At 34.6% G+C, this 57,671-nt stretch carries 51 protein-coding genes and 1 pseudogene (1 of these 52 running past the window's edge); 31 read left to right on the top strand and 21 right to left on the bottom strand.

The features are described from left to right. The first annotated feature begins 290 nt into the window (after window positions 1-290). The 3 genes from B6D18_RS03340 (at window position 291) to B6D18_RS03350 (ending at window position 3,957) form a co-directional block, all read left to right on the top strand. Entirely contained in the window at window positions 291-1,031 is a 741-nt protein-coding gene (locus tag B6D18_RS03340; RefSeq protein WP_086363142.1) for a GntR family transcriptional regulator, read from the top strand. A 92-nt stretch (window positions 1,032-1,123) separates the two neighbouring features. Continuing rightward, a complete protein-coding gene (locus B6D18_RS03345; RefSeq protein ID WP_086363143.1) occupies window positions 1,124-2,230 on the top strand; it encodes a YcbX family protein in 1,107 nt (368 codons plus the stop codon). Window positions 2,231-2,289: 59 nt separating this feature from the next. After that, on the top strand, window positions 2,290-3,957 hold the full coding sequence (locus tag B6D18_RS03350) for a tetratricopeptide repeat protein (protein WP_144063946.1): 1,668 nt from the start codon (window positions 2,290-2,292) through the stop codon (window positions 3,955-3,957). 110 nt (window positions 3,958-4,067) lie between these two features. Here B6D18_RS03350 and B6D18_RS03355 read toward each other — a convergent pair whose 3' ends face one another. Further along, window positions 4,068-4,649 carry a cell division protein ZapC gene (locus B6D18_RS03355; protein ID WP_086363145.1) on the bottom strand — a complete coding sequence of 194 codons (582 nt, stop codon included), beginning with the start codon at window positions 4,647-4,649 and terminating at the stop codon, window positions 4,068-4,070. Between the two features lie 292 nt (window positions 4,650-4,941). Continuing rightward, a complete protein-coding gene (gene ilvC, locus B6D18_RS03360) occupies window positions 4,942-6,420 on the bottom strand; it encodes a ketol-acid reductoisomerase (protein ID WP_086363146.1) in 1,479 nt (492 codons plus the stop codon). 177 nt (window positions 6,421-6,597) lie between these two features. On the opposite strand from ilvC, the gene B6D18_RS12975 reads away from it, so the two are divergent. The 5 genes from B6D18_RS12975 to fis are packed head-to-tail and all read left to right on the top strand — an operon-like array spanning window position 6,598 to window position 10,479. Continuing rightward, window positions 6,598-6,825 (top strand): YhdT family protein, encoded by a 228-nt coding sequence (locus tag B6D18_RS12975; RefSeq protein WP_086363147.1) that lies wholly within the window; start codon window positions 6,598-6,600, stop codon window positions 6,823-6,825. Window positions 6,826-6,836: 11 nt separating this feature from the next. Further along, window positions 6,837-8,288: a sodium/pantothenate symporter gene (gene panF / locus B6D18_RS03370; protein ID WP_086363148.1), complete on the top strand. Its 1,452-nt coding sequence runs from the start codon at window positions 6,837-6,839 to the stop codon at window positions 8,286-8,288. Continuing rightward, window positions 8,263-9,129: a 50S ribosomal protein L11 methyltransferase gene (gene prmA / locus B6D18_RS03375; RefSeq protein WP_086363149.1), complete on the top strand. Its 867-nt coding sequence runs from the start codon at window positions 8,263-8,265 to the stop codon at window positions 9,127-9,129. Before panF ends, prmA begins: the two co-directional genes overlap by 26 nt. A gap of 35 nt (window positions 9,130-9,164) precedes the next feature. After that, the gene (gene dusB / locus B6D18_RS03380) at window positions 9,165-10,166 is read left to right on the top strand and encodes a tRNA dihydrouridine synthase DusB (RefSeq protein WP_086363150.1); all 1,002 of its coding nucleotides are present in this window, start codon (window positions 9,165-9,167) and stop codon (window positions 10,164-10,166) included. 16 nt (window positions 10,167-10,182) lie between these two features. Beyond that, window positions 10,183-10,479: a DNA-binding transcriptional regulator Fis gene (gene fis, locus B6D18_RS03385; RefSeq protein ID WP_034883623.1), complete on the top strand. Its 297-nt coding sequence runs from the start codon at window positions 10,183-10,185 to the stop codon at window positions 10,477-10,479. Window positions 10,480-10,569: 90 nt separating this feature from the next. Here the strand turns inward: fis and B6D18_RS03390 are convergent, their stop codons facing one another. From B6D18_RS03390 to rbsD, 6 genes and pseudogenes are all read right to left on the bottom strand, one after another. Beyond that, window positions 10,570-11,562, bottom strand: coding sequence for a substrate-binding domain-containing protein (locus B6D18_RS03390; RefSeq protein ID WP_086363151.1), 993 nt, complete (start codon window positions 11,560-11,562; stop codon window positions 10,570-10,572). Between the two features lie 11 nt (window positions 11,563-11,573). Continuing rightward, window positions 11,574-12,503 (bottom strand): annotated as a pseudogene (gene rbsK / locus B6D18_RS03395) (ribokinase). 48 nt (window positions 12,504-12,551) lie between these two features. Next, window positions 12,552-13,427, bottom strand: coding sequence for a ribose ABC transporter substrate-binding protein RbsB (rbsB, locus tag B6D18_RS03400; protein WP_086363152.1), 876 nt, complete (start codon window positions 13,425-13,427; stop codon window positions 12,552-12,554). A gap of 32 nt (window positions 13,428-13,459) precedes the next feature. Beyond that, window positions 13,460-14,410, bottom strand: coding sequence for a ribose ABC transporter permease (gene rbsC / locus B6D18_RS03405; protein WP_086363153.1), 951 nt, complete (start codon window positions 14,408-14,410; stop codon window positions 13,460-13,462). Beyond that, window positions 14,397-15,911: a ribose ABC transporter ATP-binding protein RbsA gene (gene rbsA / locus B6D18_RS03410; RefSeq protein ID WP_086363154.1), complete on the bottom strand. Its 1,515-nt coding sequence runs from the start codon at window positions 15,909-15,911 to the stop codon at window positions 14,397-14,399. The genes rbsC and rbsA overlap by 14 nt, the downstream gene beginning before the upstream one ends. Before the next feature lie 27 nt (window positions 15,912-15,938). Next, window positions 15,939-16,358, bottom strand: coding sequence for a D-ribose pyranase (gene rbsD / locus B6D18_RS03415; RefSeq protein WP_086363155.1), 420 nt, complete (start codon window positions 16,356-16,358; stop codon window positions 15,939-15,941). 254 nt (window positions 16,359-16,612) lie between these two features. Between rbsD and B6D18_RS03420 the strand changes: the two genes are divergently transcribed. Next, window positions 16,613-17,356 (top strand): YebC/PmpR family DNA-binding transcriptional regulator, encoded by a 744-nt coding sequence (locus B6D18_RS03420; protein ID WP_086363156.1) that lies wholly within the window; start codon window positions 16,613-16,615, stop codon window positions 17,354-17,356. After that, the gene (ruvC, locus tag B6D18_RS03425) at window positions 17,356-17,844 is read left to right on the top strand and encodes a crossover junction endodeoxyribonuclease RuvC (RefSeq protein WP_086363157.1); all 489 of its coding nucleotides are present in this window, start codon (window positions 17,356-17,358) and stop codon (window positions 17,842-17,844) included. The genes B6D18_RS03420 and ruvC overlap by 1 nt, the downstream gene beginning before the upstream one ends. A gap of 197 nt (window positions 17,845-18,041) precedes the next feature. Here the strand turns inward: ruvC and B6D18_RS03430 are convergent, their stop codons facing one another. Together B6D18_RS03430 and B6D18_RS03435 are read right to left on the bottom strand one after the other, a co-directional pair. Then, on the bottom strand, window positions 18,042-21,251 hold the full coding sequence (locus tag B6D18_RS03430; protein ID WP_086363158.1) for an efflux RND transporter permease subunit: 3,210 nt from the start codon (window positions 21,249-21,251) through the stop codon (window positions 18,042-18,044). A 13-nt stretch (window positions 21,252-21,264) separates the two neighbouring features. After that, window positions 21,265-22,482 carry an efflux RND transporter periplasmic adaptor subunit gene (locus B6D18_RS03435; RefSeq protein ID WP_086363159.1) on the bottom strand — a complete coding sequence of 406 codons (1,218 nt, stop codon included), beginning with the start codon at window positions 22,480-22,482 and terminating at the stop codon, window positions 21,265-21,267. A gap of 375 nt (window positions 22,483-22,857) precedes the next feature. Here B6D18_RS03435 and zipA point away from each other — a divergent pair, with 375 nt between their 5' ends. The 4 genes from zipA (at window position 22,858) to B6D18_RS03455 (ending at window position 26,849) form a co-directional block, all read left to right on the top strand. After that, window positions 22,858-23,817: a cell division protein ZipA gene (zipA, locus tag B6D18_RS03440; protein ID WP_371328864.1), complete on the top strand. Its 960-nt coding sequence runs from the start codon at window positions 22,858-22,860 to the stop codon at window positions 23,815-23,817. A 176-nt stretch (window positions 23,818-23,993) separates the two neighbouring features. Then, complete coding sequence (ligA, locus tag B6D18_RS03445; RefSeq protein ID WP_086363161.1) at window positions 23,994-26,066, top strand: NAD-dependent DNA ligase LigA; 2,073 nt, start codon at window positions 23,994-23,996, stop codon at window positions 26,064-26,066. A gap of 69 nt (window positions 26,067-26,135) precedes the next feature. Continuing rightward, entirely contained in the window at window positions 26,136-26,651 is a 516-nt protein-coding gene (luxS, locus tag B6D18_RS03450) for an S-ribosylhomocysteine lyase (RefSeq protein WP_086363162.1), read from the top strand. 9 nt (window positions 26,652-26,660) lie between these two features. Then, window positions 26,661-26,849, top strand: coding sequence for a 2-hydroxymuconate tautomerase (locus B6D18_RS03455; RefSeq protein WP_034901609.1), 189 nt, complete (start codon window positions 26,661-26,663; stop codon window positions 26,847-26,849). 128 nt (window positions 26,850-26,977) lie between these two features. Here the strand turns inward: B6D18_RS03455 and ribA are convergent, their stop codons facing one another. After that, the gene (gene ribA / locus B6D18_RS03460) at window positions 26,978-27,583 is read right to left on the bottom strand and encodes a GTP cyclohydrolase II (RefSeq protein WP_086363163.1); all 606 of its coding nucleotides are present in this window, start codon (window positions 27,581-27,583) and stop codon (window positions 26,978-26,980) included. A gap of 101 nt (window positions 27,584-27,684) precedes the next feature. Here ribA and B6D18_RS03465 point away from each other — a divergent pair, with 101 nt between their 5' ends. From B6D18_RS03465 to B6D18_RS03490, 6 genes are all read left to right on the top strand, one after another. Next, a complete protein-coding gene (locus B6D18_RS03465; RefSeq protein ID WP_086363164.1) occupies window positions 27,685-28,404 on the top strand; it encodes a phosphatase PAP2 family protein in 720 nt (239 codons plus the stop codon). Window positions 28,405-28,481: 77 nt separating this feature from the next. Then, window positions 28,482-28,787, top strand: a complete 306-nt coding sequence (locus B6D18_RS03470; protein ID WP_216818826.1) for a LapA family protein — start codon at window positions 28,482-28,484, stop codon at window positions 28,785-28,787. Between the two features lie 11 nt (window positions 28,788-28,798). After that, window positions 28,799-29,977: a lipopolysaccharide assembly protein LapB gene (lapB, locus tag B6D18_RS03475; protein WP_086363166.1), complete on the top strand. Its 1,179-nt coding sequence runs from the start codon at window positions 28,799-28,801 to the stop codon at window positions 29,975-29,977. Between the two features lie 11 nt (window positions 29,978-29,988). Further along, window positions 29,989-30,771 carry a YchF/TatD family DNA exonuclease gene (locus B6D18_RS03480; protein ID WP_086363167.1) on the top strand — a complete coding sequence of 261 codons (783 nt, stop codon included), beginning with the start codon at window positions 29,989-29,991 and terminating at the stop codon, window positions 30,769-30,771. Further along, complete coding sequence (locus B6D18_RS03485) at window positions 30,764-31,876, top strand: cupin domain-containing protein (protein WP_086363168.1); 1,113 nt, start codon at window positions 30,764-30,766, stop codon at window positions 31,874-31,876. The genes B6D18_RS03480 and B6D18_RS03485 overlap by 8 nt, the downstream gene beginning before the upstream one ends. A gap of 290 nt (window positions 31,877-32,166) precedes the next feature. Continuing rightward, entirely contained in the window at window positions 32,167-33,408 is a 1,242-nt protein-coding gene (locus tag B6D18_RS03490) for an MFS transporter (protein ID WP_086363169.1), read from the top strand. A gap of 59 nt (window positions 33,409-33,467) precedes the next feature. On the opposite strand, the gene B6D18_RS03495 is transcribed toward B6D18_RS03490, so the two are convergent. From B6D18_RS03495 to B6D18_RS03510, 4 genes are all read right to left on the bottom strand, one after another. Then, on the bottom strand, window positions 33,468-33,947 hold the full coding sequence (locus tag B6D18_RS03495) for a hypothetical protein (protein WP_086363170.1): 480 nt from the start codon (window positions 33,945-33,947) through the stop codon (window positions 33,468-33,470). Window positions 33,948-34,128: 181 nt separating this feature from the next. Next, a complete protein-coding gene (locus B6D18_RS03500) occupies window positions 34,129-35,016 on the bottom strand; it encodes an SDR family oxidoreductase (protein WP_086363171.1) in 888 nt (295 codons plus the stop codon). A gap of 325 nt (window positions 35,017-35,341) precedes the next feature. Further along, complete coding sequence (locus B6D18_RS03505) at window positions 35,342-35,863, bottom strand: hypothetical protein (RefSeq protein ID WP_086363172.1); 522 nt, start codon at window positions 35,861-35,863, stop codon at window positions 35,342-35,344. 67 nt (window positions 35,864-35,930) lie between these two features. After that, the gene (locus B6D18_RS03510) at window positions 35,931-36,362 is read right to left on the bottom strand and encodes a hypothetical protein (RefSeq protein ID WP_086363173.1); all 432 of its coding nucleotides are present in this window, start codon (window positions 36,360-36,362) and stop codon (window positions 35,931-35,933) included. A gap of 491 nt (window positions 36,363-36,853) precedes the next feature. Here B6D18_RS03510 and ilvG point away from each other — a divergent pair, with 491 nt between their 5' ends. The 5 genes from ilvG (at window position 36,854) to ilvA (ending at window position 43,364) form a co-directional block, all read left to right on the top strand. Continuing rightward, window positions 36,854-38,530, top strand: a complete 1,677-nt coding sequence (ilvG, locus tag B6D18_RS03515; protein WP_086363174.1) for an acetolactate synthase 2 catalytic subunit — start codon at window positions 36,854-36,856, stop codon at window positions 38,528-38,530. Window positions 38,531-38,533: 3 nt separating this feature from the next. Beyond that, complete coding sequence (gene ilvM, locus B6D18_RS03520) at window positions 38,534-38,764, top strand: acetolactate synthase 2 small subunit (protein WP_086363175.1); 231 nt, start codon at window positions 38,534-38,536, stop codon at window positions 38,762-38,764. Window positions 38,765-38,920: 156 nt separating this feature from the next. After that, window positions 38,921-39,850: a branched-chain amino acid transaminase gene (locus tag B6D18_RS03525; protein WP_086363176.1), complete on the top strand. Its 930-nt coding sequence runs from the start codon at window positions 38,921-38,923 to the stop codon at window positions 39,848-39,850. Between the two features lie 123 nt (window positions 39,851-39,973). Further along, the gene (gene ilvD / locus B6D18_RS03530) at window positions 39,974-41,824 is read left to right on the top strand and encodes a dihydroxy-acid dehydratase (RefSeq protein ID WP_086363177.1); all 1,851 of its coding nucleotides are present in this window, start codon (window positions 39,974-39,976) and stop codon (window positions 41,822-41,824) included. A gap of 1 nt (window position 41,825) precedes the next feature. Next, on the top strand, window positions 41,826-43,364 hold the full coding sequence (gene ilvA, locus B6D18_RS03535; protein WP_254048615.1) for a threonine ammonia-lyase, biosynthetic: 1,539 nt from the start codon (window positions 41,826-41,828) through the stop codon (window positions 43,362-43,364). 639 nt (window positions 43,365-44,003) lie between these two features. On the opposite strand, the gene B6D18_RS03540 is transcribed toward ilvA, so the two are convergent. Then, complete coding sequence (locus tag B6D18_RS03540; protein WP_086363179.1) at window positions 44,004-45,815, bottom strand: hypothetical protein; 1,812 nt, start codon at window positions 45,813-45,815, stop codon at window positions 44,004-44,006. Between the two features lie 525 nt (window positions 45,816-46,340). Continuing rightward, window positions 46,341-46,991 (bottom strand): hypothetical protein, encoded by a 651-nt coding sequence (locus B6D18_RS03545; RefSeq protein WP_086363180.1) that lies wholly within the window; start codon window positions 46,989-46,991, stop codon window positions 46,341-46,343. Between the two features lie 361 nt (window positions 46,992-47,352). Between B6D18_RS03545 and B6D18_RS03550 the strand changes: the two genes are divergently transcribed. Together B6D18_RS03550 and B6D18_RS03555 are read left to right on the top strand one after the other, a co-directional pair. Continuing rightward, on the top strand, window positions 47,353-48,345 hold the full coding sequence (locus B6D18_RS03550; RefSeq protein WP_086363181.1) for a Gfo/Idh/MocA family protein: 993 nt from the start codon (window positions 47,353-47,355) through the stop codon (window positions 48,343-48,345). 7 nt (window positions 48,346-48,352) lie between these two features. After that, complete coding sequence (locus B6D18_RS03555) at window positions 48,353-49,207, top strand: hypothetical protein (protein WP_086363182.1); 855 nt, start codon at window positions 48,353-48,355, stop codon at window positions 49,205-49,207. Window positions 49,208-49,699: 492 nt separating this feature from the next. Here B6D18_RS03555 and B6D18_RS03560 read toward each other — a convergent pair whose 3' ends face one another. Then, a complete protein-coding gene (locus B6D18_RS03560) occupies window positions 49,700-50,623 on the bottom strand; it encodes an L-lactate dehydrogenase (RefSeq protein WP_086363183.1) in 924 nt (307 codons plus the stop codon). 376 nt (window positions 50,624-50,999) lie between these two features. Here B6D18_RS03560 and B6D18_RS03565 point away from each other — a divergent pair, with 376 nt between their 5' ends. From B6D18_RS03565 to B6D18_RS03580, 4 genes are read left to right on the top strand one after another with little or no spacing between them, the layout of a single operon-like run. Beyond that, window positions 51,000-51,878: a metal ABC transporter substrate-binding protein gene (locus tag B6D18_RS03565; RefSeq protein WP_086363200.1), complete on the top strand. Its 879-nt coding sequence runs from the start codon at window positions 51,000-51,002 to the stop codon at window positions 51,876-51,878. Continuing rightward, window positions 51,878-52,774: a manganese/iron ABC transporter ATP-binding protein gene (locus B6D18_RS03570; RefSeq protein ID WP_086363184.1), complete on the top strand. Its 897-nt coding sequence runs from the start codon at window positions 51,878-51,880 to the stop codon at window positions 52,772-52,774. The genes B6D18_RS03565 and B6D18_RS03570 overlap by 1 nt, the downstream gene beginning before the upstream one ends. Then, complete coding sequence (locus B6D18_RS03575; protein WP_086363185.1) at window positions 52,775-53,641, top strand: metal ABC transporter permease; 867 nt, start codon at window positions 52,775-52,777, stop codon at window positions 53,639-53,641. Then, window positions 53,638-54,474 (top strand): metal ABC transporter permease, encoded by an 837-nt coding sequence (locus tag B6D18_RS03580; RefSeq protein ID WP_086363186.1) that lies wholly within the window; start codon window positions 53,638-53,640, stop codon window positions 54,472-54,474. The genes B6D18_RS03575 and B6D18_RS03580 overlap by 4 nt, the downstream gene beginning before the upstream one ends. Before the next feature lie 59 nt (window positions 54,475-54,533). Here B6D18_RS03580 and dnaB read toward each other — a convergent pair whose 3' ends face one another. The 3 genes in view from dnaB to B6D18_RS03595 are tightly spaced (at most 49 nt apart) and all read right to left on the bottom strand, a layout consistent with a single transcriptional unit that may run on beyond the window. After that, window positions 54,534-55,958, bottom strand: coding sequence for a replicative DNA helicase (gene dnaB / locus B6D18_RS03585; protein ID WP_086321043.1), 1,425 nt, complete (start codon window positions 55,956-55,958; stop codon window positions 54,534-54,536). A gap of 49 nt (window positions 55,959-56,007) precedes the next feature. Beyond that, complete coding sequence (gene truA / locus B6D18_RS03590; protein ID WP_086363187.1) at window positions 56,008-56,799, bottom strand: tRNA pseudouridine(38-40) synthase TruA; 792 nt, start codon at window positions 56,797-56,799, stop codon at window positions 56,008-56,010. Further along, window positions 56,786-57,671 carry the 3' portion of an aspartate-semialdehyde dehydrogenase gene (locus B6D18_RS03595; RefSeq protein WP_086363188.1) on the bottom strand. The gene runs 134 nt beyond the window's last position, so only the last 886 of its 1,020 coding nucleotides appear in the window; its start codon lies beyond the right edge, outside the window — the gene reads right to left on this strand; the stop codon is at window positions 56,786-56,788. Before B6D18_RS03595 ends, truA begins: the two co-directional genes overlap by 14 nt.

Genomic DNA, 57,671 nt, shown 5'->3' on the forward strand with positions numbered 1-57,671 from the left:
GCTCTTAATGATATTTTCTTATCCATAGTAAAATTCCTTACAATTTAAAATATATATGCATATTTAATATGACTACTCATATAAATAACGATTAAATAATATTTTATTAAAAAATAATGTATATATATTTTTTTTCAGAATGTTAAGTAAATCACATTTTAATTTTTAAATTTTTATGAATACACATATTCTAACTAAGTTTACTGTGATATTTAATTTAGAGTCAAAATGTTGCCATCTGTGTTTATTTGAATGAAAATGGTGATCAAGAGAAAAATTAAGGAATAAAAATGAGTGGTAACGTAACAACTAAACAATTAAAAGTTATCAATTACATTACTAATCTAATAGAAGAAAAAAACCTATCTGCTGGTGAAAAAATTGATACCGAAGTCAACATTGCAAAGATTTTGGATGTAACTCGAACTACCGTTAGAGAAGCGACAAGACATTTATTAGATGAAGGATTAGTTTACCGTGTTAGAAAATCAGGATTACATGTTGGTTCATTCGAACGCAATATTAATTTAACCGGTAAATTTAGTGTTATTTCACATTTCGATTATCAAGCTAAAAAACAAGGTTATAAGGGATCTAGAAAAGTACTTTCAGCAAGTATAATTCCCGTTCCAAGTGAAGAATTGGCCAGTTTACTTAAATTAAAAAGAAGCGATTTTGTTTATAAAATTGTAAGACTAATGTTCTTTGATGATATCCCTGTATCGATCGAATTTACATTAATACCCGCTAATTTATTTGATCAGTTTGAGTTTAGTCAATTAGAGATATCAAAATTTGGTTATATTGAAGAGATCACAGGAAAAAAAGTAAAAAAACGAATTCAAAATATTATGGCTGTGAATGTTGATGATGAAAATATAGAGGATTCATTAAATATAGTTAAAAATACTGCACTATTAAAACTTGAAGAGGTTACTTATCTTGAGGATGATACCCCTTGTGAACATAATACTTCTTTTATAAAAGCTGAGTATCACCCTATACAAAATATTATTGAGAGACGATTATAACGCATTTTGACGGAGAATTTATTTGCACTATATATATAAATTATCAATAATTAACTATATAATTCTGGCAAACTAATTGAATATTTGCCTGCATGATTGCCGTTAACCAACTATTTATCTATCCCATTAAATCGATGCAAGGTATTGCATTAACAGCAGCCAATAGTATTGATGGTGGTTTTGAATATGACCGTGTTTTGATGATAAGTGAACCAGATGGCACCTTTATTACGGCTAGACAATATCCAAAACTTTTAAAACTTAAAACCACAATACAAAATAATAAAATAAGTGTTTTACTGCCAACTAACCAATCAATAATTATTGATTTTGATGAGTTTTCATTAAGCAATGAAGCCACAGAGGTCTGGGGAAATCACTTCACCTCACATATTGCACCAATAAAAGTTAATCAATTTTTTAGTCATATTCTCGAAAAAGATGTACAAATGCGCTGGATAGGCAAACAACTAACCAGAAGAACTAAACGCTACCCAGACGTACCGGTAAGTTTTGCCGATGGTTATCCCTATTTATTATTAAATCAAGCTTCATTCAATTATCTACAACAACAATGTCCTGAAACATTGGATATTCAACAATTTCGTGGCAATATTATTATTGATGGCGCTCTCCCGTTTGCTGAAGATGGCTGGAAAACGATTAAAATAGGCGAAGTAATTTTTGATATCGTTAAACCTTGTACTCGTTGTGTATTAACCACCTTCAATGTCAATTCAGCCAAAACATTACCGAATAATGAACCTTTAAGAACTTTAGGTTACTTTAGAGCTGATTTTGAAGGTAAAATCGATTTTGGCATGAATATGATTGCTCGCAATCATGGCAGTGTATTTATTGGTGATAAAATTGAGATACTTGAGCGGCAACCTGCTAAAAATTACATAAAAAACTTCCCTAAACAAGTAACAAAAGATTCTCAACCTTGTACAATAACATTCGAAGATAAAAAAATTGTTGGTAATAATCAGCAAACAATTTTAGAACAGCTCGAACAACATCATATCTCACTACCTAATTCTTGTCGATCAGGAGTATGTGGTCGCTGCTCAGTATTATTAAAATCAGGGAATGTAAAACCATTAACTCAATCAGCGATAAAACAAAATAAACATATTTTTGCATGTAGTTGTATACCAAAAGAGGATATCACGATAGAATTAGTAAAATACGAATAACTTTTCTTGCAGGACGCGGAATTTATTAAAATCATAAGATAAACAAAAGGTTGTCATGGATGTTTAGAAAATTATTTTTATTTATATTTCTCTGTTCACTTTCTACAGCTGTATTTTCTTTGGATCATTATAAAATGGTGTTTGATGATATAAAGGAAGGAAAAGAAGCTAAAATTCTTAAAGAACTAAATGAAGGAAATACAACAAACCTCAGTTCCCTTTCACAATTAGGTATGAATTATATCGAATTGGCACATAATTTTAACTTAAAAAATTGTAAAAAACTTTACAAAATTAATGAGTTGGTGTCTAGTTGGAAGGAGAATTTTATTTTGACCGAAGATATCTACTATAACGAATATGATGAGGAAAAAGAATATAATGACTCCTTATCATATAGATGTAAAAAAGTAGATTATGCAGACATAAATTATTTTATTAAACCTAAATTAGTGGATAAAGGATTATCACTAATTCGAATAGCAATCCTGAATGGTGATTTAAACGCAGTTAGATTATTAATAGATTTAAAAGACTCAGATAAAATACCATACGGCTATGTTATTAGTTTAATTGAATTTTTAAAAACAGATAATGAGATAAATGTTAATCAATATGCATCATTTTTAATTGGGCAAGAGTATCTTACCGCTCCACAGATAGATCCAACAAGCGCATTGCAACAATTTGCTAATGCAAAAGATATTGATGATCCATCTTTATCCTATTTTATTGCTTATGCTAAAATTGAAAAGCTAATTGAGGATTTATTAGATAATAAATACAGTTTTAGTGACAAAGATTATAAATATGAAAACAAAATAATTGATAAAGAGACCTTAGAAAATATTCATGAGAAAGCTTCACGAGGCAATATAAAATCCCTACTTTATTTGAGCAAATATTATGTAAACGAAGTAAAGCTAAGTAAAGCTTTGATGTATTTTAATCAAGCTTGCTCACTAGCGTCTTCACGAGCATGTGAAATGTATCAGTTACAGTTCAAGCTTTCAGAAAACCGAGAATTTTACACTTTATTAGAAAAATTTGATAAAGATACACTTGATCCTGAAATAGCCATTGCCATTGCCAAATGGTGTGAATCACACCACAAGTATTTAGCTGCAATTTATTTCTATTCACATGTTGCTGATAACAATCCTCAATTATTCCTTCATATAGCTGATTTATATCCTAAAACAGAGCTTTTTACCTCCGAGAAAGATGCAGAAATATTGAAAAATTATATCAACTATGTGAATTATATTAAAAGTCCTAAAATCATGGAAAAGATTGCTTTCAAGTATGACGATGATTCAAATCTTGATCAAAAAATTTATTGGTTAGAAGCGGCTGCAAATGCGGGTAGTTTTTCATCTAAACAAACATTATCCGAAATGTATATGAAAGGCGATTATGTAACTCAAAATTATGACAAAGCAATTTACTGGCATCAAAGATACTGTTTCGATGAACAAGATGAATATACATGGGGAAGTTGTATTGCTTTAAATATATTAAGACAAGATCCTCAATTACAACGTGCATTAGATAATGGTGATATGGAGGCCCAGTACAAAGTAGGTTCGATGTTTATTGAATATCCAACATTGTATGAAATAGGGGTAGATTTACTTGAAAAAGCAGCCAAACAAGGTCATAGCTCAGCTGAACTGAGACTAATTTTGAATCGTAGTAAACGCAGCAATTTAAACTTTTCTCAATGATATTAAATTGAAAGTAAAATTATTTTATTAAATGGAATTGTTAAGTTAAAAAAGAATAGATTAATAAATGAGTAGAAACTTGCTACTCATTTTGAATAAAACAATGTTAATTATGAAATAGCTTTTAATGCCGATAGCTCATTATCGGAATCCATTGAATTTCCTGTTTTTACTAGTGAGTTTACTAAAGCTAATCTGTTATTCATTACTTTGATTGCTTCTGAAAAGTAAAAAGTTTTATTCATCGCTATAAATGTTGGCTGAGCAATAATACAAAGCGAAGCGTTCTCACCGGCTTCAACTACTAATAAACATACTTTTTGGCCTGATTCTTGCATATGTACAGTAACGACATCTGCTACTTTAGGCTGGTATAACATTGGTTGTTGAGAAAAATACCAGCTTTTAGGCATTTGTGGTTTCAAAAACTTTGCTGCAACAACTGCATTAATCGATAATTCTATTTTTTGTGAGTCAGTTAACATCAATGATTGGCAGCTATCATAAAATTGATAATATGTAGCTGCATCATCAACCGAAAAAGAGAATTCATTAAATACATCTGGTATTAATATTTTACTTGCATAGTTACAACGAAATAACATTTCTGATGAAATTTCTAGCATTAGACTATCATATTCATTATCAAAATACCAACGCCAGCTATCTGTTGGTCGAAAAGCTATTTTCATTGAAATGTCATCCTTACAAATCGAATTAAAATTGAACAAAATATACCATAAATTACATAAAAAATAAATAACAAATAAAATAAGAAAATTTTAATTATCTAATTTTTAATAGTTTTATTATAATTTATTAAAGATCAAAATGATCTAAGTTAGATCTAAATTTAGCTATTTGAAATCCTTTTAGATCAAATCTAGCATCTATGAAAATAGCTAATACTTACAATTTTATCTAACAAATTTTTGACAGAAAAAAAGTGCTATTCAGCACCTTTTTATAACCAGTTATTAATAATTAACTAGCAACATTAATACGTTTCATATCAGTCATATAGCTACGAAGTTTACGTCCAATAACTTCAATTGGATGATGACGAATAGCTTCATTAACATCACGTAATTGCGCATTATCAACACTACCTTCAGGAATTGCTTTTCCTAAATCACCAGCTTGTAACATTGGCATAAATTTCTCTTTTAATAATGGTACGGCAGCATTGGCAAATAAATAGTTACCATATTCCGCGGTGTCTGAAATAACAACATTCATTTCATATAGACGTTTACGGGCAATAGTATTTGCGATAAGTGGTAATTCGTGTAGTGATTCATAATAAGCTGATTCAGGTAAAATACCAGACTCAAGCATAGTTTCAAATGCTAATTCAACACCAGCTTTCACCATAGCAACCATTACAACACCTTGATCGAAATAAGCTTGTTCATCAATTTTACCTTGATATTCTGCCGCTTTTTCAAATGCAGTTTCGCCAGTTTCTTTACGCCATTTCAATAAGTTAACATCATCGTTAGCCCAATCTTTCATCATAGTAGATGAAAACTCGCCTGAAATGATATCATCCATATGTTTACGATAAAGATCGGTCATGATCACTTTTAATTCTTTCGCTAATGCATTAGCTCGTAATTTAGCAGGATTTGATAAACGATCCATCATTAAGGTAATACCACCTTGTTTTAATGCTTCGGTGATCGTTTCCCAACCAAATTGCAATAATTTACACGCATATGCTGGATCAACACCATCAGCGACCAATTTATCAAAGCAAAGTAATGATCCTGTTTGTAACATACCACATAAAATGGTTTGTTCACCCATTAGATCTGATTTAACTTCAGCAACAAAAGAAGATTGTAGCACACCGGCACGATGACCACCTGTCGCAGCCGCCCATGCTTTAGCAATTGCTAAACCTTCGCCTTTCGGATCGTTTTCTGGATGCACCGCGATCAAGGTCGGCACACCAAATCCACGTTTATACTCTTCACGAACTTCTGTTCCTGGACATTTTGGTGCAACCATAACTACAGTAATATCTGATCGGATTTTTTCACCAACTTCAACAATATTAAAACCATGTGAATAACCTAATGCCGCATCTTTTTTCATTAATGGTTGTACAGCTTGTACCACAGCAGAATGTTGTTTGTCTGGAGTAAGGTTGATAACCAAATCAGCTGTTGGAATTAATTCTTCATAAGTTCCTACTTTAAAACCATTTTCAGTAGCTTTTTTCCATGATGCTCTTTTTTCATCAATAGCTTCTTTACGTAATGCATAAGCAATATCTAAACCAGAATCACGCATATTTAGCCCTTGGTTAAGACCTTGTGCACCACAACCTACGATGACAATTTTTTTACCTTTTAAAAAATTAGCTTCTGATGCAAATTCATCACGCGCCATAAAACGACATTGACCTAATTGTTCTAATTTTTCGCGTAAATTTAGTGTATTAAAATAATTTGACATTATTCTCTCCATGAGTTGAATTTCTGATAATTAAGTTGTATGCACTATACCGTAAAAGTATAATTGCGGAAATTGATATATTTAGAATATTATGTTGCATAAATTGCAATATGCTTGCTAAGTTAACTACTTTCTTTTACTCTAAGCCACCTTAAATAACTTAACCATTTATTTAATATGGATACTCGTTACAAGCAAGCTAATAAAGAAGCAAAACTTTCATTGCTACTGACTATCATTTACTTCGCTGCATGGGTAATTAGTGCATATACTGTCAAAAATCAAACCGGATTTTTGGGGTTACCATTATGGTTTGAACTATCCTGTATATTTGTACCATTGGGTTTTATCTTGTTGTGTTTTGTTATAGTAAAAAAGCAATTTAAAAATATTCCACTAGAATAGGCCATTAAACCGTGCAATTAGATATTATTCTCCCTCTTGTTATTTATCTTATATTTGTATTTGCATTATCAATTTATGCATATGCAAAACGAAAAAAAGCAAACCAATTTACTGATTATTTTATTGGTAATCGGACTATGGGCGGTTTTTTACTGGCAATGACTTTAGCTGCAACGTATATTAGTGCCAGTTCTTTTATTGGTGGTCCAGGTGCTGCTTATAAATATGGTCTCGGTTGGGTTCTGTTGTCGATGATTCAAGTTCCAACCGTATTATTATCACTTGGTATTCTCGGTAAAAAATTCGCCATTTTAGCACGTAAATATAATGCAATAACGCTAAGTGATATGCTCTATTCTCATTATAAAAGCAAACTAATTGTATGCTTTGCCAGTATTGCTCTTATTGCGGCTTTTATTGGTGCTATGACCGTACAATTTGTCGGTGGAGCCCGATTATTACAATCATCTGTAGGTATTCCCTATGATATAGGATTACTTATTTTTGGTATTGGTACAGTAATTTACACAGCTTTTGGCGGATTTAGAGCCAGCATATTAAATGATGCATTTCAAGGGTTGGTAATGATTATTGGCGCCATTTTGTTATTAGTTGCCACTATTTATGCTGGCGGTGGCATTACCAATATAGTTGATCGTTTAAATCAGATCGATCCTGCTTTATTAACACCTCAAGGCCCTAACAATTTTATGGACGTCCCATTTATGGCATCATTTTGGGTTTTAGTCTGTTTTGGGGTTGTTGGTTTACCTCATACCGCTGTTCGTTGTATGGCTTATAAAGATAGTAAGGCTGTTCATCAAGGCATTATTATTGGTACTGCTGTTATGATAGTCATCATGTTAACTATGCATCTGTCTGGCGTCTTTGGAAGAGCAATAATAAGTGATTTAACTATTCCAGACCAAATTGTGCCAACATTAATTATAAAGGTTTTACCACCTTTAGCCGCAGGAATTTTTTTGGCAGCACCATTATCAGCAACTATGTCCACCATTAATGCACAATTATTACAAGTTTCATCAGTAATTATTAAAGATCTGTTCTTAACGATGAGACCAAATACTAAATTTAGTGATAAAATGCTTACTCGCATATCAATTATCATAACCTTTATTTTTGGTGGTTTATTAATTGTTGCTGCATGGAACCCACCAGAAATGATCATATGGCTTAATTTATTAGCTTTTGGTGGACTTGAAGCAGTATTTTTATGGCCTCTAGTACTAGGACTATATTGGAAAAAAGCTAATTCAACAGGGGCTTTTTGCTCGATGTTTGCTGGTGCTATAAGCTACACATTACTTGCTGTTTATAACATTAAAATTTATGCTTTACGTCCAATAGTGCCATCATTACTTATTGGATTAGTTATATTTATTGTTGCCAATCATTTTGGCCAAACGGGAAAAAATTATGCCTTGGATTCAACTCAGAATTAACACAACTAGTGATTTAGCTGAAAGTATTTGCGAACAATTAGAAGAATCAGGGGCAGTGTCAGTCACTTTTCAAGATACTTTTGATAACCCTGTTTTTGAACCTTTACCTGGTGAAACAAAACTTTGGGGGAATACCGATGTTGTCGGATTATATGATGCTGAAACAGATATTGACGAATTAGAATCAATTTTAAATCTTGAGCAATATTCTTATAAAATCGAACAATTGGAAGATAAAGATTGGGAACGAGAATGGATGGATAATTTCCATCCAATGCAATTTGGTAAACGATTGTGGATCTGCCCTAGCTGGCGTGAAATACCAGATCCCAATGCTGTTAATGTAATGTTAGATCCAGGTTTAGCCTTCGGTACAGGCACTCATCCTACAACAGCTTTATGCTTAACTTGGCTAGACAGTCTCGATCTTAATAACAAAATTGTGATCGATTATGGATGTGGTTCTGGTATTTTAGCCATTGCAGCTTTAAAATTAGGTGCAGCAAGAGTTATAGGCATTGATATTGATCCTCAAGCGATCCAAGCAAGTCGTGACAATGCTGAACGTAACAAAGTAAGTGAAAAGATTGAGCTTTATTTAGCAAAAGATATTCCTAATAATTTACAAGCTGATGTGGTAGTTGCTAACATTTTGGCGGGCCCGTTGAAAGAACTTAAACCCCAGATTAGTAAATTAGTAAAGCCATCAGGAGAACTTGGACTATCTGGAATTTTAGCTAATCAATCGCAAAGCGTATGTGACGCATATCAAACTGAATTTGTCCTTGATCCAGTTATTGAACAGGATGAATGGTGCCGTATAACCGGTAAAAAATTATAAAAAATTAACATTACCCCTTTTAACTTCGAGAAAAAATGCGTAATATAGCCGGCCTTAATTCGCTTAGTATCGGCGGCAAGGTCAACTTAAAAAACAATTTGATTGCTGCTCCTATGGCAGGAATTAGTGATAAACCGTTTCGGAACTTATGTCACCGCTTTGGTGCAGGAATGACCGTTTCTGAAATGTTTTTAGCAAATTCGGATGTTTGGCACACTGATAAATCAGCATTAAGAATGATTTCAAGTGATGATGTCGGTATACGTGCAGTTCAAATAGTTGGCTCAGACCCCGACGAAATGGCGAGAACGGCTGAATTTAACGTCAAGCATGGAGCTCAGTTAATTGACATCAATATGGGATGTCCGGCTAAAAAGGTGAATAAAAAATTAGCTGGTTCTGCTTTAATGCAGTATCCAGAACTAATAAAAAATATTTTGCAGAAAGTTGTTGGTGCTGTTGATGTACCAGTAACATTAAAAACTCGGACTGGATGGGATAAAAATAATAGAAATTGCATTGAAATCGCACAAATTGCGCAGGATTGTGGCATAAAGGCCATTACTATTCATGGGCGAAGTCGTGCATGCTTATTCAATGGAAAGGCAGAATACGAATCCATTAAAGCAGTTAAAGAAAAGGTAACTATTCCAGTAATTGCAAATGGTGATATTTGTACCCCAGAACAAGCAAAAGATGTTTTTAAATATACGCAAGCTGATGGTATAATGATCGGCCGAGCGGCACAAGGGCGACCTTGGATATTTGAAGAAATTGCATTCTATTTAGCACACGGACAGTTAAAGAAAAATAAGTCAATTGATGAAGTTGAGCAAATAGTGTTAACACACCTTGAAGAACTTTATCAATTCTATGGAGAATACAAAGGATTACGGATTGCCAGAAAGCATGTAAATTGGTATACCAAGAACTATGCTGATAGCGATCAATTCAGGCGCTTATTTAGTGTACTTAGCAATTCAAGTGAGCAAGTAAAAACACTAAAAGCATTTTTTAGTCAAATTAGAAACAAATAAAAGAGTTAAATATACTATGTCAGAACAACGCGTTACAGCTGCAGCACTTAAATTTACAACTGTAAACTCACAAGACCAAATAACACAAAAACCTTTGCGAGATTCGGTAAAACAAGCTTTAAAAAACTATTTATCACAATTAAATGGTGAAGATCCTACTGATCTATATGAATTAGTGTTAGCTGAAGTTGAACACCCATTCCTTGATATGGTTATGCAATATACTCGTGGCAATCAAACTCGAGCAGCAAATATGCTTGGTATCAACCGTGGTACTCTACGCAAAAAATTAAAACAATATGGAATGAGTTAGTTTAAATTTAAAACCATATTATTGAATTATTTAAAAGCGTTTTCTTGAGAGGACGCTTTTTTTGTTCTCAATATATCAATTAGATATTATTTACGCTGAAAAGCGTTTAATTAATGTAGGTGTCAAAGTCAATATTTGTCGCAACTCTTGAGGATTTTGAATACGATTTAGTAAAGTTTCAACGGCTAACTGGCCTAATTCTTCTTTCGGTTGATGAATAGTTGTCAAAGATGGAGTCATGTATTGCGCAATTTCAATATCATCATAACCAATAATAGCGATATCCTTGCCTACTTCAAGACCATTTCGATATAAAGTTTGGTAAGCGCCTATTGCCATGACATCATTAAAGCAAAATACTGCTTCCGGTGGAATCGGTAAATCTAATAATTGCTGCATAGCAACCACGCCAGATGAAAAGTGAAAATCTCCTTGTGCTTCATAACCATCAAGTATGGTAATATCAGCGGCTTGCAGAGCATTTCTAAAGCCTTTTAAACGCAATTGAGATTGGGTATTATTCAATGGCCCAGTAATACAAGCGATCTTCTTATAATTTTGCTCGATGAGATAATTGGTAGCTAAAGTAGCTCCATATAAAGAATTATCCTTTATAATATCATAGTCAGCTCTAAATGGTATCCGGTCCACCATAACTATGGCAAGTTTAGGATATTTAGTAAATATCTGTTGTGGGATTGGATGAGTTTCAGTACACATTGTTAGTAAACCATCAACACGTTTTTGTAATAAATATTCAATATTAGTTAACATTCTTTGATGGTCACCTTCGGTATGACATAATATCAAATTATAACCCAGCCTATAACAACACCTTTCAACGCCTTGCACTACTTCTGAGAAGAAAGAGTTATTACTTGTTGTTACTACCATACCGATAGTAAATGTTTTATTACTTTTTAAACTTCGTGCAATAGCTGAAGGCGTATAATTTAGTTGTTTGATTGCCAATTCAACTTTTTTACGAATAGTTGGACTAACATAACGGTCATTATTAATGACATGAGAGACTGTTGATGTCGATACTTTCGCAAAATTTGCGATATCTTTCATAGTTGCCAAATCGAAACTACCTATTTACTTTGTTGTTCAAGAAACTCTTCTACTTCATTTCGAAATGGTACTGCTGTTTGAGCTCCCGGTTTCGTGACTGATAATGCACCAGCTGCATGAGCATATTTAATCGCTTGTTCTAAGGTTTTACCTTCTAACAACGCGGTAACTAACATACCATTGAAAGTATCACCAGCACCGATAGTATCAATTGCTTTGACTTTAAATCCAGCAATGATTGCTCCTCGCTGTGCAGAGCTTACCCAGGCACCTTTACAGCCTAAAGTAATAATAACTGTGTCGATACCTTTTTTATGTAAAAAAAACGCAGCTTGCTCGGCATCTTTTTCCGTTAAAACTTTAATACCGGTTAAGTATTCAGCTTCAGTTTCATTAGGGGTAATAATATCAATGTGTTTAAGTAAGTCATCTGATAATTTTTGCGCTGGAGCCGGATTTAAAATGACTTGAGTCTGATGTTGTTTAGCCAATTTTGCTGCTTGTTCAATTGTTGCCAACGGTGTTTCCAATTGCATTAAAATAGCATCAGCATTGATAATATCTTCTTTATATTTAAGTAAATATTCTGTAGTAACTTGTGCATTAGCACCAGCATGGATAGCAATTTGATTTTCACCTTGTGCATTAACTAAAATCAAAGCTACACCAGTATTTTGCCCTTCAATGCAAGCTACTGAACAAGTATTAATATTATCGTTATTAAGCTACTGTTTAATTTTGTTCCCTAGTTCATCATTTCCGACAGCGGCAATAAATTGAACATTAGCACCCAATCGACCTGCTGCAACAGCTTGGTTTGCCCCCTTACCACCGAAAGAAATTTTATAGTTCGATCCTGATAATGTTTCACCCGGTTTAGGAAATTTAGGAACATTTAAAATATGATCAACATTAACACTACCTAATACAATCAATTTTTTGCGTTTCATTTATTTAATTCCTAATAAAATAGGACGTTTAGCACGCCCTAAACTAACCTATTTACTAATTAATTTTAACTCCACAGGAATACTCGGACTGACTTTTTCACCTTTTATAACTTTATCAGCGATTTCAACCCCAATTGCGCCAATTTTATTTGGTTGTTGTGCCACAGTTGCAGCTAATTTACCGCGTTCTACAGATTTGATGCCATCATCGGTACCATCGAATCCAACGACCAAAATGTCTGTTCGACCAGCAGTTTGAATCGCTCGCATTGCACCTAATGCCATTTCATCATTTTCCGCAAAAATAGCTTGAACAGAGGGATATGCCGTCAATAAATTTTGCGTAACATTCATACCTTTCGCTCGGTCAAAATCCGCAGGCTGCGCAGTTAAAATGGTAAAATTATTTTCTTGTTGTGACTGATTAAATCCTTCACCTCTTTCACGTGAAGCCGAAGTACCTACAATTCCTTGTAGTTGAATGACTTTTGCCTGTTTACCTAACTTATTAACAATAAAATCACCAGCCATTTTACCGCCAGCAACATTATCTGATGCTATATGACTAACTACCTCACCTTTCACTGAACCACGATCAAGCGTTATAACGGGAATATTTGCTTTGTTAGCCGCTAAAACAGCGTTACCAACTGCTTCCGAATCTGTCGGATTAATTAAAATAATCTTAGTTCCTTTAACAATTGTATCTTCAACGTTTGCCAACTCTTTGGCAGGATTATTTTGGGAATCTAACACTACCAAATCGTAACCTAGTTCATTGGCTTTTTTTACTGCGCCCTCTTTTAAAGTAACAAAAAATGGATTGTTTAGCGTGGATATTACTAATGTAATATTCTCTTTTGCCGAAGCTTGAAAGACAAATAAAAAACTTATTAATATAGCAATGTACTTATTTAATCTCATAACTTTCTCCTAGCTACTTTTATTAAAAAAAATTATTTATTAGTTTTTTTATCAACTAAAACCGCAAGTAATATGACTCCACCTTTGACTATCATTTGATAATACGCATCGACCCCCAACATATTTAAGCCATTATTCAAAAAACCTAAAATTAACGCACCTATTAGGGTCCCCAAAATTTTACCGCGCCCCCCTGACATACTTGTGCCACCAAGAACAACAGCAGCAATTGCATCCATTTCGTAACCAGTTCCGGCTGTGGGTTGAGCTGAGGACAATCTTGAAATTTCAATTGTACTGGCAACAGCACACAGTAAACCACTCATCGCATAAACAATAATTTTTACCTTATCAACATTGATACCTGATAGTTGTGTTGCTGATTCATTACCTCCAAGGGCATAAATATAGCGACCTAAACGCGTATATTTCAACAAATACCATGCCGCGACAAACACAACCAACATAATAATAATTGGTACTGGAATACCAAATACTCGACCAAATGCGATCCATTCAAATATTTCGGAATTATCATTAGTACCGATAGAAATTGGACTTCCTTTAGTATATACCTGTGTTGCACCGCGTAAAATTAACATCATCACTAATGTTGCAATAAAAGCTTGAAGCTTTCCTTTCGCGATAATGACGCCTGAAAAGGCCCCCAATATTGCACTTATAATTAAAGCAGCACATATAGCAATAAATGGGGAAATATCAGCACCAATCATCGATACCATCACTGCCCCCGCTAGTGCAAATATCGAGCCAACTGCAAGATCAATACCGGATGTTAAAATAACTAAGGTCATTCCAACCGCAATAATAGCGTTGATTGACGTTTGCTGCAAAATATTAAAAATGTTATTTAATGTGAAAAAGTTATCACTTAAACATGAAACGATTAAGATTAATACTAGTAACGTTATTAATGACTTCTGCTCAACTAATACATTTTTGAGAGTTTTATTTTGCAGCATCAGATTTCTCCTGTGTTTTCCCTACGGCAGCGGCCATAAGTTTTTCTTGTGTTGCTTCATTAATGGTAAAATCTCCTGTTACTTTTCCCTCATGAATAACCAAAATGCGGTCACTCATGCCAAGAATTTCGGGCATGTCAGATGAAACTAAGATAACACTTAATCCTTGTTGTTTGAATTGATTGATAAGTTGATAAATTTCCTTTTTAGCGCCAACATCAACACCTCTGGTTGGTTCATCCAGAATTAATATGCTTGGCCGAGTCATTAATCCTTTAGCAATAGCAACTTTTTGTTGATTACCACCTGATAATAAACCTATAGTTTGATTAATTGATGGGGTTTTTATATTGAATAGCCCCACATAGTCATCAACAGCTTGTCGTTCATTTTTTAGTTTTAAATGTTTAAATTGATTAACAAAATAACCAAGGGCGTTGAGTGACATATTATCTTTAACCGACATGCCTAAAATTAAACCATCTCTTTTGCGGTCTTCAGAGATATAAACAATGCCATTCATTAAACCATCTTTTGGCGAACATGTTTTAATGGCTTTGCCTTTTAAAGTTATTGTTCCTGATTTAGCTGGATTTGCGCCATAAATCATCTTCATCAACTCTGTTCGCCCTGCCCCCATAAGGCCAGAGATACCTAATATTTCACCAGCATGAAGAGAAAAACTAACATCATTCACACCATCACCCATTAGGTGGCTAACCTGTAACGTGATATTTCCTTTTTCCATTTCGATGCGTGGATATTGTTCTTCAAGCTTACGACCCACCATCATCTCAATTAAACTATCTTCATCCAATTGTGTGATCTTCTTTTCACACACAAATTGACCATCACGTAAAACGGTTACTGCATCGCAAATTTGAAAGATCTCTTTTAGACGATGAGAGATATAGACAATACCACAATTTTGTTTTCTGAGTTTATTAATGACTTCAAATAATGAAGCGGTTTCTGTATCGGTGAGAGCATCAGTTGGTTCATCCATAATGATAACTTTAGAATCAAAACTTAGCACTTTAGCAATTTCAACCATTTGCTGTTCACCAATCGACAAATCACTAATCAATCTTCGACTGTTATAGTTCAAATGCAATTGGGCTAATAATTTATCGGCTTCAGCATAGGTCTTTTGCCAATCAATACAACCGAATTTATTGGTAAATTCTCGACCCAAAAAGATATTTTCGGCAATGGATAATTGCGGTATTAAATTCAATTCTTGATGAATTATACCTATTCCTGCTAATTGTGAAGCCTTGGGACCATTGAAGTTAACTTTACTACCTTGATAAATAATTTCGCCAGCATCTTTTTTGTATATTCCGGTGAGTACTTTCATTAACGTAGATTTACCCGCGCCATTTTCTCCGATTAAGGCCATAACTTGACCAGCTTTAACAGTCAAATTAGCGCCTGAAAGCGCTTTAACACCGGGAAAAGATTTAGATATATCGGTAAGCTGTAATAAAATATCACTCATAAAATTCCCATTATTTTAATTGTTTTTTTAAAAAATTACGCCCGACTGTAGAATAATATTCGCATAGGGTGAACATTCACCGGTTCTAATTACCGATTTACATTCAGCGATTTGATGTTTTAACATTTCATGAGTGACATATTCGATATCAATTATATTTTGTTGTGATTCCTCAATTTTTTTAATCTGAGCTAATATTTTTTTATTTATCTCTGGATTATGTTTAAGGATCTCTTCTGCCAAGAGAACTTTTTCAATTTGCATAGATTCAGTTACAGACTCCAAAACTTGCATAAATGATGGTACACCTATAGTCACAGCCAGATCTATTCTTTCAACATTTTCAGGGATGGGTAAACCTGCATCACCAATGGCAATTTGATCAGTATGCCCCATTTTGGCTAAAGTCTGAACTATTACTGAGTTTAACAACTTATTTTTATACATAATGCAATCCTAAGAATAATAATGAAATTGTTTATCGAAACGTTTCGATGACGACATAAGTTACCAATGATAAAGGTATAATGAATTAAAACTACATGAGTTGCAATGAATAAAATATGAACATGTGATCCGGATCAACATAATTATTCATTATTAAAATTACATGAATAAATGGAAAAATAGATTGATAATGAACTTTTGTTAAAAGTTTGCTAAAATAGACTGATTTTAAATTATTTAATCTGGAGAATTTTATGGCAGGTCATAGTAAATGGGCCAATACCAAACATCGCAAAGCAGCTCAAGATGCTAAGCGCGGTAAAATCTTTACCAAAATTATTCGTGAACTTGTAACAGCAGCAAAAATTGGTGGTGGCGATCCAGCGTCTAACCCTCGTCTACGTGCTGCTATGGACAAAGCATTATCTAATAACATGACTAGAGATACCATGAATCGAGCTGTTGCTCGTGGTGTCGGTGGTGAAGATGATACTAATATGGAAACAATCATCTATGAAGGTTATGGACCAGCGGGAACTGCGGTAATGGTTGAATGTTTAAGTGATAATCGAAACCGTACTGTATCAGAAGTTCGTCATGCTTTTACTAAAACTGGTGGTAACCTAGGTACTGATGGTTCAGTATCTTATTTATTTACTAAAAAAGGGGTAATCTCATATCCGGCTGGAACTGATGAAGATCAAGTAATGGATGCTGCTCTTGAAGCTGGGGCTGATGATGTGGTTACTTATGATGATGGTGCAATTGATGTATTTACTACGCCTGAATCATTCGGTGAAGTTAAAGATGCACTAGATGCGGCAGGTTTAACCGCTGAATCAGCAGAAGTTTCAATGATTCCAGCAACTAAAGTTGATCTTGATATTGAGTCTGCACCAAAACTACTACGTCTTATCGACATGCTTGAAGATTGTGATGATGTTCAAGAGGTTTATCATAATGGAGAAGTATCAGACGAAGTTGCTGCAACACTCTAATGACTATCATTCTGGGTATTGACCCAGGCTCTCGTTTGACGGGTTATGGAGTAATTCGTCAAACGGGACGACAACTTACTTATCTTGGCAGTGGTTGTATCCGCACTGCAGTCAATGACTTACCAACGCGTTTGAAACGTGTTTATGCTGGTGTAAGCGAAATCATCCTTCAATTTCAACCCGATATGTTTGCTATTGAACAAGTATTTATGGCTCGTAATGCCGATTCAGCACTAAAATTAGGTCAAGCACGAGGTTCTGCAATTGTTGCCGCAGTCAATCATGATTTACCCGTTTTTGAGTATGCAGCGCGCTTAGTCAAGCAAAGTATAGTTGGAACAGGCGCAGCTGACAAAAAACAAGTTCAACATATGGTTAAACTACTATTGAAATTACCAGCAAGTCCTCAGGCGGATGCAGCGGATGCACTAGCTATAGCAATTACCCATGCCCACATGAGTCAACAATTAATTAAATCACATAGATAAATATAATACTGTTACATAATAAAACTCTGTTATTTATAGCCTAAAAACATCTTTCCTCAATTTTTTATTTCAACTGAATAAAAAGGTTAAACTAAAATATCGAAAAAGCAATCTATTAAAAGTTAAACAAAAAAAGCACCAATATTATTGGTGCTTTTTATTCATATCCGTTATTACTTAACTACTAATCGACTCGACTATTTCTCAGTTTTACCTGTATAGTTAGCTGGTAATACTACTTTATTCCTATGTTTAGTGAATAGTTTTGTTATAAACAAGAAGAACAAAGGAACATAAAATATCGCTAAGAATGTTGCCGTCAACATACCTCCAACTACACCTGTACCTACCGCATTTTGACTTGCTGAACCAGCACCAGAATTTAAGACTAGTGGAAGTACACCTAGAATAAATGCGAATGATGTCATTAAAATAGGACGTAAACGCAATCGACAAGCTTCTAACGTTGCATCAATTAATGATTTACCTTCTTTTTCTAGTGCATCTTTAGCAAATTCTACAATCAAAATGGCATTCTTAGCCGATAGCCCCATCGTGGTTAGTAGACCAACGATAAAGTAAACATCATTATCAAGACCTCTGAACGTAGTTGCATATACGGTACCCAAAATACCTAACGGGATGACAAATAGGATAGAAATAGGTACAGTCCAACTTTCGTATAATGCAGCTAATGACAAGAATACAACGATAAGTGAGATAACATATAGCGTTGTTGTCTGCGAACCTGTTTGACGTTCTTGGTAAGAAATTTCTGTCCAGTCATAAGAGAATCCTTTAGGTAAGTTTTTAGATAGTTCTTCCATTATTACCATAGCTTGACCAGAACTCATACCAGGTGCAGCTGAACCACTAATTGCCATGGCTCCTACCCCATCATAACGAACTAACGATGGTGAACCATAACTTTTCGTTGTAGTAGCAAATGCATCATAAGGAACCATTTCACCCTTTTGATTTTTTACATGCCAGAAACTAAAGTCATCAGGTAACATTCGATAAGCTGCATCTGATTGTAAATAGACTTTTTTAATACGGTTGTTATAAACAAAGTCATCGATATAAGCTGAACCTAATGCGGTTGAAAGTACAGTATTAACACTACTTACGGAAACACCAAGTGCTTGGGCGGTTTCGAAATCCACATTAATCTTATATTGTGGAACATCTAACATACTACCTGGGCGAACTTGTTGTAAGTTAGGATTCTGTCCAGCTTCTCTCAACAGTTTGTTAAAAGCCTCCATCAAGGCATCATGGCCAAGACCTGAGCTATCTTTCAACATATAAGAGAAACCATTAGCCATACCAAGTGACGGTACTGGTGGCAAATTGGCAATAATGACACGACCTTCAGTTATCGTTGAAGCAAATCCAAAACCACTACCTATCAAAGCATCCATTTTTTGGTCTGGGCGTTTACGTTCATCCCAATCTTTTAATCGAATAAAACCAAGCCCTATATTTTGACCACGACCAACTATACTGAAACCAGCAACAGTAAAGATCTCTTTCACTGAATCAGCCTTCTCATTCATATAAAATTGAGAGGTTTTATTCAATACACCCATGGTTTGATCTAAGGTCGAACCTGGTGGTAACTCAACCATTACAATTAATACCCCCTGATCTTCATTTGGTAAGAAACCAGTTGGTAAGCGATTAAAACCAAATATTAAACAAACAACAATCAAGATATAGCAAACAAATGAAATCAACGGATAACGAATAAACTTAATCACGCCTTTTTCATAGGTATATAAACTTTTGTTATATATATTATTAAACTTATTGAAGAACCATTTAGTCCCAGCTGAAAACCAACTAAATGGTGGTACACTTTCTAATTTTTCACCAATTGTGGTTTTCTTAATCTTGTTTTTTGATGGTGCTTTTAAAATTTGCGCACAAAGCGCTGGCGTTAACACAATTGCCATCAATACAGATAAACCCATCGACGTTACAATTGTGATTGAAAATTGACGATAAATACCCCCTGCTGCACCGCCATAAAATGCCATAGGCACAAATACTGCTGAAAGCACCACGGCAATACCAACTAATGCAGAAGAGATTTGTTCCATTGATTTAACGGTTGCATCATACGGGGATAACCCTTCATCATGCATAATACGTTCAACATTCTCAATTACTACGATGGCATCATCGACCAGAAGACCGATAGCAAGCACCATAGCAAACATTGATAGCGTATTAATGGTAAATCCACAGATATATAAAACTGCAAAGGTACCTAACAATACAACCGGTACGGTAATAGTTGGAATAAGAGTAGAACGCAGATTTTGTAAAAATACATACATAACGATAACAACCAAAATGATTGCTTCAATTAAAGTATGTATCACATTATTAATCGATAATTTAACAAACGGTGTTGTATCATAAGGATAGGCAAATTTAATATCTTCAGGGAAAATACGAGATAACTCTTCAATTTTTTGGTCAACTTTTTCCGATGTTTCAAGTTGATTTGCACCCGTAGCTAAATAAATACCCAAACCTGCTGACGGGTTACCGTTATAGCTCGAAATGAAGCTATAGTCATCAGCACCGATTTCAACCTTAGCAACATCTTTTAACAAAACGTTTGAACCATTGGTATTAACTCGCACTGTAATATTTTGAAATTGCTCAGGTGTTTTTAAACGCGACTGTGCAGTAATAGTTGCATTAAGCTCTTGTCCTTCAGTTTTTGGTAAAGCACCAAGTTGCCCTGCTGTAACCTGTGCATTTTGTGCTTGAATTGCACCAATAATCTCTTCAATAGATAGATTAAAATAGTTAAGTTTATTGGGATCTAACCAAATCCGCATTGCATATTCAGAACCAAATAACTGTGTATCGCCTACCCCTTGAACACGGCGAATCGGATCTTGTACAGTTGAATAAACAAAGTCAGCTATATCTGCTTGTGTTTTTTGAGGGTTGGTAGAATAGAATCCAATAACTTTTAGGAAGCTAGTGTTTTTCTTAGCAACCGACACCCCATTTTTTTGCACACTTTCAGGTAGACGCGATTTGATACTTTCTACTTTATTTAATACTTGTACTTGAGCAAAATCGGGACTTGTACCCGGCGCAAAAGTCAACGTTGTTTCGACTACCCCCTGAGCACTACTGGTTGATTTCATGTAAATCAAATTATCCAAACCAGTTAAGTTTTGCTCAATCAATTGCGTAACAGTATTTTCAATGGTTTGCGCATCAGCACCTGGATAAGCAGCAGAAACAGTAACAGCCGGTGGTGCGATATCAGGATACTGCTCAACAGCGAGTAGCTTAATGCATAAAGCTCCGCCCAGCATCATCATGATAGCAATTACCCATGCAAAAACAGGTCTATCAATAAAAAACTTAGCCATAATTAAATCTACCTTATTTCACACTGTTTTTGATGAGATTATCTAACTTTTCTTGAGAAAGCACTTCTGGCTTACCGATTGGGGTTACCATAATGCTTCTTTGTTCTGATTTTGGTTTTTCTGCTTCTCTGTCAACCACAGTCAAATTAAGCAAACCAGAGATAATCACTTGCTCACCAATATCAATACCACTAGTGACAACCCAATAACCTCCGATACCAGTATAAACTTTAATATCCTGACGATAATCAACAACATTATCAGATTTTAAAATCTTAGCAGTATATTGACCTTTTTGGTTACTAGTGATGCCTTGTTGCGGAACTAATACTGCATTTTTAATTGTACCTAATGTTAATTGTGGTTTTACAAACATTCCCGGTAAAATTTTACCTTCACTATTTGAAAATTGTGAGCGCAGGGTAACTGTACCTGTCGTTTCATTAACAGTCATATCTGAAAATTTGATATTTCCTGGTAGCGCATATTTTGAACCATCATTAAAAAACAGATCAACATTGTTGCCTTGAGCTGGTTCATAAATAATATTTTCATCTTGAAGATATTTATTATAACGAGTTGCGGCTTCAGTCATATCAACATAAATTGGATCAAGTTTTTGTACCAATGCCAATGGAGCAGCTTGCCCTGCTGATACTAATGCCCCTTCCGTCACGCTTGATTTACCAATATACCCATCAATTGGCGAGTATACTTTTGTGTAGTCCAAATTAACTTTAGCTGCATGCTCTGCCGCTTGAGCAACTAAAACACTTGCCTCAGCTTGTTTGGCATCAGCAGCTGCTTTATCATATTCTTGTTGACTGATAGATTTGGTGTTCAAAAGTCCTGCATAACGTTTTAGGGTTAGTTGAGCAATATTTGCGTTAGCTTTTGCACTAGCCACACTAGCTACAGCACTATCATAATTAGCTTGATAAATAGCTGGATCAATTTGATAAAGTGATTGGCCAGCTTTAACATTTGAACTTTCGTCAAATTCTCGATTTAATATAATCCCACTAACTTGTGGTCGAATTTCAGCAATCTGTGAAGCAACCACTCGTCCTGGTAAGTTTATTTTTAGGGTATAGTCTAAAGGTTCAACTTTAAAAACAGTTACCTTTGGTAATTCGCCAGCACCATTTTTTGATTGATTATTATCACAACTGGCTAATAATAGACTAGATAATGCCACTGGCAGAGTAAGTAATAGCTTATTAAATCTCATATAAAAAAGACCTCGGTAACTTAATAATTATTTTTTAAATAAAAACAGTGAATATTATTCAAAAGTGATCGGAGATTTTACAAAAAATATGCATAGATTGTAAGAGTCTTAACGCCTTAATAGCACAGAGTTCTAAAAATTAGCTCACTTATAAGATTTAAACGCAAATTAATAAAAAAATTCTATTGATAATTATGATTATTGATAGAAATAAAGTAATATACACTAATCGTTTTTTTGCGCGGTAATAAGTAAGTATGGATTTAACTTAAATGTAAAAATTAAAAAAATTTCTTTGTGGTATTTTTTAATCCTTTTTTTTCAATTATATTATTGAATAATTTGAATCTATATTTAATTTAATTCTGAGTGGGTATTATGGATAATTTACGTACTGTTCTAATTGTGGTTGCATCCTTGGTCATTATTGCATTATTAATTCATGGGCTTTGGATCAATAAAAAAGAACGTTCTTCTTTATTTAAGTTAGGCAAAAAAGATAAATTCACAACAAATACTCAGCAATATGAAGATATCTATAATGATGAAGATGATGTGATTTTACTAACGCCAAAAAACAAAACAAAACAAAATGCTTCTAATGACGATACTAATGAAGTATTAGTAGGTAATACTAATGCCCCTAACAATAATGTTCTAGCAAAAGAAGAACAAACTCCTTGTCAAGTTGATTTATTTTCAAATGATGACGATCAACAACCGAAAATAGATACTAAGATTTCTAATGAGTCAACTAGTGATCTTCAACAGGATATCTTTACCGATGAACCAGTTAAAGAAAATGTTGAAATAGAAAAACCAACCAAAGCTAATGAAGATATAAAAGTTGATGATCCTCAACCTGAAGAAAAACTCGAAAAACAAGACAAATTAACAATAAACGAAAGTGAAGAAAGTAAAACTGAAATTATTGTATTAAATGTTACTGGCTTAAATGGCAAGGAATTACAAGGTGATATGCTATTAGCTAGCATCATGCAATCAGGATTCCAATTTGGTGATATGCGTATTTTTCATCGCCATGTTGACCCTGCGGGTAATGGACCGATACTATTTAGTTTGGCAAATATGATAAGCCCTGGGCATCTAGATCCTGAAACCATGCACGAATTTACAACACCTGGTGTATCAATTTTTATGGTTGCACCAACCCATGGAAACAATCAACAGAATTTCAAATTAATGCTACAAACAGCGCAACGTATTGCCGATGATGTTAATGGTGTAGTTTTGGATGATGAACATCATATGATGACACCACAAAAAATCGATAGTTATAAAGAACGCATAAAAAAAGCTTGTAATGAAATTTAAGCTAGCTGTTTAAAATTCCTCATTTTTGCTACTATTCCACTAAAAAATTAGTGGAATAGTCTGACTTATATTAGATAATTGACTATATTTAGTAAAATCTATTGTTCTAAATACCGTTAAATACTATTTTAATAATAAGTTTAAAAACCTTCGTATTAATTTAAGAGTTTAAAATCATGCCACAATCAAATATAACTGAACATTCAGTAGCGCCATCTAGCTCTAACCAAGATGTAATAACACAGATCTCGATTTTACGTGATCTGATAAGACATCATGAATACTGTTATTATGTGTTGGATGCTCCCGAAATACCCGATGTGGAATATGATAAATTAATCAAACAGCTACAAAATCTAGAGCTCGCTCATCCCGAACTTATTACCCCTGACTCACCAACCCAACGGGTTGGAGGAGCACCATTATCACAATTTTCATCGATCAGACACCAATTGCCGATGTTATCATTGGATAATGTTTTTGATGAATCAAGTTTTATCGCTTTTAATAAAAGAATAAAAGATCGCTTAGAGCTTGATGAAAATCAAGCAGTTGAATACTGTTGCGAGCTAAAACTTGATGGATTAGCTGTAAGTCTTTTATATGAAAATGGCCAATTAATTCAAGCTGCTACACGCGGTGATGGCACAACTGGTGAAGATATTACCGCCAATGTTCGAACCATAAAAACTATTCCTCTCATATTGCAGGGTGAAAATATTCCGTCTCGCCTAGAAGTTCGTGGTGAAGTTTTTATGACGCATAAAGGTTTCGCTAAATTAAATGCAGAGGCAGAAAAACGTAACGAAAAAATATTCGCAAATCCTCGCAATGCTGCTGCCGGTTCATTAAGACAGTTAGATCCCAAAATTACAGCCAAAAGACCACTTACTTTTTTCTGTTATGGCGTTGGTATTAACGAAGGAGCTGAGTTACCGAATACCCACTATGCAAGACTAATGCAATTCAAGGCTTGGGGGCTACCAGTAAGCGATAAAGTTAAAATTCGCCATGGCGCACAAGAAGCACTAGATTATTTTAAGCAAATTGGTGATCAAAGAATGTCATTAGACTTTGATATCGATGGTGTTGTAATCAAAGTCAATAGTATTGCAGAACAAAAACAACTTGGTTTCGTTGCTCGTGCGCCTCGTTGGGCTACTGCATTCAAATTTCCAGCACAAGAAGAAGTAACAAAGTTAAATAAAGTTGACTTTCAAGTCGGGCGTACTGGCGCGATAACACCAGTAGCCAGATTAGAGCCAGTTTCAGTTGCCGGGGTAATTGTCAGCAATGCCACACTGCATAACAGCGATGAAATCATCCGGTTAGGTATTCGTGAGGGTGATTATGTCACCGTCCGCCGAGCCGGTGATGTTATTCCACAAATTGTCGCAGTTATTAAAGATCGAAGACCAGCTGACACTAAGGAAATTGTTTTTCCTACTCACTGCCCTATTTGCGGCTCAATCATTGTCCGTGATGAAGGACAAGCGATATCTCGTTGCGCCGGTGGATTAATTTGTCAGGCACAACGCAAAGAAGCCTTAAAACATTTTGTTTCTCGACGAGCAATGAATGTCGAAGGTTTAGGCGATAAAATAATTGAACAATTGGTTGATAAAGAATATGTCAAAACACCAGCAGATCTTTATAAACTCACAGTGCCAATTTTATGTTCATTAGATAAAGTTGGTGAAAAATTAGCTAATAATTTAATGAGTGCATTAAACAAATCGAAAAATACGAGTTTGAATCGATTTATTTTTGCGCTTGGTATTCCTAATGTTGGTGAAGTCACTGCGGAAAATTTAGTTAATCAATTAGGAAATTTAACCGCAATTGAAAACGCATCTTTGGAACAATTACAATTGGTAAATGATATTGGTGCTGTTATTGCAGAAAGTATTATCGACTTCTTTCAAGAACCACATAACCGCACGGTAATTGATCAGTTAATTAGTGAGGAAATTGGAATACACTGGCCAGACGTTGAAGTACAACTACTAACAACAGACTCACCATTTTCTGACAAAACCGTTGTGTTAACAGGAACTTTATCAATATTAACGCGCGATGAAGCAAAAGCTAAATTAAAACAACTCGGCGCTAAAGTAACAGGTAGTGTTTCAAAAAAAACCGACTTAGTAATTGCAGGAGAAGCTGCTGGTTCAAAATTAACCAAAGCGCAAGAACTGGGAATAAAAGTGATTGATGAACAAGAATTGATAAACTTATTAAATCAATGAATATAAAATAGTGGAGTATATTAAGCTACTCAAGCAAAATAGCTTAATCCCAAATTCAAGGAGAAAATTATGCCTTTATTAGACAGTTTTAAAGTTGACCATACTAAAATGAAAGCACCTTTTGTGCGAATAGCCAAAACCATGGCAACCCCCAAAGGTGATGATATTACGGTATTTGATCTTCGCTTTACCATCCCTAATAAAGCACTATTACCTGAAAAAGGTATTCATACTCTAGAGCATTTATTTGCTGGCTTTATGCGTGACCATTTAAACAGTGATAAAGTTGAAATTATCGATATTTCTCCAATGGGCTGTCGAACAGGTTTTTATATGAGTTTAATTGGCAAACCAGCAGAATCTTTAGTTGTTAATGCCTGGTTGCAAGCTATGCATGATGTTATGAATGTAAAATCTCAATCACAAATTCCTGAGTTAAATGAATATCAATGCGGAACCTATACCATGCACTCTTTAGATGAAGCCAAAGCAATTGCTGAAAAAATTATCCAAACTGGAATTGGAATATGTCATAATCAAGACATTGCATTAACTGATGCACAACTTGCAACCATCAATAATTAGGAAATATTTATGCCAAATGTTGTTATTGACTTTTTAGAAGGACGCACCATTGAACAAAAACGTGAAATGGCTAAACGAGTAACTGATGCCATTGTTGAAACGCTTAACTGTAAACCAGAGGCGGTACAAATTATTATGCATGAAGTCTCAAAAGATCAAATTGCTAATGGTGGCGTACTAAGATGTGACAAAGATTAATAAATTTTTTTATTAGCTGATAAAAATTAACCTCAAAACCGCTGATAGATTTTGAGGTTAAATGATTAAATAATTATAACAACTAAATCAAAAATATGACAACTCTGTAAAACTCACCTTTTAAAGAGTTAATGATTATAGTGGTGTAAATGTAATAAATGGCCCAATTTATTAGCTTTAGTCGCTAAATAATACTCATTGCTCGGGTTTTCTCCCACTTCTAAAGGAACTCGCTCAGTAACTTTAATACCTGCTTGCTCAAGAACTTTTATCTTTTCGGGATTGTTAGTTAATAATCGAACTTGAGACACATTTAATAACTTAAGCATATCTGCGCATAAAGTGAAATCACGCTCATCAGCAGCAAAACCTAATTGCTCATTTGCCTCAACCGTATCTAACCCTTGATCTTGAAGCGCATAAGCCCTAATTTTATTCAATAAGCCAATATTACGGCCTTCTTGTCGATGATAAATTAAGACACCTTGTCCTTCTTTAGCTATCTGCTTCAATGCCGCTTCTAATTGAAAACCACAATCACAACGCAAACTAAATAATGCATCACCCGTTAAACATTCTGAATGAACGCGTGTTAATATGGATGAATGACCATTAATATCACCAAACACTAATGCGACATGATCCTTACCAGTTGCAATTTCTTCAAAACCAACAATAGTAAAACATCCCCAAGGGGTTGGCAGTTTAGCTCGTGCAACATGTTTTAATTGCATTATTATCTCCAAGATTCGTCACAACATGGTTAAGATTTTTTAAAAATAAATCGTGTTTCCATGTTAAAATAAATAAAATTTTATGCTTAATTGAGTTTTAAATGGGGTTAGTAATAAAAAAAACAATAGTGCCATTGATTTTATTCCTGATTATACCGTTATCTGTTATAACCGTAAATTGGCAGTGGCAACCAACATCAATAAATGATACATCTAAATATTTATTTTGGGTAACTGAAACCGCTAGTTTTCCTTGGGCAATAATAACATCAGGGCTTTTTTTCTTACTCTTTTACCTGAAATTGGTTAATAAAACCAAAAAAACATTGTTACTATTATGGTTAGTCCTAGTCAGTACAATATCAGGTGGCCAAGTGGTTAAAAGCATCATCAAACAGCAAACAGCTAAAGCTAGGCCTTATGTTTTATGGTTAGATAAAGAGTTTAATCTTAATGAGCAGCAATTTTATTCACAAACAAGATCTGAACGTAGAGCTGATGTTGAAAAATTGTTAACCAATTCAACTATTATTCCTAAATGGCTATCTAACCATTGGCAAAATGAAACCGGTTATGCTTTTCCTTCTGGGCATACTTTATTTGCGGTCACTTGGACTTTTTTAGCAATAATGTTACTTGGTTTTAAACGGCACTTTTTTATTGTATCCATTGTTACTATTTGGTCGTTGCTCATTGAAACAAGTCGACTATTACTAGGCATGCATTCCGCTTATGATTTGATATTGGGGATAATGCTTGCTTGGTTAATTTCATTAATCTGCTGTTTTTATATTAAAAAATGGCATATAGTAATGGAATAACGAAAAAGAAAAGAATAGTTTTACAGAAAAACATTAAGTTATATCAATATTTTTAATAAAATAATAAGGTTAGCATTATGAAATTAGTAATATCAATTTTATTGATAATTCTTATTTTCGCCATTTCGATAACAATAGGTTCAGCTAATAATCAAATAGTCACTTTTAACTATTTAATTGCTAAAACTGAAGTTAGGTTATCAGTATTACTGGCAATATTATTTGGCTCAGGTTTTTTAGTTGGATGGGTATTAACAGGAATATATTTCTTAAAATCTAAATTTCAACATTCATCTACTAAACGTAAATTGAATAAATTGCAAAAAAAATATGATGAAGATATATCTAATCATCAAAAAATGAATTTAACCAATACCAATTAAACTAGGTAATTATGTTTGAATTGTTGTTTCTGTTACTACCAATAGCTGCTGCCTATGGCTGGTATATGGGTGACAGAAACGCCAAACAAAAATATTTAAATCAATCAAATCGACTATCTCGAGAATATGTAGATGGCCTAAATTTTCTTTTGTCCAATCAAAAAGATAAAGCGGTTGATATCTTTCTTGATCTACTTAAAGAGGATGAAGGTACCCTTGAAGCACATTTAACACTTGGAAATTTGTTTCGTTCACGTGGCGAAGTTGATCGAGCAATACGAATTCACCAAGCATTAATGGAAAGTTCATCCTTATCATTCGATCAACGATTATTAGCAATTCAGCAACTTGGTCGAGATTATATGGTTGCGGGCCTTTATGATCGTGCTGAAGAGATGTTTTTACAATTAATTGATGAAGAAGACTTTCAACAACATGCACTTCAACAATTACTTATTATTTATCAATCAACAAGCGAATGGGGCAATGCGATTAATACCGCAATCAGATTAGTAAAACTTGGCAATGAAAAATATAAGATTGAAATAGCTCAATTTTATTGTGAATTAGCGTCACTAGCTATAGCTAATGACGATTTAGATCAAGCATACAACCTATTAAAAAAATCCGCTGCTGCCGATGATAACTGTGCTCGCACATCACTCATGCTTGGAAAAGTGTTAATGGTTCAAGACAAAATCGAACAAGCAATTGAATCTTTCCAACAAATAATAAACCAAGACAAAGCCTTTATTGGCGAAGCTTTACCGCTATTAAAAATATGTTATACCAAAATAAATCAGCCTCAGCTATTTAAACAGTTTTTAGAAATTTGTGTCAAACAAGATACCGGTAATGTAGCTGAACTGATGCTAGCTGATATTGTCGAAAAAAATAACGGACTTGACGCTGCCCAATATTACCTTTATCGTGAATTATTAAAGCATCCAAATCTTAAAGGATTTTACCGTTTAATGGATTATCATGTGGCTGATGCTGAACAAGGAAAGGCCAAAGAAAGTTTATTACTTCTTCGAAACATGGTAGGAGAGCAGATAAAAACAGTTCCCAATTATCGATGCCAAAAATGCGGATTTACCGTTAATACCCTCTACTGGTTGTGCCCAAGCTGTCGCTCGTGGTCAACTATAAAGCCAGTTCGTGATTTCGAACATCATTCAGATAATTAAAAGAGTTTAATATGTTTCTAATTGATTCGCACTGTCATTTAGACAGTTTGGACTATACCAATAAAACGCTTAATAGCGTTTTGCATGAAGCACTACACAATGATGTAAAGCATTGTCTAAGTGTTGCAACAACATTGTCGGGTTATGAATCGATGAAAGCAATGCTAATGCCATATAAAAAACAGTGCTCTTTCTCATGTGGTATTCATCCTCTCAATTTAGATGATGAACCTTACGATGCCGAGCGTTTCGCCCGTCTTGCACAAGAAGACAATGTTATCGCTCTTGGTGAAACTGGTCTCGATTATTACTACCAACAAGATAATCTTGAATTACAACAATACAATTTTATACAACACATTAATTTAGGTAAGCAATTAAAAAAACCAATAATCGTCCACACCCGTAACGCCAAACAAGATACCTTAAGAATATTAAAAGAAGAGCAAGCTTACGCCGGAGTTTTACATTGTTTTACTGAAGACATTGAGACAGCTAAAGCTTTATTAGATATTGGTTTTTATATTTCATTTTCAGGAATTATCACCTTTAAAAATGCAGCCTCTCTTCGAGAAGTAGCAAAATTCGTCCCTTTAGATCGCATGTTGATTGAAACTGATTCGCCCTATTTAGCACCCGTACCATATCGCGGTAAAGAAAATCAACCCGCTTATGTCCGAGAGGTAGCTAACTACTTAGCAGCATTAAAAGGTGTAACTTTGGACATTATAGCACAACAAACTACAACCAACTTTTGTCAATTATTCAATGTACAAGGAGTAATTAATGAGTAACAAATTAACAATCAATTGGGATGATTTTTTAACTAATTATTGGCAAAAAAAACCGGTCATTTTACGTAATGCTTTTAGTAATTTTATCGACCCTATTTCCCCTGAAGAGCTGGCTGGTCTTGCCATGGAAGAAGAAATCGACAGTCGAATTGTTACCAACAAAAATGGTAAATGGGACGCAAAATATGGGCCATTTACCGATTATTGTGACTTAGGAGAAGATCATTGGAGCCTACTTGTCCAAGCTGTTGATCATTGGCATGAGCAAGCAGCTACTTTAGTTGAACCATTCAAATGCATTCCGCAATGGCAATTTGAAGACCTAATGATATCTTATGCAACCCAAGGGGCTGGCGTTGGTCCTCATATTGATAATTATGATGTGTTTATCATTCAAGGTAAAGGACGTCGTCGTTGGCAAGTCGGTGATCGCAATCCTAACTATAAACAATTTAGTGCTCATAAAGCTTTATTACATGTTGAAGATTATCAACCTATTATTGATGAGGAAATCACTGCTGGAGATATTTTATATATACCAATTGGTTTTCCACACAATGGAGTATCGATTGGCGAATCACTTAGTTACTCAGTAGGATTTAGAACCCAAACATCACAAGACTTATTAAGTGGATTTGCTGATTATATTATCGATAATTTACCTAATGGTATTTTTTATCAAGACCCCGAGTTAAAATTACCCAAAGATCCTTATTTAATTCAACCATATGAAATTGAAAAGCTTCAAAGTCAAATGATTGATTTAATAAAAAATCCAGCTTTATTTAATGATTGGTTTGGCAAACATATCACAATGCCTATGCATGAACTCAACATCATTCCTGTTGAACCAGCTTATGATTTAGATGAATTTGAAACAATTCTCAAATCTGGAGCTGAACTCTACCGAGTTCCAAGTATACGTATTTTAAAAATCGGTGATACTGCCTATATCAACGGCAAAAGAATACCGCTATCAATAACAACAATTAATTTGTTATGTGAAACTAAAGTACTTTGCTACGAGCAAATACAAGACGAAGCAACCTTAGATGTCATGTTAAAGTTTGTCAATCTCGGTTATTGGTATTTTGCCGAAGAGTAAAATTTTCATCGTATTAATATTAGTTACTTAGCTATTGGCTAATATCCATAAAATGGCAAAATTATCGGCTAATTTGTCTAAAAAATTAGATATTTTTCAATATTAAGCAGATAATTTTGCCAAAACCATAGTTGATAAAATAAAAGCTGATTTTTTTAGATTTTCACTTAGCTTTTTATCAATTTTAAGTATATACTTGCCTCGCTTTTTGAGCCTCCTTCGTTTAATGATGTGTTAAACAAAATAACGCTTAGATTGAACCACTATCTTTTTATTGACTTGAGGTAAACATGAACATTGACGCAAACATGACCAACCAAGCTGAAAGTGAAAGCGCACAAACAACTCCTTATCAAAAACGTACTTTATTTGCATCAACTGTGGGATATGCATTAGATGGTTTAGATATGATGATTTTAGGTGTTTGTTTTAGCCTAATTGCTACCACATTCAACCTGACCAAAGCCGATCTAGGAACATTAACTTCGGTAACTTTATTAGGGGCTGTATTAGGTGGGATACTTTTCGGCGTGCTTGCTGATAAATTTGGCCGTGTCAGAGTGTTTTCCTGGACAATTATAATCTTCTCCTTATTTACAGGGCTTTGTGCTATTTCACCAAACTATGAATGTTTTTTGATTTTTCGTTTTCTTAGCGGCCTTGGTCTGGGTGGTGAATTTGGTATTGGCATGACATTGGTATCAGAAAGCTGGCCTAAGCACAAACGTTCCAGAGCAACGTCTATCGTAGCATTAGGCTTTCAAGTAGGTATAATTCTTGCCGCCTTAACCGTTAATTTCATTGGTGAAGTACATGGCTGGCGCTGGGCATTCGCCATGGGTGTATTACCAGCATTATTTGTTGCATGGACACGTAAAGGTTTAAAAGAACCAGAAATTTGGCAAAACTTAAAAGACCAAAATAAAAATAAAATCGCTATCGGAAAACTATTTAAAACCCCTAGAATCACGGCTGTCACTATTGGCTTAACTATTGCTTGTGCGGTACAAAACTTTGGTTTTTATGGACTCATGGTTTGGATGCCTAATATGATTGCGACTGAATTAAAGCTACCGTTCAAAAACACGATGTTTTGGACCATATCAACCACAATTGGTATGTCATTAGGGATCTTAATTTTCGGCTGGTTGTGTGATAAATTTGGCCGTCGCCCATCTTATATAATATTTTTACTTATATCAGCTATTTCAATATGGTTCTATTTTCACCAAACAGATATGTTAGTTTTAATTCTATTTGGTTCTGTTATTGGTTTTTTTGTTAATGGTATGATGGGTGGATATGGTGCATTGTTGGCTGAACATTACACAACTGATGCTCGTTCAAGCGCTGAAAACATTATCTTTAACGTTGGCCGAGGTATTGCTGGTGTATCGCAAGTGCTCATTGCCTATTTAGCTACTGTTTACTCTATTAGTTATGCATTAGCATTACTTTCTGGAGCTTACTTATTATCAGCAATGGCATTTATCTTCTTGATTCCTGAAACTAAAGGAAAAGCATTAGAATAATCGTATAAAAAATAGGGCTAAAAGCCCTGTTTTGCTAATAAAAAACTAATTAATTTTAATTAGTTTGCATCACAATCAGCTGGTTTTAAATGTACACTAAACACCACTTTATCTTTAATATAATAATTATGAATCGCACCATCAGGGAACGCTTTTTTAAAAGCTTTCATTTCACTATCATTTGAACAATAAAAAGTTTTTAATGCATCACCAGTAATTTTTTTACTTTGGTCAACATCCAAATCATCTTTAGTTACATCCATTACATATTTATAGTTAATTGAATTATTCTCTTTATAAAGCTCAACTAGGGTTGAATTTGAATTTACTTTTACTGGTAAGAAGCCTTTAGCTTCACTAATATAATTATCTTGAGCTTTACTTAGATCAAGCATAGCTGTCTCCGCATCATTTGATGCAGGTGCAGTTTTTACTGGCTCACTATTGGCACTATTATCAGCTGGTTTAGATTTTGAATCATCACAACCAAATAGAGCAGCAGCCATTAAAAACAATGCTGAATATTTCAAACCTTTCATATAAATTCCTTATTATAAAATTAATTAATCATTTAATTCGATGAAAAAGATTATTAAATTGTAAAATATAACTATAAAAAAATACACAACTATTCATATTGAAGAAAAAAGAAAAATCATTTATATACAATATAGAAAAAGGGCTAATATAAGCCCTTTAACTTATTGTCATTATTGAAAATTAATTAATATGCATACCACCAGTTACACCATACACTTCCGCGGTGGTATAGCTTGACTCCTCTGATGCAAGATGAACATAAACACCGGCAAGTTCAACTGGCTGACCAGCGCGTTTTAATGGTGTTTGTTTACCAAATTCAGGTATTACTTCGCTTGGTTGACCACCACAGATTTGTAATGGAGTCCAAACAGGTCCTGGAGCTACACAGTTGACGCGGATGCCTTTACTACCTAATTGTGCGGCTAAACCTCGAGTAAAAGCTATAATTGCAGTTTTAGTTGCAGCATAATCCAATAAGTTAGCACTTGGTTGATAAGCTTGAACTGAAGAAGTGGTAATAATTGTTGATCCTGGTTTTAAATAACCTAATGCAGCTTTGGTTAGCCAAAAGAGAGAAAACACATTAATTTCAAAGGTTTTTTTAATCTGTTCAGTAGTGAGATGCACAATATCTTCAACGGCTGTTTGTTTACCAGCCACTAAGGTTAGATTATCAAGTCCACCTAATTTTTTATGCGCTTCATCAACTAATTTTTTACAAAATACCTCATCACTTAAATCACCTGGAATCAATACTGCTTTACGACCTATAGCCTCGATAATTTTAGCAACATCTTCAGCATCTTTTTGTTCTGCTGGCAAATAGTTGATGGCCACATCGGCACCTTCTTTTGCATAAGCAATAGCTGCTGCGCGACCAATCCCTGAATCACCGCCAGTAACCAACATTTTTCGACCTTCTAACCGTTGATGACCTTGATAACTTTTTTCGCCACAATCAGGAACTGGATTCATTTCATATTGTAAGCCTGGAGGTGTTTGTTTTTGTTTAGGAAACTTTTCATGATGATATTTGGTTGTGGGATTATAGGTTTGCTTACTCATAATTTTCTCCTAAGTTAGACATGTATTTGTAGACAAATTCAATATAACTTAAATAAAATCAATTAATAATCACAAAATCCTATTGCCAGACATATTTTATATCTTTAAAATACTTAATTAATTCAATTAATTATATTAACCGATAACACACTGTAAGAAATAATAATCATTGGTAACCAAAAATTGAGAATAAAGTAACAGCGACTTCCTTGAATGGCCTAGCGAGGACAGATACAACGAATACTAAAACCATAATGGGTGAAAATTGAACACAAAAATAGTGTAGCAAATAAACATTAAGCTAGCAATGCTAGCTTAATAATAACTATCTGTTAATTTTGCAATCAGCAGGGATATTCATTATTAAAACCTTTTGACCTTCGATGTAAAACATATATTTAACACCCTCACTAAAATATTTTTTCACGCGTTTCATTTGAGCATTATCTTGGCAATAAACTTCAGTAATAGCCTTACCAATTATTTTTATATTTTCAGTTGTCATTAAATCTTCTTTAGTTATTTCTTTAACTTCTACTTTAGAAACGAGGGTATCACCATCATCATCAATATCAAACAAAATCATGTTATCATCAACTCTAAGAGGTAATATCTGCTTGACTATACTGATGGCAACCTTTTTATCATCCTCTAAACCATAAGGTTTATTATTCTTTAACGCATTGTATTTTTCATCAGTAGCTTGATCGATAAGTTTTAATAGCTTCTCGGTCTTTTCAGCTCCAACATTTTCCACAAGCCTATCAATTTTTTTATTACCTACCGGTGAATTATCACAACCGAATTGGAGCATGACCAACACAATAAAACAAATGATCTTCTTCATTCCTAATCCTTAGCAACCGATTTCTTATAACTACTGTAACGAATGATCATTTTATCATCACAGATCATTATTTAATACGACAATCCGCTGGTGTTAATTCAACTACAACAATCTCTTTATTATCAATAAAATAATGATAGTTTGCACCATCAGGAAATGCTGTTTTTAACTGCTGCATTTCTTCATTATTTTCACAATAAGCCTTAAACAAAGCTTGACGGATAGTATCAAGAGTACTTGGCAGTAATAACGTATGTTCAGAAGTATTTTTAACTTCATATTGGTAATTAATGATGTTACGATCTTTATCGACACCAATCAAAGTCGTCAACTCATCAATCGCTATGGGTAAAGCTTTCTGGATAGGTTCAATCATTGCATTTTGTACTGCAACAAGTGATTCATCATTAACGTTATCCTCGGTATTGTCTTTCGCTTTCTCACAGCCAAACACTAAAACACTCACTAGCAAAAATGTAAACAATCTAAATATTTTCATATAAGTATCTCTTAATGAGTAATAAATAATAATTTGCAATACTAGATTAAGAAAGCTATATTACCTTTAAAATTAATGATTAATATTTATACACTAACTGACCATAAAAAGCCAAATTAAAGCCAAAAATAATCTTTCTTTAACTCTAAAAAACCCCTTTCCTCAAAATTTTCTCAAACAATAAGCAAACCAATTAATACTGCTTTTAAAAAAAGCATAAAAAAATAGTTGCACTTTTTTTTAAAACGAGTATTTTGGTTAAATATCTTTCAAAAATAACAAAAGAATTACATAAGCATTATGATTTTTTCACTCATCGTCGTCCTCATTAACATTATTGTCAGCGTGGTCATTATTCCAACGCGGGGGCGTCTTTTGAGTTAAATATATGGTTACCATATTTCAAAACCCCCGCCCCAAAAAGCGGGGTTTTTTTTATGAAAAATTTTGACATTAACAATAAATGAGCAAAAGTAACAAGTGAGGAATAAATGTTAGGAACACAGTGGATAGTAAGAACCTTAAAAGAAAAAGGCATTACCACCGTTTTTGGATATCCAGGTGGTCAAATTATGCCTCTATACGATGCACTTTATGATGGTGGAATTGAACACGTACTATGCCGTCATGAACAAGGTGCCGCAATGGCAGCCATTGGTTATGCACGCGCCACCGGCAAAATTGGAGTTTGTATTGCAACATCAGGCCCTGGTGCGACCAATATTATTACTGGCCTTGCTGATGCATTAATTGATTCAGTACCTGTTATAGCCATTACAGGACAAGTTCCAACCACATTAATTGGTACTGATGCCTTTCAAGAAGTTGATGTTTTAGGCTTATCCTTAGCTTGCACCAAACATAGCTATTTAGTTAATGATGCCACCCAGTTGCCAAATACCTTACAGGAGGCCTTCAATTTAGCCAATTCAGGCAGGCCGGGACCAATATTAATTGACATCCCAAAAGATATCCAGCTTGCCGAACACGATTACCAAACCTATTTAACACCAACAACTATAAAAACGCCTTCTGATAATGCTCAATTATATCCAATCTCATCTGACGAAATAGCTCTTGCTAAACAAATGATTTGCCAAGCCGAAAAACCAATGCTTTATATTGGTGGTGGCGTTGGATTATCAAATGCAATCGCTGAAATGCGCGAGTTTATGAACTTAACGCAAATACCTAGTGTATCGACATTAAAAGGGCTCGGCGTTGCTGATCTTAACAATCCTTATTACTTAGGATTAATTGGCATGCATGGCGCCAAATCAGCTAATTTAGCGGTACAAGAGTGCGATTTATTGATTGCTTTGGGAGTTAGGTTTGATGATCGAGTAACGGGCAAACTCAATGAATTCGCTAAACATGCTAAAGTCATTCATATCGATATTGATCAATCTGAAATCAATAAATTACGCCAAAGCCATTTAGGATTACAAGCCGATATAAAACATGTTTTACCAATGCTTCATCAAACTGTCTCTATTGAAGATTGGCACAATAAAATTAAACAATTGAAGGCGCAACATCCTACCCGTTATGATCATCCTGGGGAAGCAATTTATGCGCCAGCATTATTAAAACGTATTTCAGAAAGAAGGCCAGCCAACAGTATAATTACTACTGATGTCGGTCAACACCAAATGTGGACAGCGCAGCATATGAGTTTTAATCATCCACAAAATTTTATTACCTCCAGTGGTTTAGGAACAATGGGCTTTGGTCTTCCCGCTGCAATAGGAGCTCAACTGTCCAGACCTAAAGATATGGTAATTTGTGTATCTGGTGATGGTTCTTTTATGATGAACGTACAAGAATTAACCACAATAAAACGTAAAAAATTGCCAGTAAAAATTGTGCTAATCGATAATCAACGCTTAGGTATGGTAAGACAATGGCAAGAGCTGTTTTTTAATGAAAGATATAGCGAAACCAATTTATCGGATAATCCAGATTTTCTAATGCTAGCTAAAGCATTTGATATTCCGGGGCAAATGATCAGTAAAAAGTCGGAAATCGAATCTGCGCTTGATAATCTATTTAATTCATCCGGTGCTTACTTACTGCATGTATGTATTGATGAACTGGAAAACGTATGGCCACTAGTTCCACCAGGGGCAGCAAATGAAAATATGTTAGATAAAAGTAATAAGGAGTAAGTGATGAATCAAATAGCGACACATCAATTTACTATAAAAGCCAATGATAAATTGGGTTCTCTTGAACGCATTTTACGAGTTGTTCGCCACCGTGGCGGGCATATACAACAGATGCAAATGAAATCAATTGATAATCATTTATTTATCTTAAATCTAACATTAACCATGGAACGATCACTATCGTCATTACAAAGCCAAATTAGCAAATTGGAAGATGTTATAGCGATAGAATAAAGTATAAAATAAACCTTAGTGAAACAATAGGTTAAACCAAAAAAGTAATTTTTTTAGAAGTTAAACAAACAAAAAAGTGATGTATAATGCTTACCATTAAATGAATAAAAGCCGTATACATGCTTAACAAAAGTAAATTTAAGAGGAAAACAAAAAATGGGTACTACAGCAAAATCTGATTATATTTGGTTCAATGGCGAAATGGTTCCATGGGCAGATGCGAAAATTCACGTAATGTCACATGCTCTGCATTATGGTACTTCAGTGTTCGAAGGTGTCCGTTGTTATGAAACAAATAAAGGGCCAGCAATTTTTCGTCATAAAGAACATGCACAGCGCCTATTAAATTCAGCTAAAATTTATCGTTTTCCTATTCCTTATTCACTTGAAGAAATTATGGAAGCAACCCGTCAAGTAATTAAGAAAAATAATTTAAAAAGTGCATACATTCGTCCATTAGCATTTATTGGCGATGTTGGTATGGGTGTTATTCCACCAGCAGGTTATCAAACAGATGTTATGATTGCCGCATTCCCATGGGGAGCCTACCTTGGTGAAGACGCCTTAGAACAAGGTATCGATGCAATGGTATCATCATGGAACCGTTTTGCTCCAAATACCATTCCTGCAGCAGCAAAAGCTGGTGGTAACTACTTATCGTCACTACTTATCGGATCTGAAGCTCGCGCTAATGGCTTCCAAGAAGGGATTGCATTAGACGTTAACGGTCAACTTTCAGAAGGTTCTGGTGAAAACCTATTCATCGTTAAAGACGGCATATTATTTACCCCATTACTATCATCATCTGCACTTCCAGGGATCACTCGTGATGCCATCATTACCCTTGCTCGTGATCTAGGTATTGAAGTACGTGAACAGACTCTGTCTCGTGAATCATTATATCTTGCTGACGAAGTGTTTATGACTGGTACTGCTGCCGAAATCACACCAGTACGCAGTGTTGACCGCATTCAAGTTGGTATTGGTCGTTGTGGCCCAATCACGAAACAAATCCAACAAACATTCTTCGGATTATTCGATGGTAAAACTGAAGATAAATATGGTTGGTTAGATCTAATTAAATAAGCATTGAGAAGAGCCGCCGATTAAGATTAATTCGGCGGTGTTATCGTTTTACTATTTATTAAGAACTCAAAAATGTACCGATAGAAATCGGTCGCTTGCATTAGGAAAAATTGGGAGCAACAAATGCCTAAATATCGTTCGGCAACCTCAGTTGAAGGTCGCAACATGGCAGGCGCCCGCGCCTTATGGCGTGCAACGGGCGTAAAAAATGAAGACTTTGGTAAACCCATCATTGCAGTGGTTAATTCATTCACACAATTCGTACCTGGCCATGTCCACTTAAAAGATATTGGTCAACTAGTGGCAAAAGAAATTGAAGCTTGTGGTGGTATTGCCAAAGAGTTTAATACTATTGCGGTTGATGATGGTATCGCTATGGGCCATGGTGGAATGCTTTATTCATTACCATCTCGAGAACTCATTGCCGATTCAGTTGAATATATGGTTAATGCACACTGTGCTGATGCTATGATCTGTATCTCAAACTGTGACAAAATTACCCCTGGGATGTTAATGGCGTCACTGCGTTTAAACATTCCAACTGTGTTCGTCTCTGGCGGTCCAATGGAAGCCGGTAAAACCAAGCTGTCGGATCAAATCATCAAACTCGACTTAGTTGATGCTATGATCCAAAGTGCTAACCCAAATGTTAGCGATGCCGACAGCGAAGCTATTGAACAATCAGCCTGCCCGACTTGTGGATCATGCTCGGGGATGTTTACTGCTAACTCAATGAACTGTTTAACCGAAGCATTAGGTCTCTCTTTACCGGGTAATGGCTCACTGATAGCCACCCACAAACAGCGTGAACAACTTTTCTTAAATGCGGCTAAGCGCATTGTTGAAATAACCAAACAGTATTACGAACATGATGATACAGCTTATTTACCTCGGTCAATTGCAACTAAAGCTGCTTATGAAAATGCTATGTCTCTTGATATCGCTATGGGTGGATCAACAAATACCGTATTACATTTACTTGCCACAGCGCAAGAGGGTGAAATAGACTTTACCATGTCAGACATCGACAGATTATCACGTAAAGTTCCTCATCTATGTAAAGTTGCGCCAAGCACCGCGATTTATCATATGGAAGATGTCCACCGTGCTGGTGGTGTAGTCTCTATCATGTCTGAATTGGACAAAGCAGGATTACTAAACCGTAACGTACATAACGTACTTGGTTTAAGTTTACAAGAAACCTTTGCCAAATATGATATTACTCAAACAACTGACGAAGCCGTCAAAAAAATGTATCGCAGTGGTCCAGCAGGCATTCGCACCACCAAGGCCTTCTCTCAAGATTGTTATTGGGATAGCTTAGATGATGATCGTGAAAATGGCTGTATTCGAGATAAAGCACATGCTTATAGTCAAGATGGTGGATTAGCAACCCTTTATGGTAACGTCGCCCAAGATGGCGCTATTGTAAAAACCGCCAGTGTTGCTGCCGAAAACCTACTCTTCCGTGGTCCGGCCAAAGTTTATGAAAGCCAAGAAGATGCCGTTGATGCAATTTTAGGAGGCAAAGTAGTGGCAGGCGATGTGGTAGTAATTGTCTACGAAGGACCAAAAGGTGGGCCAGGTATGCAAGAAATGCTTTATCCGACAAGTTACTTAAAATCAATGGGGCTTGGTAAAGCCTGTGCATTAATCACTGATGGTCGTTTTTCTGGTGGTTCATCAGGATTATCTATTGGTCACATTTCACCAGAAGCCGCTAATGGTGGGGTGATTGGTCTTGTGCGTGACGGTGATATTATCGATATCGACATCCCAAATCGTAAATTAGAGCTCATCGTACCAGAAGATGAATTAGAACGTCGCCGTGTCGCAGAACTTGCTCGTGGTGATAAAGCCTTTACTCCTCATAATCGTGACCGTTATGTCTCATATGCACTAAAAGCTTATGCTAGCTTAGCAACTAGTGCAGACAAAGGTGCGGTACGTGATAAAAGCAAATTAGGTGGTTAATGTGAATCAACAAGCTAACAAACTAACCGGCGCTGATTATTTAAAAGCTACGCTATGCAGTGCCGTGTATGATGTCGCTCAAGTGACGCCACTGGAACATATGGAAAAAATATCCACTCGTTTAAAAAATCAAATTTTTGTTAAACGGGAAGATCGTCAATTAGTCCACAGTTTCAAAATTCGTGGTGCTCAAGCTATGATAGCTAGCTTAACCCCCGAAGAGCGTAAATGCGGCGTAGTTGCCGCATCAGCCGGTAATCATGCCCAAGGCGTTGCATTTTCAGCAACTAAATTAGGGATTAAATCACTAATTGTCATGCCATTAAATACAGCTGATATCAAAGTCGAAGCCGTAAAAGGCTTTGGTGGTGAAGTACTACTTTATGGAGCCAATTTTGACGAAGCTAAAGCCAAAGCAATGGAACTGGCTAAGCAACAAAACCGGATTTTTATTCCACCTTTTGATCATCCATTAGTTATCGCAGGTCAAGGCAGTATAGCTATGGAACTGTTGCAACAAAATGCCAAGCTTGACCGCATTTTTGTTCCTGTCGGTGGTGGCGGACTCGCTGCTGGTATTGCCGTATTAATTAAGCAAATCATGCCATCAATCAAAGTGATTGCGGTTGAACCTGAAGATGCTGCCTGTTTGAAAGCGGCTTTAGTGGCTGGGCATCCAGTCGATCTTGATCGAGTTGGTTTATTTGCTGAAGGTGTTGCAGTTAAAAGAATTGGTGATGAAACATTTAGACTCTGTCAGCAATATATTGACGATATCATTACTGTTGATAGCGATGAAATCTGTGCGGCAGTTAAAGATCTATTTGACGATGTGCGTGCCATTGCAGAACCATCGGGTGCAGTAGCATTAGCTGGTCTTAAAAAGTATGTCGAACAGAATAACATTTGTGATGAAAATTTAGCCCATATTTTATCTGGCGCTAACTTAAACTTCCATAATCTACGATATATATCTGAACGTTGTGAATTAGGTGAAAAACGTGAAGTACTCTTAGCGGTAACTATACCTGAACAAAAGGGTAGCTTTTTAAAATTTTGCCAATTATTAGGTGGACGAGCAGTCACAGAATTCAACTACCGCTATCATGACGATAAATCAGCTTGCATTTTTGTTGGCGTTAAAATTGCTAGAAACAATGAAAAAGATGAAATCATGCAAGAACTCAGCGCAGCTGGTTATCAAGTAGTCGATCTCACTGATGACGAAATGGCCAAACTACATGTTCGTTATATGATTGGTGGTAAACCATGCCAACCTCTTAACGAGCAAGTTTACAGTTTTGAGTTTCCTGAATCACAAGGTGCATTGCTTAAGTTTTTACAAACGCTAGGTACTAATTGGAATATATCAATGTTCCATTATCGTAGTCACGGTACCGATTATGGCCGAGTACTAGCTGCTTTTGAAATTGATAAAGCCAGCCATACAACTTTTGCCAAACATTTAACCGAGTTGGATTATGGTTTTAATAATGAAACTGAAAATCCATCACTTAAACTATTTTTAACAAACCAATAAATAAAAAGCCCCTAACTGTACACCATCTAGTTAGGGGCTGACTGCTATGCTTGATAATCAACTACATTACCAACAATTAATATTTAAAATTATTGTGCTCTAATGTTATTTATAGTAATGATGTTATGACCGACTTATAATTGAAATATTTATTTAAATTAGATGCTAAATTATATTAATTATTTGTATCATCTTTATTCATTTATTGTAGTACGGCCATAAATTTCATATCACCTATTCGACTATATATTTCTCATTTCCAAGTTCAAATATAACGATATGCCTTTACATTTAACTCTAATAGCTATCATCCTTGCATTAAATTAATATCTATACAATGAATTATCACTATTGTATATTTATAAATTAAACGATTAACTTGTTCTGCATCTCAATGTTAGTAGCTATTAGCTAATTATTTCTCCAGTTTTTATTTATATCCATAAAGTTGTAGTTTTAATTTTAAATTAATTTTTATTATCGCTAAATAATGTAATACTTTATAAAACTGAGCAATTATCTTTGTTCGAAAAAATATAGATATGATTGGAGATGAATTTGTTCTAAAAATACTAAGTCATTCTCCCTCAAAATTTATTTTTGAGGGAGAATGACTAAATTATGAGAGTATTAACCAATTTATGGAATTACACACGCTGCACGTAAATTAGTTCGCGACTGAACTCTATCATAAATTGATATAACCCCAACAATATTATTGACCACTAAAGGTTCACCATTGTAAGGATATTCATAGGTTCCAATACTAGCACTCCAATAACTATCATTATCCCAATCACTTCCTGGATAACCTTGACAACGCGCGTTGCTATAACCATTAGATAAGCAGCCCCATTCATTATTTATTCCTCCTATCCAACGACCACCATCTTGATAACTAATTTGGCGAAGATAACTATTAGTTGGTCTATCGGGAATACCTCCTCCCCAAATAATATCTATCCAAGGATAATCAGATGTATCCCAATAATTATTATTTGTAAAATCATTCACATCCGCCAAACGATAACCGTTACCTAAACCAGAACAATAATTTTTAGCTTCAGATTGATAAGATAATGCTTGGTATTTTGTCCATCTAGTTGGATAACCACTACCATAAGTTACTCCGGGTTGAACAATGTACCAACGCATTAGCTTAAATTCATATAATAATTTACTCTTACTGCTATCTGCATACAATCTAAATGTAAGTGGACGAAAACTTTTATCACCTGAATTAAATCGAGGACCGATTAAAGTAACTTTTAATGCCGGCTCGATCATACCATAAGGCTTCATGCCAGATAAGGTATGGTGCCACTGTTGAGTTTGACTTACACTTAAAGATAAATGAACATTACCACCTTCTACAGCACTAACCAAGTTACCATTTGCATATAAAACATTTTCTGGTGTTATCCCACCTAATAATAAATAAAAGAATAAACCATGGGACCCGGTAGTTGGAAAGTTATTTTGTGTTACAGACCAAGAACCATTATAATTGCCACTATTGTGGGCATTTACTACCTTATAACCTTTACTTGGATAACCTCTATATTTACCATTTTCAAAATAAGGATTATCCCATAAAGGACCGTTAGTATAATATCCCGTTTGACTGGTATTATCTGACACTAAATTTGGTTGAATATAGCAAACTTTAGCTTGAGCTCTGTTAGGATTAATATAATAAGTATGACTACTAGCAGTAAAACTGCTTCTGTTAGGTTCACCATATAAAGTTTCTAATTCTCCATTATCAGCGCTTATTGTTAATCGATATGGGCCATCACATGGGCTAAATGAGATATTTGGATCGTTTTTGATCATTGATGTAATATCTTTGAAAGCATTACTGGAATTAAGATTGGAAACAGAAGGATCACGAATTTCCCATTTTAGGCGAATACGTCCCGTCGCAGTTGCTGTAACATTGCCATATTCAATAGCATAACCATCCCCATCATCATCACCAAAGTAGTTGTATGGTGGCCTAAGTAAATCAGACATATTAATAACTGGATAATTACTATTTCCCGCTGTTGATAGCGGCACAATAGTTTGAATATTTGCAATAGTATCATTTATATTAGGTAATTCGATTGGATTAAATATGCTTGATGAATCCTCGGCTGCATTAATAAATGTCCCATTAGATAAACCAATGCCTAATAATGCTTCTGTACTATCAATTTTAGTCCTACCACCATCATAAGTTAAATAAGGTCTACTACCATGAATAAAGTTAATAGTTGATGCACTTTCACTATAAGCTGAATTCATCATAACTATAAATAAACCAATAATCTCAAATAAATGTTGTAAAGGTTGTCTGAGAGATAATAAATAATTGCGATTTAGGCATTTCAACTTTTGCTTTGAACAACGAGTAGATAATGAAAATAATCTTTGCCATGTGAAAATTAAATATAATTTATCAACCATTAAAAACTTCCGTTATTTTGTTGATATCCTATTTATCATGGAGCTAGTATAGGTATACAAAAAAGTTTTAGCAAACTCTTGCTGGAAGAATTTTGTTAAGATATGTAATTAATTTTTAAGATTAAAAAGACTGTCCTCAGCTTTTTCTAAAACTAGTTATCTTTCCATATATTGCTATGAGATTTTAACTAAACCAGTTAATAAGAAAAGATTAATTATGTTCCAACCAACCTTTAAATATCATTCTATTGCCTACTAACTTGCTATATTCAATCATTAAGATGGTGAGTATTCGGTCTATAATCAATTACGCTATCTTAAAAATTCAGCAGATTTTATAAAGATTAATTTATCCAAAGATGGGACAATACTGGATATTTATTTAAGTGTCTTCTTTATTAGAAAAAGCGATTACATATTAGTTTAAGCTAAATTAGTTTATAAATAGATGTGGTTACTAAAATGATTTGATTAGCATTTATAAAATAAAAACCCTCAAGTTGAAGTGAGGGTTTTATTATTTTGCTATTTTTCTAACTTCATTCTATTGTTTAAATATTCATAAATAATTGAAATACCATTATCAAATGCAGACGATACTGAAACATCAGATAATTTAAAGGTGTTTTCTTTTCCAGATAACAGTGTGTAAGTCGATACAGTCATTGGCTTATCATTTAGATATGATGCATGAGCAACAATATCGACATTTTCGCTAGTATCATTTTTAAGTTTTATTGTTACTGATGGCTGTATTTTAGACATTCCTGACTTACTGACTTTGTCAATTTTAGTTTTTAAGTTTGTTGACATTTTTACCACCAGACCTCCACAAAAATCGGCATTAGCTAATTGGATATCACCAGTTAACTCTTTACCACCAACAGTAATAGGAATTTCAAATAACGCTTTTGAATCCATTTTTTCTCTATAACATTCAATATATTTGGCATCACCAAATACTTCGGTTATCCCCTTTTTAGCTTGGATTAAGCTAGATGATTCATTACGAGAATCTTTATAATCAGCACATGCTGTCACTTCTACAATTAATTTTGATGAAATAGTTTTCGCTGTATCGCTGTTTATATCACTTAAATTTACGGTTGGAGCCAATTCAACTTTACAACCAGATAATAAGACAACCGACATTAAAGAGATAAGTACTTTTTTCATGTATTACTTCCTTTTTATTAAAAATAATCTTATTAAGATTATTGGATTTAATAAGTAGTTTTTCGAGTTAAAATTTTAGTTTAGATTATATTACATATACATTACATGATAATGTTTAACATCAAAAAGGCAAATAACCGCTTTTTTGACAGTAATTTTGTAATTAGTTTTTTATTGATTGAAGTTATTTAACTATATGAGTATAAAAAAATAAAGCAAACAATTGAGGCTCCTTTGAAGAAATTACTACTTTTCAAAATAATCGGTTTTGCTATACTCCTTTTATCAAATTATCATAACGATTAAATATGGATCGTATAAATCGTTTCATTTACTAACCCAAACTACAAAAGGGTGTACAATGATTAAACTAGCAATAATTGGCACTAACTGGATAACGGAAAAATTCATTGATGCAGCCATACAAACCAATAAATATCAGCTAGTAGCTATATATTCACGTGATGTAAATAAGGCCAAAATTTTTGCCGAAAAATACCATGCTCGTCATTTTTTTGACAATTTATTACGATTAGCTAACCAGCCAAATATTGATGTAGTTTATATTGCCAGCCCAAACTCATTACATTTTTCGCAAGCGAAATTGATGTTAGAACACGGTAAAGATGTGATTTGTGAAAAACCATTAACATCTAATTATCAACAAACAAAAGCGTTAATAGATATTGCTGAACACAATCAACGTATTATTTTTGAAGCACTTAAAACTTACTATTTACCAAATTATCAATTAATTAAAAGTTATCTGCCAAAATTAGGCAAGATCCGTAAAGTTCTGTTGAACTATTGCCAATATTCTTCTCGTTATGATAGCTATTTAAATGGTAATAATCCCAACACCTTTAATCCTATATTTTCTAATGGTTCTTTGATGGATATTGGTATCTATCCACTCAGTTTTGGACTTAGCTTATGGGGTCAGCCACAACAATTTTATGCAACATCGAGTTTATTGGCATCTGGTGTTGATGCTCATGGCAGCGTATTATGCAATTATAACGATTTTGATATGATAATTTGGCACTCAAAAGTGACTAATTCTTATATCTCAAGTGAAATTCAAGGTGAAAATGGTGCGTTAGTTATCGATCACCTATCCACCTGTCATCAAGTCACCTTTCATCCTCACCAAGGTGAAGAAAAAATTATTAGCATAACGCAACAAAGTAATGAATTGTATTATGAGGCACTTGAATTTGCCAAACTTTATAAACAACGGACAATTGATCATCAAGGAATAGGTCTTTCTTTACTTGCTTCATCAATGTTAAACAAAATTAGGAAACAAATCGGCGTAAAATATCCCGCTGATAATTTTGAAATAAAAGAATAAGGTTACAATGATAAAATTTACTCTACTTTTTAGCTTACTATTCAGTTGGTTTTATACTAGTTACTCTTATGCAGGACCACAATATAATCAGCGCCAGCACTTCAAAACATTCAACGATTTTTATCAAAATTTGCCAATATTAAACATGCCATTCGATACCCATAATATGGATAACGGACAATATGTTGATAGTAAATTTTTTCATTTTGATGAAGATGATTATCGCTATTATGACAAACCTTCAGTTAAAGAGCAGTCCTATTATACCTTGCAAAATTTAACCGCTATTGGTCGTTTTGAAATAGATAATATTCGATTTGTTCTTTATCATTTTACTTTCGATAGTTTAGGAGAAGGTATTTTGGAGGATTTATATTTACTCAATGCATTTAATCAAGAAGGAGATTATTTGGATGAGCTGATACTTTCAGCGCATACCGGTCACGAAGATCATATATTTAACTATTCTGCTTTGGCTTTCGACAAATTATTTTATGTACATATCGCCGCTCATTATGAGCTAAATTATAGGATTGATGTGGTCGATAATGTTTACCATGCAGAATCCAACGCAAATATAACTTATCAATTTAGTGATAACCAATTTCAACGTAAACAACAATACCCTGATTGTACAAAATTTAATCTAAACGGTTATTTAGCTAAACTCACTAAACAACAATTTGCCTATGCTGAAGATATTGTCGCATTTGACGATTATTTAGCTTGTTACCCTATTTTTGAAAATCTAAAGATTTATAAAGAATTAGCATTTTATCTTGAAAACACTAATAGTACCTTTTTAAGTTCTTATGAATTTAAAAAATTAAATAATGTACTTAAAACTATCAACCAAAATTAAGAATAATAAAATATGACAATATTAGATATAAAAAATTTTCTCGAATTTTAAGCAGTGAGGGATATAATCAAGTCAATTAAAACAGAAAAAATTATCAAGAATCATAGGCGACAATTGACCCTCATTTTAATTGAAATATGAATTAAGCTATCCATATTGTGATTTTTATAAATCATGACATCATTCATTGAAAATTATGAAAATGAACATTTCCCAATTTTGCCAGCTGATCCAATTGAATAAATAAAATTCATAATGGGTCTATAAGGATTAGTCACTGAGGATTTAGTTAATACGATTGAACACCCCAATCGAGATTATGAAATTTTAAATGGAAAACATCAATTTCCTTAACAACGATAAAAAATCAAAATTGTATATTTAATATTTTATTTGAAAGCTTAATTAGATAATTGGCATTGAAGTAAAATTGGGCGTAATCAATAACTGATTATAATTCTGAAAACGCCCCCATAATCAAATTTTTAACGATTACAAATTAATATGAGCAATATATCCTTTCACAATATTGACACTATTAGTAAATAATTGTTTTTCGTTGTCATTAAAATCGAGTTCAATAACTTTCTTAATACCATGTTGATCTAAAATTGCCGGTACGCCTATTGCCAAATCTTTATAACCATACTCACCATCTAATACACAACTAAGTGCTAATGCTCGGTGACTATTGGTAAAAATATGTTGGCAGATCTCTGCAATAGTACTAGCTATACCATATTCAGTACAATGCTTATATTTGGCTATTTCAAAGCCTTTGTTTTTTGCTTTTAGCCCAATATCATTAAAATCGATGTTTTTACTTTCTAAATCGTTGAGATTGATACCATAAACCGATGAGTGTGACCAAACTGGAAATTGGGAATCACCATGCTCGCCCACAATAAATGCATCAATACTTTGTGGTCCAATATTCATCTGTTCTCCTAATAGTCGTCGTAAACGCACAGTATCAAGCCAAACACCAGTACCAATAACTCTATGACGAGGTAAACCAGATAACTTCCAAACTTGATAAGTAATCGCATCACATGGATTGGTAGCAATTAAGAATATTCCTTTAAAGCCACTTTTCATCATACTAGGAATAAGATTAGCCATAATTTTAGACGTACCTACAAGTTCTTCAGCCCTGCTTTTTTGCGCTAATCCGGAGGTAACAGTAATAACTGCAATATCAATATCCGCACAGTCCGTCGATTCACGCAAACTGACTTTAATCATATTTTGTCGATAGGCTGCGGCGTCTAATAAATCTTGTCCATGACCGTAAGCTAAATCCTTATTAAGATCAACTAGTGCAATTTCTTCACAAAAGCCACGATTGACCAATGTATAAGCGGTAGTTGAACCAACATTACCTACACCAATAACCATTACTTTACGTAGTTTCATGTTTAACCTCGTTAGTTTTAAGTTGTAATTGGACTGTATTATGAGATATTACAATTATCATTAAGTCTAACACTACATTAGCTATCAATCTAATAGATGTATCTATCTACGCTTTTTTTGTATCTTTATTTAACATTAATAGAATTAGTTATAAAAAATAATTTGACTTTCATTAATTAAATGATAATAATTCTCATTAACATTTAAATGTTATGATTTTGTTATTAATAATTTATTTAGAAAATGATTTCATTCATTTCTGATTAGTTTTATCTATAACTTATTTTTGTATTTCGATCTAGCTTGAGCAAGTAGTATTAATAAGGATTCGCTAATGAAATTTAATTTTTTTAAAAACCGCAAAGCGTTATTAAACATGATATTAACATCATTGTTAGTTTTAACTGGCTTAGCTAATTCAGCATCGGCTGATGAAAAGAAATTTAAAGTGGTTACCACATTTACCGTCATTCAAGATATTGCCCAAAACGTTGCCGGTGATGCAGCAATTGTTGAATCCATTACCAAAGTAGGAGCCGAAATTCATGAATACGATCCTACCCCAAAAGATATTACTAAAGCTCTTTCAGCCGATTTGGTGCTTTGGAATGGTTTAAATTTAGAACTTTGGTTTAAACGCTTTTTTGAGGATATTAAAGATGTACCTTCAGTTGTAGTTACAGAAGGAATCGATCCTATGCCAATTCAAGAAGGCAGTTATAAAGGTAACCCAAATCCACATGCTTGGATGTCACCAACCTTAGCTTTAACCTATATTGAAAATATTCGAGCCGCTTTTGTTAAATATGATCCTAAAAATGCCGAAACCTATAATAAGAATGCAGCAGATTATGTAGCTAAAATTAAAGCGCTAGATGCCCCACTTCGTGAGCGTTTAGCTAAAATTCCAGAATCACAACGTTGGTTAGTGACCAGTGAAGGGGCATTCAGTTATTTAGCGCGTGATTATAATCTTAAAGAAGCTTACTTATGGCCAATTAATGCCGAGCAGCAAGGTACCCCCAAACAAGTAAAGAATCTTATTGATTTAGTTCGAGCGAATAATATTCCTGTCTTATTTAGTGAAAGTACCATTTCAGATAAACCAGCTAAACAAGTCAGTAAAGAAACCGGTGCTAAATACGGTGGTGTGTTATATGTTGATTCACTTTCAACTAAAGATGGCCCCGTACCAACTTATATCGATTTATTAAAAGTGACTGTTGAAACAATCGCTAAAGGATTTGAAAAATAATGACTCAAATTTGCTTAAATGTTGATGATATTACCGTGACTTATAATAACGGTCACACCGCAATTCATGATGCAAGCTTTCGTTTAAATGGTGGCACAATTTGTGCACTGGTTGGCGTTAATGGTAGTGGTAAATCAACACTATTTAAAAGCATTATGGGAATGATAAAACCAACTAAAGGACAAGTGACTTTTAATAATATTTCAGTAAAACAAGCATTGAAGCAAAATATTATTGCCTATGTTCCACAAACTGAGGAAGTCGATTGGGATTTTCCGGTTTTAGTTTCTGATGTAGTAATGATGGGACGCTATGGTCACATGTCTTTTTTGCGAATACCAAGTAAAGAGGACAAAACACAAGTCGATTTGGCGCTAGAACGGGTCAATATGTTGGATTTTAAACACCGACAGATTGGTCAACTTTCTGGTGGTCAAAAAAAACGTGTTTTTTTAGCAAGAGCTTTGGCTCAGCAAGGTAAGGTATTGTTGTTAGACGAGCCATTTACTGGCGTAGATGTTAAAACAGAAAATGCCATTATCGATCTGCTTAAAGATCTTCGTGATGAAGGCCATTTAATTTTGGTTTCTACCCACAATTTAGGTAGCGTACCTGAATTTTGTGATCAAGTGGTGTTAATTAACCAAACTGTATTGGCTTTTGGCGAAACCAAAACCACCTTTACACCACAAAATTTGATGACAACTTTTGGTGGTGCATTACGTTATTTAAGCTTGTCAGGTGAACAATTGCATGAGGATGAAGATCCTCGCAAGATGTCGATTTTAACTGATGATGAACGTGCTGCTGTATTTTACGGTGAAGGTGGCGATAGTTCACCTCATCAAGATTTATTAGTCGAACCAACGATAATTGAACCTAAAGGGCAAAACTAAATGGAACTACTTCTGGAACCTTTTACCTATGGCTTTATGTTAAAAGCAATTTGGGTAAGTAGTATAGTTGGCGCCGCTTGTGCATTTTTATCAGCGTTTTTGATGTTAAAAGGCTGGTCTTTAATGGGTGATGCCCTTTCCCACTCTGTAGTACCTGGTGTAGCTGGTGCCTATGCGATCGGCTACCCTTATTCGGTTGGGGCGTTTTTTACAGGATTGTTGGCAGCTTTATCAATAATCATTGTCCGTGCTTTTACCCGTTTAAAAGAAGATGCAATTATAGGTTTTATCTTTTCCACCTTTTTTGCTATTGGCCTTTTAATCATCTCATTAAATCCAACCTCAATTAATGCCCAAACTATTATTTTTGGAAATATTTTGGGAATTGATGATAGTGATATGAGACAAGTGCAAATCATCATTTTGGTTTCGTTTATTTTGTTACTCTTATTCTGGAAAGATCTGTTAGTGGTGTTTTTTGATGAAACACATGCACGCTCTATTGGTTTAAAACCATTACCATTAAAGATTCTATTTTTCACTATTTTAAGTGCATGTACAGTTGCAGCTCTGCAAACTGTGGGGGCAATATTAGTCATTGCGATGGTGGTAACGCCAGGCGCAACCGCTTACTTACTCACTGATAGGTTTACAAGGTTATTAATTATTTCTGTGGTTATTGGTGCATCAACTAGTGCAATTGGCGCTTGGATAAGTTATTTTTTAAATGGCGAAACCGGTGGCGTGATTGTGACACTACAAACCTTAATCTTTTTGACTGCTTTCTTCTTTGCGCCAAGACAAGGATTGATTTCCAACCGTCGTCGAATTAGACAAGCAAGACGCATTAAAGGGGAAGCAGTATGACAATATTATGGGAGCTTATCTATCATCCCCTGACAATTCCTTTTGTTCAACGAGCCATTTTCGCCGCTTTAGCTACAGGAATTGTTTGTGCCTTGCTGTCGTGCTTTTTAGTATTAAAAGGCTGGTCATTAATGGGCGATGCTATTTCTCATGCAGTATTACCTGGTATTGTACTCGCTTATTTAATAGGGATCCCCCTAATGATAGGAGCGTTTGCTTCAGGATTATTTTGTTCTGTCGCCACCGGTTATATTAAGGAAAACAGTCGAATTAAAGAAGATACCGTGATGGGTATTGTTTTTTCGGGAATGTTTGCCTTCGGCTTGGTGCTATTTTCTAAAGTAGAAACATCTCAACACTTAAACCATATTCTATTTGGTAGCGTATTAGGTACCAGTTATCAAGAATTAATACAGATTATTGCGATTGCAGGCATTGTTTCAGTTATAGTGATTGTTAAGCGTCGAGATTTAATGCTGTACTGCTTTGATGCCGTACAAGCCAAAGTGGTTGGTTTACCAGTTAAATTATTGCATTACGGTTTATTAAGTATTTTAGCATTAACCATTGTTGGATCACTAAAAGCCGCAGGTGTTATATTGGTTATTGCAATGCTAATTGCACCTGGTATCACTGCATTTTTATTAACTAAACGTTTTGAGAAAATGTTAATAATTGCCGTGATTGTATCGGTTTTTTCGACAGTAACGGGCACATTAATCAGTTTTCATTTAGATGCATCTACCAGTGCTTGTATTGTGATTTTACAGGCGTTTATCTTTATTGTTGCTCAGTTTTATCGAGTCTATGCTAACCATAAGATAAAGCGTTAATTGCTCTAGTGTAAATGTTATATTTTTTCACATTTACACTAGTTATTTAGTTGATTTTATTATTCATCATCTAAATATTTACCGGCATCAGCATAATTATCAAATCTTGAAAATTGACCTTGGAATTTTAATCTCACTTTACCTATTGGGCCATTACGCTGTTTACCTAAAATGATTTCGGCAATACCTTTATGTTCCGAAGCTTCATTATAGACTTCATCACGATAGATAAACATAATCACGTCAGCATCTTGTTCAATAGATCCTGATTCACGTAAGTCAGAGTTAACAGGTCGTTTATCGGCACGTTGCTCTAAGCTACGGTTAAGCTGAGAAAGTGCAACAACTGGAATTTGCAATTCTTTTGCTAATGCTTTTAATGAGCGTGAAATTTCAGCGATCTCAAGTGTTCGGTTTTCAGAAATATTAGGTACACGCATAAGCTGTAAATAATCGACCATGATCATACTTAATCCTTTATGTTCACGATAGATTCGCCGTGCTCGTGAACGCAACTCCATAGGTGTTAATCCTGATGAGTCATCGATATAGATATTTTTCTTCTCAAGGAGTAAGCCCATAGTGCTCGATATCCTAGCCCAGTCATCATCTTGTAGTTGACCAGTACGAATACGAGTTTGGTCGACACGTGATAGCGATGCTAACATACGCATCATAATTTGCTCTGACGGCATCTCAAGACTAAAAATAAGAACCGGTTTTTCTTGCATCATGGCGGCATTTTCACAAAGATTCATAGCAAATGTCGTTTTACCCATTGATGGACGAGCAGCAATAATAATTAAATCTGAACGTTGTAAACCTGCAGTTTTCTTGTCTAGGTCAAGGAAGCCTGTTGATACTCCAGTCACTCCATCATGTGGGCGTTGGAATAGTTCTTCAATTTTTGCTACCGTAGCTTCAAGCACATCGGTAATATTTTTAGGCCCTTCACCTTGCTTGGTACGACTTTCGGCAATTTGGAAAATTTTGCTTTCAGCTAAGTCTAAAATTTCCGTACTATCTCGACCTTCAGTTGAATAGCAGTTGTCGGCTATTTCATTTGAAGCACTAATCAGTTCACGCAATATAGCTTGTTGACGAATAATATCGGTATATGCAACCACATTAATCGCACTAGGGGTATTTTTAGAAAGTTCAGCTAAATACGCAAATCCACCAACATCGATCAGTAAATCCTTACTTTCTAAACTTTCAGAAAGTGTTATTAAATCTATCGGAGTGCCACGACTGACTAAGGTATGCATTTCTGAAAATATTAATTGATGATGGCGAGAATAAAAATCACGGTCAGTAATCATTTCTGCGACAACATCCCAACGTTGATTATCCAACATTAGGCTACCAAGTACAGCTTGTTCTGCCTCAATAGAGTGAGGCGGCAACTTTATATTTTGCAGTTTTGATTTTTTTGCGTCTTGATTTTTGAGTTCTTTATTCGAACTTGTTTCATCATTTTTCATTGCATTCATCTTTGTGTTTTTAAATTAATTTAACCTATAACTAATTCGCTTACTGTATAAATAATGGACCTAAAGCGCAATTAGGAATTTGATATTCTAATGGATAATCCACCTGAACCAAATATAATCCTTCAGGTTTTGCCGTTGCTGCTGCTTGGGTACGATCTTTTGCCACTAATAAAGCTTCGATCCATTGTGGTGATTGGTTACCAGCACCAACTTCCAACAAACTGCCAACAATATTACGCACCATATGGTGAACAAAAGCATTAGCTTTAATATCGACAACAACATATTCACCCTGTCTTGTAACTTCAATATGGTGAATATTACGCCATGGAGTCCGTGACTGACATTGCGCAGCTCTAAATGATGAAAAGTCATTTTCACCTAATAAATATTGTGCTGCTTGATGCATGAGTTTTTCATTTAATGGCAAATAATAATGTGACACACCTTTAGCTAAAATAGCCGGACGATAACGATGATTATAAATGATATATCGATAACGGCGAGCTGTTGCGCTAAATCTAGCATGAAAACTATCATCAACACTTTTTGCCCAGCGTACAGCGATATTGTCAGGAAGATGGGAATTGACTCCCATTGTCCATGCTCCTTCAGCACGCTGAGCAGTGGTTTCAAAATGAATGACTTGCCCTGTTGCATGGACTCCGGCATCAGTTCTCCCTGCGCAAAATACCGCGATAGGTTCATTAGCGATTACTGACAAGGCTGATTCTAATCTTTGTTGTACTGAATCAACATGCTGTTGACGTTGCCAACCAAAATAACCGCTACCATCATATTCAATACCTAAGGCAATCTTACAGGTAGTCATTAATTAAGATCTCTAACGTCTCGATTAACATTAAACCACCTAAATAACGGACATTATCCGCCACTGACCAAAATTGAATTTGCTCATAATTACCATAACTGTGTCGTAAATTAGCAAGTTTGATCGTCAGATTACTTTCAGAATCAGTATTTACTTCGGTTACCGGTGTTGGTAAATCTTCACTTTTTACTTCAACGCCAAATTCACCAAAACGGGCCATATCTAATTCAATTGGTAAACTGCTTGAAACATTAACCGCTTGAGCCAATCCATAAAATACGGGAACAATAACTGATTCAATAGAGATAGGTAAATCATAATTGCTTATCACTTTACGAATTTGATTAATTTGTGAGTGTTCACCTAAACTTAAGTGGTCAGACTCATGAGAAACAGGTAACAAATTAAAAGCAAGTTGATTGTCAAACAGTTGATTATCAACAGGCATACCATTTAGTAACCGAGCACTTTGCCCAGCAAGTTCGTCAACACCTGGTTTGCCATATAATGAAGAAGGAATAAAACTACTTAAATGTAAATTAGTCAATAACTGAATATCCGTTAGCGAAGCAACACAGCGTAGTAATTGTGAAACGGTAGGGCTAGCAACAGCTATAATGTTTTCATTGCGATATTCGGTTAATACACTGTTATTTACTTTCGGTACAATTAATGGAATATGATCCTGATCAGCAAAAAAACCACTAGCATCAATAACGATACAGCCTGCTTGCGCTGCTGTTTGAGCATATTTTTCACTGGTTTTACTGCCGGCAACAAAAAAAGCAAAATGGCATTGACTCCAATCCATCTGCTCACTATCCATTACCGTTAAATTTTTACCAGCAAAACGCACCACTTCGCCAGCGCTG

This window comes from Gilliamella sp. A7 (genome assembly GCF_002142015.1).
GTDB lineage: Bacteria > Pseudomonadota > Gammaproteobacteria > Enterobacterales > Orbaceae > Gilliamella > Gilliamella apis_A.

Excerpts from the sequence above, each read along its gene's own strand:
- B6D18_RS03340 (WP_086363142.1), top strand. The coding sequence starts at position 291 with ATGAGTGGTAACGTAACAACTAAACAATTAAAAGTTATCAATTACATT.
- B6D18_RS03345 (WP_086363143.1), top strand. The coding sequence starts at position 1,124 with ATGATTGCCGTTAACCAACTATTTATCTATCCCATTAAATCGATGCAA.
- B6D18_RS03350 (WP_144063946.1), top strand. The coding sequence starts at position 2,290 with ATGTTTAGAAAATTATTTTTATTTATATTTCTCTGTTCACTTTCTACA.
- B6D18_RS03355 (WP_086363145.1), bottom strand. The coding sequence starts at position 4,649 with ATGAAAATAGCTTTTCGACCAACAGATAGCTGGCGTTGGTATTTTGAT.
- ilvC (WP_086363146.1), bottom strand. The coding sequence starts at position 6,420 with ATGTCAAATTATTTTAATACACTAAATTTACGCGAAAAATTAGAACAA.
- B6D18_RS12975 (WP_086363147.1), top strand. The coding sequence starts at position 6,598 with ATGGATACTCGTTACAAGCAAGCTAATAAAGAAGCAAAACTTTCATTG.
- prmA (WP_086363149.1), top strand. The coding sequence starts at position 8,263 with ATGCCTTGGATTCAACTCAGAATTAACACAACTAGTGATTTAGCTGAA.
- dusB (WP_086363150.1), top strand. The coding sequence starts at position 9,165 with ATGCGTAATATAGCCGGCCTTAATTCGCTTAGTATCGGCGGCAAGGTC.
- fis (WP_034883623.1), top strand. The coding sequence starts at position 10,183 with ATGTCAGAACAACGCGTTACAGCTGCAGCACTTAAATTTACAACTGTA.
- rbsB (WP_086363152.1), bottom strand. The coding sequence starts at position 13,427 with ATGAGATTAAATAAGTACATTGCTATATTAATAAGTTTTTTATTTGTC.
- rbsC (WP_086363153.1), bottom strand. The coding sequence starts at position 14,410 with ATGCTGCAAAATAAAACTCTCAAAAATGTATTAGTTGAGCAGAAGTCA.
- rbsA (WP_086363154.1), bottom strand. The coding sequence starts at position 15,911 with ATGAGTGATATTTTATTACAGCTTACCGATATATCTAAATCTTTTCCC.
- rbsD (WP_086363155.1), bottom strand. The coding sequence starts at position 16,358 with ATGTATAAAAATAAGTTGTTAAACTCAGTAATAGTTCAGACTTTAGCC.
- B6D18_RS03420 (WP_086363156.1), top strand. The coding sequence starts at position 16,613 with ATGGCAGGTCATAGTAAATGGGCCAATACCAAACATCGCAAAGCAGCT.
- ruvC (WP_086363157.1), top strand. The coding sequence starts at position 17,356 with ATGACTATCATTCTGGGTATTGACCCAGGCTCTCGTTTGACGGGTTAT.
- B6D18_RS03430 (WP_086363158.1), bottom strand. The coding sequence starts at position 21,251 with ATGGCTAAGTTTTTTATTGATAGACCTGTTTTTGCATGGGTAATTGCT.
- B6D18_RS03435 (WP_086363159.1), bottom strand. The coding sequence starts at position 22,482 with ATGAGATTTAATAAGCTATTACTTACTCTGCCAGTGGCATTATCTAGT.
- ligA (WP_086363161.1), top strand. The coding sequence starts at position 23,994 with ATGCCACAATCAAATATAACTGAACATTCAGTAGCGCCATCTAGCTCT.
- luxS (WP_086363162.1), top strand. The coding sequence starts at position 26,136 with ATGCCTTTATTAGACAGTTTTAAAGTTGACCATACTAAAATGAAAGCA.
- B6D18_RS03455 (WP_034901609.1), top strand. The coding sequence starts at position 26,661 with ATGCCAAATGTTGTTATTGACTTTTTAGAAGGACGCACCATTGAACAA.
- ribA (WP_086363163.1), bottom strand. The coding sequence starts at position 27,583 with ATGCAATTAAAACATGTTGCACGAGCTAAACTGCCAACCCCTTGGGGA.
- B6D18_RS03465 (WP_086363164.1), top strand. The coding sequence starts at position 27,685 with ATGGGGTTAGTAATAAAAAAAACAATAGTGCCATTGATTTTATTCCTG.
- B6D18_RS03470 (WP_216818826.1), top strand. The coding sequence starts at position 28,482 with ATGAAATTAGTAATATCAATTTTATTGATAATTCTTATTTTCGCCATT.
- lapB (WP_086363166.1), top strand. The coding sequence starts at position 28,799 with ATGTTTGAATTGTTGTTTCTGTTACTACCAATAGCTGCTGCCTATGGC.
- B6D18_RS03480 (WP_086363167.1), top strand. The coding sequence starts at position 29,989 with ATGTTTCTAATTGATTCGCACTGTCATTTAGACAGTTTGGACTATACC.
- B6D18_RS03485 (WP_086363168.1), top strand. The coding sequence starts at position 30,764 with ATGAGTAACAAATTAACAATCAATTGGGATGATTTTTTAACTAATTAT.
- B6D18_RS03490 (WP_086363169.1), top strand. The coding sequence starts at position 32,167 with ATGAACATTGACGCAAACATGACCAACCAAGCTGAAAGTGAAAGCGCA.
- B6D18_RS03495 (WP_086363170.1), bottom strand. The coding sequence starts at position 33,947 with ATGAAAGGTTTGAAATATTCAGCATTGTTTTTAATGGCTGCTGCTCTA.
- B6D18_RS03500 (WP_086363171.1), bottom strand. The coding sequence starts at position 35,016 with ATGAGTAAGCAAACCTATAATCCCACAACCAAATATCATCATGAAAAG.
- B6D18_RS03505 (WP_086363172.1), bottom strand. The coding sequence starts at position 35,863 with ATGAAGAAGATCATTTGTTTTATTGTGTTGGTCATGCTCCAATTCGGT.
- B6D18_RS03510 (WP_086363173.1), bottom strand. The coding sequence starts at position 36,362 with ATGAAAATATTTAGATTGTTTACATTTTTGCTAGTGAGTGTTTTAGTG.
- ilvG (WP_086363174.1), top strand. The coding sequence starts at position 36,854 with ATGTTAGGAACACAGTGGATAGTAAGAACCTTAAAAGAAAAAGGCATT.
- ilvM (WP_086363175.1), top strand. The coding sequence starts at position 38,534 with ATGAATCAAATAGCGACACATCAATTTACTATAAAAGCCAATGATAAA.
- B6D18_RS03525 (WP_086363176.1), top strand. The coding sequence starts at position 38,921 with ATGGGTACTACAGCAAAATCTGATTATATTTGGTTCAATGGCGAAATG.
- ilvD (WP_086363177.1), top strand. The coding sequence starts at position 39,974 with ATGCCTAAATATCGTTCGGCAACCTCAGTTGAAGGTCGCAACATGGCA.
- B6D18_RS03540 (WP_086363179.1), bottom strand. The coding sequence starts at position 45,815 with ATGGTTGATAAATTATATTTAATTTTCACATGGCAAAGATTATTTTCA.
- B6D18_RS03545 (WP_086363180.1), bottom strand. The coding sequence starts at position 46,991 with ATGAAAAAAGTACTTATCTCTTTAATGTCGGTTGTCTTATTATCTGGT.
- B6D18_RS03550 (WP_086363181.1), top strand. The coding sequence starts at position 47,353 with ATGATTAAACTAGCAATAATTGGCACTAACTGGATAACGGAAAAATTC.
- B6D18_RS03555 (WP_086363182.1), top strand. The coding sequence starts at position 48,353 with ATGATAAAATTTACTCTACTTTTTAGCTTACTATTCAGTTGGTTTTAT.
- B6D18_RS03560 (WP_086363183.1), bottom strand. The coding sequence starts at position 50,623 with ATGAAACTACGTAAAGTAATGGTTATTGGTGTAGGTAATGTTGGTTCA.
- B6D18_RS03565 (WP_086363200.1), top strand. The coding sequence starts at position 51,000 with ATGATATTAACATCATTGTTAGTTTTAACTGGCTTAGCTAATTCAGCA.
- B6D18_RS03570 (WP_086363184.1), top strand. The coding sequence starts at position 51,878 with ATGACTCAAATTTGCTTAAATGTTGATGATATTACCGTGACTTATAAT.
- B6D18_RS03575 (WP_086363185.1), top strand. The coding sequence starts at position 52,775 with ATGGAACTACTTCTGGAACCTTTTACCTATGGCTTTATGTTAAAAGCA.
- B6D18_RS03580 (WP_086363186.1), top strand. The coding sequence starts at position 53,638 with ATGACAATATTATGGGAGCTTATCTATCATCCCCTGACAATTCCTTTT.
- dnaB (WP_086321043.1), bottom strand. The coding sequence starts at position 55,958 with ATGAAAAATGATGAAACAAGTTCGAATAAAGAACTCAAAAATCAAGAC.
- truA (WP_086363187.1), bottom strand. The coding sequence starts at position 56,799 with ATGACTACCTGTAAGATTGCCTTAGGTATTGAATATGATGGTAGCGGT.